Source organism: Bacillota bacterium (genome assembly GCA_012518215.1).
Taxonomy (GTDB): Bacteria; Bacillota; Dethiobacteria; order DTU022; family PWGO01; genus JAAYSV01.
In genome coordinates, this window is the sequence record JAAYSV010000043.1 from 1 (window position 1) to 57,671 (window position 57,671).

Here is a 57,671-nt window from a genome sequence, read left to right on the forward strand (position 1 = left end):
CACCGAGTGTCAGCATGGATAAACCAAGCCCCGTGTACGGAGAGAGGTAAATAGCACTCAATTTCAAGAGAATCATCAGGATATTGGTATAGATTAGCCCCACGGCGGCAGTTTTCACACGTTCGTTTCTGGGTGTACCACTTCTGAAGTAATAACCCCATCCGGCAACAAAGGCGCTGCTTGAAAAAGCGCTTAGAGCCAGAGCAATGGCCCACAGTGGAGAAGGTGGATAAAAGAAAACGGCGGAACCAATGATGCAAACAGCCATCGAAATCAGCATCAAACGCTTCGCTATTTTCTTGCTCTTGATCAGAAAACCCCAGAAAAGCAAGCCTGCCACCGTGGCAGCCACTGCAGCGAGAGTCATTTGTTGGGGGTTGATACCGAACATTTCAGCAATTTCGAGAAATATCTGCCCTTGAAAGGGCAATGACAACATCCACGAAGAAAAAAGAACCAGAACAATGATGGAAAGACTACGTTCACCTGTAATGGGGTAATTTCCATGGACTTTTTTTTCTGTCATTCCCACAGCCCCCCTCTTCAGATCCAGGGAATATCCCCCGATAAATAACGTAACTTCGGTTTGATTATAATGCATTATCTTACCATATTGTCATAAAAATTTTTTATTTTCCCCCGAAGCTGCCGGATAAAACAACTGACAATTGCGACCGGTAACAGTCGGTACAAACCCCCGTTGCGGATTATGAACCGCTCAGCAGTATCGCTTCTACAAACGCGGCTACAATCAATAGCAAGATACTGGTCACGGCAACAATCGTTTCAGGCGTGTCAAATTTGATTTCTTTCAATTTTCTGGTCTCCGCCCACCGCCTGGCCGGGAAGGTGCTGGCAATATATAGTGATTTCGTGAGTGTTACGGCGCATGCCAGTGCATAGGCCGTCGTCTCCCACAGGCCTACTTTCAAATATTGAATATTTGCCTCGTGGACATCCACAAAGGGAAATTCAAAAGAATTGGATCCTGCTACAATTCCTGTAACGATACCTTGAACAAGCAGAATCAATAACCCGGGCGTGAATACACCGAACCTGACAAAAATATTGCCCCCTGCGATGAGCAACAGAAGGATCAGGTTATTGCCTGAAATGGCCAAAAAAGTTTTGAAACACCCCCCCGATCCCCTGTCCATATACCCTGTTTCAGGAGCACCCATCCAGGCATCGGGGTTGTAAAAATAGTTGATAGCAAACACTATCCACATTACCGCCTGGAATGCAACCCAGATAATTATGACTCTTCTGTACACGTTAGCCCGGTACAAACCCAGTATCCTGTCCTTGATTGTTTTCAAGTTTCATCCGCTCCTTTTGAAATCATCCCCGATCCACCATCAGGAACCTGGCAAATCAAAACCATCCGTGCAGGGCAGACCCCATGATTATACATATCAAGAAAGAAAACAATCAACAAGATAAAAATGGGTGTATTCTGCCAATGGGGATGTAGGCAGCCCGGCTAGCAGGAGCAAGGTATAATTCATTCCATACCCCGGTACCTGTCAGGTCCCGAATATGACGGATTGGCACGGCCAGATTATTGACACTCCGCACAAATATTTGTTATTCTTGATCTGGTCAGAAAATATACTATCGGGAGGTTCACAATGTCAACAAAAATAAATCAAATATTGGCCAAACTTACCCTGGAAGAGAAAGCCGCTCTGTGCTCGGGAATAAATAACTGGGAGACTACCCCGATAAAAAGGCTGGAAATACCCGCCGTGATGGTGGCTGATGGCCCCCACGGCCTTCGCAAAGAGGTCGAATCGGCAGCCGTCACCAATGTATTCAAAGACACCGTTCCGGCAACCTGTTTCCCTCCCGCGGTTACCCTGGCCAGCACCTGGGATACCGATCTGGCCCGGGAGGTTGGCAATGCCATTGCTTCTGAAAGCCTTGATCAGGGGGTATCAACAGTACTTGGACCGGGGATAAACATCAAAAGAAGCCCCCTGTGCGGACGCAACTTCGAATATTTCAGCGAGGATCCCTACCTCACCGGTGAACTGGCTGCCGCCTACATCCAGGGGGTGCAGGAAAACGGTATCGGCACGTCGTTGAAACATTATGCCGTCAACTCGCAGGAATACCGCAGATTGACCATCAGCGCCGAAGTTGACGAACGGGCCCTGAGGGAAATCTATCTCAAAGCCTTCGAGATAGCCGTCAAGAAGTCACAGCCCTACACCATCATGTGCAGTTACAACCTCATCAACGGGGTACATGCCAGTGACAACCGGAAATTGCTGGGGGATATATTGAGGAAGGAATGGGGATTTGAAGGCATGGTCGTCTCCGACTGGGGTGCGGTCAATGACCGGGTCAAAGGCATCGTGGCCGGACTGGACCTGGAGATGCCTTCATCCAATGGTATCCTGGACCGGGAAATCATCGAAGCAGTCAGATCGGGGCGCCTGGATGTCAAGGACCTCGATATTGTCGTTGGAAGAATTCTGCAATTTGTATTCAGATGTGCCTCCACCAGGGAAAAAACGGCCACATTCAAAGCGGATTACGATAAAAACCATCTTCTGGCCCGGAAAGCCGCTGCAAGCGGTGCTGTCCTGCTCAAAAATGAAGACGGCATCTTGCCTTTTCCGGATGGTGCAGACCTGGCCGTGATCGGTCAGTTGGCCCGAAATCCCCGCTACCAGGGCAGCGGAAGCAGCAGGATAAACCCCAGAAAACTGGTCAGTTTCTGCGACCATATGGACGCGCTCAATGCTCGTTTTTCCTACGCCCCGGGATATACCCTGCAGGGAGATGGATATGACAAAAAATACATCGACGATGCCGTTGCACTGGCCAGGAACAAAGAATACGTTCTCGTCTTCATTGGTTTGACCGATGAATATGAATCCGAAAGTTTTGACCGTACCCATCTGGAGATGCCCCGGGGCCATAATGAACTTGTCCGCAAACTATGTGAAGTGTCGGACCGCGTGGTCGTTGCTCTGAATTGCGGTTCACCGGTGAATATGCCCTGGCTGGACAGGGTGGCTGCCGTTCTCAATCTCTATCTGGGTGGGGAAGCAGGAGGGGAAGCAGCCCATGATCTGCTCTTCGGGATGGTCAACCCTTCCGGGAAACTGGCTGAAACATTTCCTCTGCGCCTGGAAGATGGGCTTTCTTCCGGATATTTTGGCATGGGGCCCAGGAGAATTGAATACAGAGAGAGTATTTTTGTAGGGTACAGGGATTACGATACCGGAAAAAAAGAAGTCCTCTTCCCCTTCGGTTACGGTCTTTCCTACACGAATTTTTCCTATGCGAATCTTGAACTCGGCGCCGATAAAATCAACGAAAACGATACCTTGACCGTCAGTTTTGAACTGAAAAACACGGGCAAACATGATGGCGCGGAGGTAGCCCAGATCTACATCCGCGATACTGATTCCACCGTTTTCAAAGCCGATAAAGAACTCAAAGGTTTCAAGAAGGTATTTTTGAAAAAGGGTGAAACCCGAACGGCCACCATTGATCTGGACAGGGATGCTTTCGCTTTTTACAATACAAAGATCGGCGATTGGTGTGTGGAAAGTGGCGACTACGAGATCCTGGTCGGTTCATCTTCCAGGGATATACGGCTGCAAGCAACCGTCAAGATAGATGCCGTCAAAAAGGAAATGCCCGACCTGAGACACATCACCCCTTTCTATTACGATTTTCATGGTGCAGTGGAGGTCCCGTTGAAACAATTTGAAGCCCTGATCGGCAGGGAAATGCCACCCGATACCCCCGTGAAAAGAGGGGAGGTCGACTTCAACAGCACCATTGGCGATATCGGTATCACCATCTTTGGAAAGATCTTCAAATGGGCCATCCACAGATTCTCCACCATAGTGTTGCCCAAAGATGCCGAGGAATTTGAAAAGATCATGGTCAGAAAGGGTGCCATGTCCCTTCCCTTGCGCAGTATCTTCGCCATGACAGACGGAGCCGTAACCTACGATGCCACCCGGGGGCTTCTTGTGGCCTTCAACGGACAAACATGCAAAGGTTTGTTCCATTTTGCCAGGGCCATGCTCGCCAAAAAACCGCCCCGGAAAACCGAAATATACGTTAAATGACACAACCCCGGGGAATGCTGCAGTCAACTTTTTCTTCCGTGTCACATTTCCCCCCTGACCCAATATGCCACTACCGCCCGATCACCTGCATGCCTATCCGACCTGACAGCCAGATACCCCTGTTACCCATGAAAAAATTTGTCAACATTGTCTGAACACGCATTCATTCAAAGAAATATGCCGGGGGCATCGCGGCCTTCAATTGCCGAAGACAGGATTGGCGGTAAAACAACGGGAACAGGAGAAAAATGCGCTGCAAGAACAGGTGTCAAAGCTAGCACTTTTTTGAAATAGCCGATGACACCATGCCATTCCGGAATTACCCCGGCTGGCAGGAAATCAAACCGTACTGATGGTATTATATATACAAGTCAATGATCGCTGTGTACTTTTGAAAGGGAGCCCTGAAGAGCAAAACCATGATAAACTACCAGATCGCCGGTATGGAACCCCGGGACAGATCAGCAATCAGGAAGATATGTTGTGATACAGGGTACGTCGGTCAGGACATCAGGCCGTACATCGATGATGAGGAATTATTTGCTGATTTCTGGACTCTCTACTATACCGATTTCGAACCACAATCCACCTTTGTAGCCAGGGTTGGCGACCTGACCATAGGATACCTCAACGGATGCCTGAATACCCAGCGCTACAATCGCACACTGGCAGTGAGGATAATTCCCCGCCTTCTTTTCGGGGCAGCCCGGAAACAATATCACATCGGTAAAAAAACAAAAAAATATATACGGGACATGTTTTCGGGAATTTCTGCGGGAAACCCATACCCCCCGCTCGGGCTTTACCCCGCCCACCTGCATATAAATATCGACAGGGACTACAGGCGAAAAGGGATCGGGGAAGCATTGATGAACCGTTTTTTTACACACCTTCAGGCGCATGGTATAAAAGGAGTGCACCTGGGTACAACTTCATTGAACAGAAGCGCCGTGCCATTTTACGAAAAAATGGGATTCAAACTTTATTCCAGGGTGAAAAATGATTCCTTTGAAGGCCAGAAAGCTTTCTCCCTGACCTACGTCAAATCTTTTCATTGAATTTGAATCCGCCAAAAGCCATCGAGCTGCCCGGCGTCATTTGTTGTCGGTTACAACAGGTGCATCAGAAGGGTCAAAGATGAGCCGACAAAGGCAAATAAATTCACAATGCGTTCCCACAGGCCCACCTGCCTTCTCTCGGGTGCAGCCCCACCCTCTTTTTTATCGCTCTTTTCTTCTTCCTTTTCCACTTTCTTCGTCTGCAACAGAAATTGCACATTGCTGTTTATATTTCTTTCATCCATGAATGACCTGTAACCGTTGGCCAATTCCTCCATCCTGTCCACCTTGGCCTGGCCAAATCTCATCTCATCTATCCCCTCGATCAATCCTTTCTCGATCTCCACGATCCCACGATCATGAATTTCCTTGATGCCATCGGCTAGCAGACGCGGGGCATTTACCAGCTGATCCAGAGCTTCCGGAAGGTCGGCCAAATGATCATCCATCTCATTTTCAAGTCGGTTCAGATTGTGCCTGACCTGATCAAAATCAACCCGGTTCAGTTGATCCCGGACAGATTCCAAAGCATCCCCAAACTGTTCTTCCCTATCCGTTCTCCCATCATCGGTAGCCGGTGGAAGATCTTCATCCAATTTTTCTTCATCGCCATTGCCTGGTGGAAGATCCCCTTCTTCCGGCCCGGCATTTGCGGGATCGTCAACCGCATCCCCGGCTCCTCCATCCTCTACAAATATCTCTTCCGGCAAGCCGTCTGAATTCTGTTCATCATCACTATTTGCAGCAGCGTCCATGCCGGTTTTGTTATCTGCCGCTTCTGCAGCCCCCGATCCTTCCGGACCTGCAACAGCCATACCCGAAACAGAAGGCCCGGTCCCGGCTGTTTCAGCGGGCAATCCCTCGATCCCATCAAGCAAATCAGACCACCTGTCGGAAAAATCGGGATTTTCATCGGTAAGGTCTGGCCACTCATCAGGCCATTCATCGGGCAAGTCAGGCCATTCATCGGGCAAGTCAGGCCATTCATCGGGTAGATTGTCAATGACATCTTCCAATTCATCAGTTATATCCGGCAAATCCTGGATCCTGTCCAGCAACTCTTCAAGATCATCCCTGCTGGTATTGTCCAGCAGATCTTCAATGGCTTTTACCAGTTCTTCGTTATCTTCAAAGAATGTTTTCAACCCTTCCGTTATCTCCAGGGCCATGACCCGAAAACTCTCGAATTCCTCGATCATCACGTTCAGAGCATCATAAAGTTGCATCAATCCCGACCCGATCTGGGTCACGCCATCGAGCATCTGTACAAAATCATCTTCGAGGTCGATGTCCGGAATGGGCGGCATCTGGGGCATTATGGTCAAGGTGATGGGGTTAAGCTCGATATCTACAGCCTGCATATCAATTTCTATCTCTGCATCCGGCAAGGGAAAAGTCATGAATCCCAGATTTATCGTTTCACCTACCACCACCTGGGAACCGTTGGTTGCACGTATATCCGAAAACTTCTTGCTGTCAACGGTGCAGGTACCCTGAACGACCATGGGAACGCAATTCTCGTCTTCCCTGGCCACACGCCCACCCTCATAACTATCATAGTAGATCAATCCGTTTTCTTTCAGTTTGTTTTCAAGATTGATGATTATTTTCAGATGGCCGCTGCGGCCTGCCACCTCGGCGGCACTCAGCTCCTTTCCGTCGAGCCGGTAGGTGATTCCAATGTCCACGGGCAGTTCCTGCAAGGTGGTTCCCTCGTAGAATATATCACCTTCATCGAGGCTTTCCTGATCCCACACCACATGGTCATCATTCAGCATCGGAATTTTCTCCGATTTCATGTTATTGACGGAAGTGTAACGTCCGTAATCAACGATGTTATCCAGGGATCTGTTGTCCATATCGTAAATCCAATTTACCACCTTCAGATCGGCTACCGTCCCATCGGCATTCAACACCACATAAACGGTTTCATTTTTGCAGGCAGATGCCCCCGGCCCATCCCCAACGGCGATCTTCTGATCCACCTCTTCCGGTCTGGTGTCTGCCGCTATATCCCCGTTGATCTTGATCAGATCATGCCCCGGCATGAAAATCAGGGCCGACACCACCAGTGCCACCGAAACTGCAAGATAAGCAATCTTGGTCAAATGTTTTCTCATTTCGAAACTCCCTCCCAAGGGTTCTATTATTGGAATTTATCAATCCAAAGGCAAAACGGTCTCCTTTGCTTTGGTAATCATCGTGGGCCAGCCCTTTGTAGTCAACTGGAGCGGTTTTTCCATGATCAACATCATCGCGGGCAACCCAATAAATATGACGATCATGCTGATAATCGCACCTCTACCTATCATTTTGGTCATCTCTCCCGTCGTTTTGATACTGGCAATCAGGGAGATACCAAACGTGGCTCCAAACATGGTCAGAGCACTGGTCAAAATTGAACGCCCCGTATCCTCGATTGTCTGCCTCATCGCGTCTATCCTGCGGGAAAAATTGAAGATATTTTCCTGGTATCTCGAGGCAAACAGAATGGCATAATCTACAGTAGCACCCAGCTGGATCGCCCCTATGATCATCGGTGTCAGCGAGCTGACCTGCTGACCCTGCAAATAGGGAAAACTGACATTGATCCAGATGGCAATCTGAATCGCCAGAATGAGGATAAAGGGTATGGCGATAGATCTGAAGCTTATGGCAATGATCAGGAATATAAGAACCACCGAGATATAAAGTACATTGCGGGCATCGGTATCAACCAGTGAGGCCATGTCACGGGTCAATGCCGAATTCCCTGTAACATAATATTCATCATGCAATGTGGAAGCGTGACTCCGGATATCATCGATAGTGATGAACACATCAGTTTCATGATCGAATTTTTCCAAAAATATGAGAAAATAGCGATAATCTTCAGCCACAAAATTTTCGATCACATCCTCGGGGATGAACACCTCCGGTATAGCCATGTCCACCTGTTCTGAAATCCCCAGCACCGAATCAACGCCTTTGACCGTTTTGATCCTGTCCACCAGTTCTTTCTCCTTGACCCGCCCTTCGTTGCGGGTAATCAGATAGGCCATGTCCATGGCCCCGAAGCTGTCCATGATATCGTTTGTTGCCTGCACCGAGCGGGCATGAGCAGGCAGATAATTTTCATTGGAATAATAGTAATCAGCCTTGCTCTGGGCCAGATAGGCGGGGACCGCCAGGGCAAGCAGGATGATCACAAAAACCCAGCGCCCCTTGATGATCCATCGGGCAATCGACTTGAAGGAGGGCAGCAATATCCTGTGCCTGAATCTGCTGGTGAAGTTGTAAGCAACCAGGATCAAACTGGGTAAAAAGGTCAGGTTGACGATCAGGCTGATGATGATCCCTTTCCCCAGCACCAGACCCATATCCCTTCCTATGCCATTTTGCATCACTGTCAGGGCAAAAAACCCGCCAATGGTGGTCAAGGCACTCGAGGCTATTGTCATCGCCGTCTTGGATACCGCCGTTTCCATGGCCTTCAAAACGGAAGGATATTTTTCTTTTTCTTCTTCAAAGCGGTGCAGCAAAAATATGGAGAAATCCATCGATATACCCAGTTGCATCACGGCAGCGATGGAAGCAGTCATGAATGATATCTCGCCCATGAAGATGTTTGTGCCCATGTTGATGATGACCGCCACTCCCACCGAGATCAGGAAAAGGAGGGGCTCTATATATGAAGAAACGGAGAGGGCCAGGATCAGATAGATCGTTGCCACGGCAATGATCATGTAGATTACCATATCCTTCTCGGTAATCACCTGCAATTCATTGATGATCGCCGGTTCTCCGCCAAAAACGGTATCATCATCAATCAGATCCTCTATTTCACGGGACGCCAGATTGGTCTGCAACGAACGGGCATTTTCCTCGAACAACACTTGAAGCAAAACCGAATCTCCGGAAATAAACTGTGTTCTTATATCTTCTTCTATAAACTCTATGGGAACGAATATATCGGTGTAATCATCAACCCACATGACAGAATCTACGCCTTCAACTTCCTCGATCCTTTTCTTCAGATTCTGCACTTCCCACAATTCTTTGCCCCGGACCATGATAATACCCACACCGGAAAGGCCAAATTCCTCTTCCAGCAACTGTTCCCCCTGTTTGGAATTCATATCATCGGGCATGTAGGACAGAATGTCGTAGTTGTTGGGAGTTAAAAAATATCCAATAGCCGCAGGAATCAGAAGAATGACGTAGACTACAATAATGGGGATTCTATATTTTACCGCAAAAACACCCAGTTTTTTCACCGATGGCGACGCTCCATTTAAACATATGTTTTAATCGTTTGTTTAATACTACTATGCAACAACAATTTTGTCAACACCAGACAAATAAATAATGCGATTTCAATTTTTGTGCGGAATTCATGAACCTAGCACACAAGATAGCAATTGATCAATAAGTTTTTTTCGTACCTTTGCATCACTGATGTCGGCCTTGGGCATTTTCCCCGAACCATGATACAACAATACGGGATTGATAATCCCCGACATCAGCAGCATCACACCAATGGCTATTTTCTGTCCATCGGTCTCTCCGGTGGCCTCCCTGATGACCAGTTCCAGGTTTGCTTCCGAATAATCGATAAGTTCGATGATGCCGGAACTTTCCTGGCCACTGCTTACGATCCTGTCGGCCAGCATGAACAGGACCCCCGGGTAATCGATCAGATGTTTCATCATCCTGTCAGCCCATTCATGAAGTCTTTCCTCCAGCGTCTTTCCCGCATCGTACAATATCCTGTAGATAGCCTCGGTCTCCCGGGAAAAGTGCGCCTCCAGTTCTGATTGCAAATTGTCTTTGCTGCGAAAATAATAATTTATGGAAGCAAGGTTCACATCCGCCCTTCCGGCTATATCCCGAACGGTGGCATTGATATTGCCCTCCCGACCCATCATCTCAATAGCCGCCGCAATTATTCTGGACTTGGTGTTCTGTTTGCTCATGAACTTCATCACCCGCCTTTCCTCTATCATGGATGGCATCTCCCCGGGAGAACCAACCCGTCATGATTTCATACTGGTGTTTAAAACAATTATATAAATCTTTGGCGGCCTTGGCAACCCATGATGCAATGTTTCTCCATCTTTGCAAGAAAGTTTCTTCTGGACACTGCCTGTCTGCAATGAATTGACATCGGGCAAGATCTCTCACCTGTACAAAAGAAGGATTACAGTGTCCAATCGTAGTAATATTTTATAAGGAGCATGAGGAACATTTTTCGGAGGTATTTGAAGAATGCAGTACAGAATACTTGGCAAAACCGGCCTGAAAGTATCGGAAATAGGGTTCGGGGGGATCCCCATCCAGCGGGCCACCATGTCCGAAGCGAAAAAAGTGATCCTGAAGTCACTTGATCGGGGGATAAATTTCCTGGACACAGCCAGGGCTTATACAGACAGTGAAGAAAAAATAGGGGCTGCCCTGGCCGGATCTGGCATCCCCAGAGACAATGTGATCATCGCTTCAAAATCAATGAATCGTGATAAAAAAGGGTTCAAGGAAGATGTGGATTTGAGCCTCCGGCTTTTAAGAACAGATTATCTAGATCTTTATCAGATCCACAACGTCAGCAATGAAAAACAGTTGAATGCGGTATTGCAACCCGGTGGAGCACTTGATGGAATCAAGGAAGCCCAACGTGAAGGCAAAGTTCGTTTCATCGGCCTGACATCGCATCTTCCCACGCTGGCAGTCAAAGCCCTGAAAACGGAAAATTTCGATACAATTCAGTTCCCCTTCAATATCGTTGAACAGGAAGCAAATGATCTCCTTCTTCCCCTGTCCCGCAAAAAAGAAATCGGAACCATCATCATGAAGCCCCTCTGTGGCGGCGCATTGACCTTGAAAAAAACTGCACTTCAGTATCTACTCGGTTTTCCCGTATCGGTGGTAATCCCGGGAATGCAATCGATCGATGAAGTCATCGAGAATACTTCCATATCGGGCTTGCCCCCCGACAAAGAGGCACTGGACAGATTGCGGGAAGAAGCAAATAAGCTTGGCAGCCGCTTCTGCCGCCGCTGCGAATACTGCCTGCCCTGTCCGCAGGGTGTCAATATTTCTTTCATCTTCCTCATGTTCGGCTACTGGAAAAGATATGGCCTCAAGGAATGGGCCCGGAACCGTTATGACAGCCTCTCTGTAAAAGCATCGGACTGCATCGAATGTGGAGAATGCGAAGAAAAATGCCCCTACAACCTACCCATCCGTGAGATGCTCAAGGAGTGCCGGGAGGCCCTGGAAAATAAATGACCAATTTCGCTACCATGTAGTTTCCATACCTGCAACCGGGCCAACTCAACCGCGCCTCCGCCTGCCCCTGAATCGATCTTTCCTCCATTTACCGCTGAGTACCTCTCCGTCCGGTAGTGTCATCGTACCTTCTCCATGAAACAGCCCATCCTTGAATCCCCCGATGTACCTGTAACCTTCCGGCAGAAAGAAAATCCCTTCTCCATGAAATCTGTCTTTCCTCCACTGCCCGATATACGATTGACCGGTAGAAGTTCCAAGCGTTCCATACCCATTTGCCTCGTTTCCTTTCCATTCCCCTGCCAGGTACGATCCATGCCCCCAATAAAATACACCCTGCCCATGCATCTGCCCATCCTCCCAGTCCCCCGAATAAACGCTTCCATTTTCAAAAGTGATGGTCCCTTTACCATGGGGCACCCCATTCCGCAATTCACCCCTGTATTCTGCTTTGCCCACCAATATATCAATCATTTTTGCACCACCCCTGCATATTTACCTGTTGCCACTGCGCCCTTATTCATTGATACGAAAATATCATTATCATTATGCCATGATTCGTTGACTGTCCATGTATAATACAAAGTTCTGATGAATCACCATTCAATCAAGAACAAGTAGTGTTCCGTTGACCCTCTTTCCTTTCCACGGCGGTGATCTTTTATAAAAAAAGCCCCTCCCGGAGAAAAAAAAGGGAGGGGATTAGAGGGTTTGCAAGGTAGGAAATTGTAAAAAAGGGGGAAAATCCTACCTTGAATTCATTATAGTGACAATCTTCCATCATTCACAACCCCTTAAAAGAAGCTTCGTGACAGCATGTTGTCAGTATGTTATGCTGAAAATTTTATAATATCCTGGAATCTGTAAAACCTGCAAGATGCCATTCAAGGGAAAAGGAAATTGTTTGCCGGGGTATTTCACTGTGACACCATAATTGCCATATGTCACATTCGCTTGTACCATGGCTTGCACGTGAAATATACGAGCTGAAAGCAAGAATATCGTGTTAGAAGGTCAAAGAAGTTGCTGTCATATTCCTGTGAATATAGTTGAAGGTTATCAGAGCAAGGACAACAACCCCCATAGCCCCCAGGGTCAGCCAGGCAGGTTGAAACAGAGCCCCGTCATTGAACCCGGGGATACAAAAAAAATGATTGCCCAGAACAGCCGTGGCATTGTTGACTGCGTGAGCAAAGATGACCGCCATCAGGGATCCTGTCCTGTAAAATATATATCCCAGAAGAAGCCCGGCAAAGAAAGCAGGAATCATCTGCCAGACATTGATGTGCATGGCCGCAAAGAGAAGTGATGATAGGATGATGGAGGCCCATGGAGTATAGCGCTTCAGGAATCCCCGCAGGATGATACCCCGAAAAACTATCTCTTCCAGAATCGGAGGGATAACCGCGACCCCCGGCAAGATAATCCAGATATCGGCCAGGTATATGCTGGAGAACACCTCTTCCCACATATCTGTTACCGGATAAACAAACCTGACACAGTTGTCGATCTCCGAAAGTACAAAAGACAATCCCACGAACATGGGGATAAACAGCGGATACAAAAACCATGCGGTTCTCCCCGGGCCCCGAAGACCCTTGCAACTGTAACCGGAACGCCAGCAGTAAAAGGAGATGATTATCAGCCCCACGCCGGAGGGCAGGAGAAATAAATTTAAAAACAACATGGAAGATGAACTTTGGTTCACACCCATGTATGCTCCCCAGAAACCAACAAGCAATCCCCCTAGCGATTGGAGAATGACCAGAAAGATACTGATACCAACACCCTGAAGAAAAGACGGGTAAGCAGTCTGCTTTACCATCGGAAGATCTGTCCCCCTCACTGTTGTTACCCTGGAACGCATTTCATGACAAAGGTGGAAAAGGCGACCCTGAAGTGAATTGAAGGCGGTCAATCTTTGGATCGGAATTTCTGGGAAATCACCCGTTCTTCGGCCAGATCGCCGATGATGGGCAGTTTAAATGCTTCCCCCTGGCCAGCCTTGAAAACAAAGATAACCAGGACCAACAATGCCAGATAGAAAAGGATAATAAGCAGCCAATCAAGAAATTTCAAGAGGATCAGGAACCCCGCGTAATTCCACAATTCCAGAGCCACTGTCAAATGGTCTATACCGGCCAGGATCAAAAATAGGACAGTGAAGGTTCCAAATGTCATTACCGACTGCATGGCATGGAATCGAATAAATTTGTTTTTCTTCTCCACAAGAAGAATTATGGCCCCGGAGATCCAGCCAAGCAAATAACTGACTACCCCCCAGAAGCGCTCCCTGGAACCGATTTTTTCCGCCTGATCATTGCCTTGCATCAATAAAATGTTCACCCGCCCTTTCGTTGAGCATCATCATCATTATAATTAAATAAGTTATGCAAAACAAGGAGTATCGGCAAATAAAAAGCTCCCGGGGCCCACATTTCATGCCATTGTTCACATCAGTTTCCATATCATCCATGCAAACGCAGCCAGCAAACAGAGTGCCACCGCCAAAAATGTGAAAGTTCCCGGGTTACCCTTCTGCTTCGGCCCACACCATGGGAACCCATAAAAATCTTTCTGCCTCAATATCGCAGGTCAGGGATCCTTTCCAACAGTTCTTCAATCCTTGCTCTGCTTTCTTCCTGGCCCATATCAAGTTCGTTTCCACTTAAATCAACATATTCCAGCAGGGGGAATATGTTTGTTGCAAGAACAGAAATGTCTGCAATTTCATTGCTCGACAGATCCACCCATCGCAGCGATTTGTTGTTGCTCAAAAGCGAAATGTCAACGATGTTGTTACCATCAAGTTTCAGATCTTCAAGATATGGCAAACTGCTCAGCGGAGTAATATCGATGATGTTGTTGTTTGAAAGGTGCAATCTGTACACGGCCGTCAGATTGCCAAGGGGTACAAGGTCAGTGATCCGGTTACTGCAAAGACGCAGATCAACCAGATTCACGGCATACTCCAACCCCCTGAGATCTTCAATTCCCTTGTTCTCCGCAATCAGGTCAACCAGCTGTTCCATGTCGGCGACGGTAAGTAGTTCACCATGGCTCTTCCCGAGTTCTTCCCGGATAGCGGCCTCCAGATTGATGTCGGGAATATAGAAATCGGCGGCCGGGAGCCGCCTGTCATGCACCTCTGTATGCTCGGGGCTGCACCCGTACAGGCAGTAGCCAGCCATCAGCAATGAAAACAGACAGATACAGGCAGTCGCTTTTTTCATGGTCCATCGCCCCCCTTCCCAGGTTTACAGATATATATTCCCCAACCTTGTTGTTCTATGTCTACAAGCAGAGAATGCCCCTGGAAAAGGCCCCGCCACTTTTCAATGCAACATGAAAAGTGGCGGGGCTTGAAACATGAAACCGGAAATATCTATTTCTTTATCATTTCATCAAGACTTACCCCACATTTGACCGTAAAACCATAACGGTAAGTCAAACCCCTCTTGAGTTTGTATTCGTCATGAAGCATGAGCAACCCGGGCTTGTCACCGCCTACACCTTTCTGCTTGTAGTCAATATTGAGGGTTATATTTTCCCGGGATGGCAATTCGTGGATATGGCTGGCACGGAAAAGGTCATTCATGGTATAAGGCCAGGCACTGACATTCAAAAGTGTGCCCGCAGCATCTTTGAAGAGCAGGCCATCCGTACCTTTCCTGTCGGACATGATCATCCACCGCACCTCGGAACGATTTCCGTTTTCCTGTGGAACCAGATAATCATGAGCCACTTCCTCCACGGGCAGAGAATGAATGGCAATAATTCCGCTTTGGTTACGGTCAAGCATCGTTTCGTGGGGGCCCTTGCCAAACCAGGTCATCTGCCGGAACTGGCCCGGTATTTCCAGCTGCATCCCCAGTTTGTTCATATTGATAAGGGGAACAAATTCGGTAAAAACATCTATCTCCCCGTTACCGTGTATGGAGTAAACATTCAGCAGTGGCCGTCGGCCAAACAATACCCTGGAGGCCACCGTTATTTCTACGACAGAGGGATCAACCTTGCCGGACCAACACTTGATATTGATCACCCTACGGGTTTCCCCGGCCCTTTTCCACAGGCTGGGCCGATTCAACAAGGGGACATGATTGCCAACACCAGCGTCGTTGCTGGTGGTAACACGCCAGAAATTGGGCCGTAGCGGCGAGGCGAGATATTCACGCCCCCCGGCCATCAGGGAGAAGATACATCCGCTTTCTTTCTCCAGGCCCACGCTGAAATCATCACCATGGACAACGATTGAACGATCTGTTTCCTCCATATGAAGTGGCTGCATGCCCGCCCTGTGAAGCGGGCCGGGCAATTGCTTCTCGAAAGGCAGTTTGAACTGCTCCCAGGCCACGATATGCCCCGCCGGCGCCCAATGTTCATTGCCTTTCAAAGCAAATTCAACGAGCAGATGGTACTCCATACCCGGGCGCGATTCCGGCCTGGAAAAAGGAATCGTCACCTCCGCAGTTTCCCGCGGGGAAATCGGGGGCAACTCGATTTTCCCCTGTTCAATCACAGCCCCGCCTTCGGTTATTTTCCAATCGGCCGTAACAAAATCCAGGGTCCGAAAACTGAACTTGTTCTCGATCCGCACCAATCCCTTGCGAAGATCTACCTCACTTACCCCGATTTCCTGGTATACCTTTTTGACCTCATGCAGTGCAGGGTGCGGTGAACGATCTGCAGCAACTATACCATTGCCGCAGAAAGCCCCATTGTTGGGCTTATCGCCAAAATCACCGCCATAGGTCCAGAAATCTTCTCCATCTTCTGTTTTGATCAGTATGCTCTGATCAGAAAAATCCCATATCAGGCCCCCCATACAGCGCGGATATTTCTCGAACAGATCCATGTATTCCTGGAAGTTGCCCAGGCTGTTTCCCATGCAATGAGCATATTCGCACAGCAAAAATGGTTTGTCACGATATTGCCATTCCCTGACCACCCGCCCCAGGGGATTGTTTCCCTCCGGAAGCCCCGCAATTACAGTTTTTCCACGGCCAACCCGGTCAACCAGCCGGGGCGGGGCATACATCATGCTGAAAATATCGGAAATATCAAGAACATGGTCTCCCTCATAGTGTACAGGCCTGGTCAGGTCTACCCGTAGCGCTGCCTCCTTCATCTTCCGGAAGTTGTCCCCGTAGCCAGCCTCGTTGCCCAAGGACCAGATAATGACGGAAGGATGATTTTTATCCCTCTCCACCATCCGCACCATGCGGTCCACACAAGCTTCTGTCCAGCGGGGATTGCTGCCGGGAATCCTGAAACGAAGCCCGTGGGTTTCAAGGTCGGCCTCATCGATGACGTAGATACCATAACGATCACAGAGATCATAGAAACCCGGGCTGTTGGGGTAGTGGCAGGTACGTATAGCGTTGATATTGTTGGCTTTGATCAATCTTATATCCTGTTCAGTGATCTCCAGGGGAACCGCATGGCCGTGAAGGGGATGAAATTCATGACGGTTGACACCCCTGATCTTGATGGGCTTGCCGTTGATCAGAAAACAACCCGCGTCAATCTCTATCTTGCGGAAACCAAAATAGCAGCGGCGGATATCGACGATCTCGCCGGAAGACCCTTTCAGACCGAGGATAACCTGATAGAGGTTGGGTATCTCCGCCGACCATTTTCGGGGGTTCTTTACCGGGCTTTCCAGAACAAAAGATGATTCGCTACCCGCTTTCACATCTATTTCTGTTTCGGCCAGCACTTCCCTTTCCACGAAATAGCCTTCCTCATCAAGAAGGATAACTTCCAGACGGTAGTCGGTTGCATCCTTCCCGTCATAATTGATTATCCGTGTGGTAACATTGATCACAGCATCTTCATAATGTTCATCAAGGTCGCTGCGGATGTAAAAATCACGTATGGCAAGGCGGGGAACGGCCATCAGGAAAACATCCCTGAAGATACCGGACAGCCGCCACATGTCCTGATCTTCGAGGTAACTACCGTCAGACCATTTGTAAACCTCGACCGCTACCACGTTGATACCCTCCTCGAGAAATGGGCCAATCTTGAATTCTGCCGGAGTCATGGAACCCTGGCTGTAACCCGCATATTTACCGTTGACCCACAGGTAAAACGCCGATTTTACTCCGGCAAAATGAATAAATATCTCCCGATCCTTCCACTCATCAGGAACAACGAATTCGCGCCGATACGACCCTACGGGGTTGTCCGAATGACTTATCCTGGGTATACACAATTTGCTCAAACTGTATGTATGGCCAAAGTTACGATAGTAAGGAATACCATAACCCTTGATCTCCATGTTGGACGGCACTTCAATTTCATCCCAGCCGGCAACATCATGATCCGGTCTGAAAAAATGCCGGGGCCGCTCGCCCGGGTTTGGCGACCAGCGGAATTTCCAGGGACCGTTCAAATCTTGAACAAAAGGGGACCCTTCATTTTTCAACGCTGTTTTTCGATCGGGAAAAGGTATCGACGTGCATCTGGCCGCTTCTTTTCTGTAGCCAATTATCTCCGGATCTTCCCACTCATACTTGTCGAAAATTTTTCTGTTCATTTTTACCTCCGTTGCAGCCAGTTTTGTCTGATCGGGAAACCACCTTTCCCTGTAGCATAAATTCGTGAACGGCCCATCAGTTACCTGCTATGTTTTTACAACGTTGCCGGTGGAAATGATAGAGAAGTACCGGGCGGAACGAATGCCAAACATCGGCCCTGACTCATAGAAGTGAAGCAGCTTCACGGTCCAGAACAAGAACACATCTTCTGTGAAGCTGCAACAGTGAAGCAGGAACTGCAGTGGTGATTGGCCCGTTAACGGTCCGTTCTATCGCCCTGGCCTTGTTTTCGCCGCTGGCCAGAAGCATGATTGTCCGGGCGTGCATGATCGAACCCACCCCCATGGTGATTGCCCGGCGGGGCACTTCATCCATGGAATCAAAAAAACGGCTGTTGGCCTTGATCGTTTCCGCGGAAAGATCCACCAGATGCGTTTCAGCCTTCAGTTCTCCGGCCGGTTCATTGAACCCGATATGGCCGTTAACACCGATCCCCAGGATTTGCAGATCGATTCCTCCGGCCGCTTTGATTTCAAGTTCGTAATTCCGGCAAGTCCTTTCGTGATCTTCTTCGAGGCCCGCGGGAATATTTATCTGCTCGGGCGTGATGTTGACATGTCCGAACAGATGGCGATGCATGTAATAATGGTAACTCTGTGGATGGCCAGGCCCAAGGCCGATGTATTCATCCAGGTTGAAAGTAGTAACATTCTCGAAACCAATCATGCCCCCGTCATTTGCCTTCACCAGCTCGCGGTACAACCCTTCGACCGTGGAACCGGTCGCCAGCCCCAGTACAGTATCCTTTTTGCGACTGAGCTGGTCAGCCACGATACGAGCGGCTTCCACACTCATCCCCTGGTAATCATCTACAATATTAATCTTCATCAAGATCCTCCCCCGGACAATGTCATGTTATTTCAACTGTTCAGTTCTTTGACAAGGATAGATACCAGTTCGGTAGCCAGGTTATGCAAAATGGATTCATCCTTTTCGCCTTCGACCATGATACGCATCATCGGTTCCGTCCCCGAAGGACGGACGAGGATCCTCCCGTAAGGGCCAACCCTGTCATGGGCATCTTTCAGCGCCTGTTTGAAAACAGGACTGTCTTCCCATCCATCCTTGCGGCTTACCCTGCAATTCACCAGCACCTGCGGCAAACGGGAAAGCATCGTCCGGTAGGAAGACAGTTCACGGCCTTCCTCCTTGATGATCCGGGCCAGTTGCAACCCCGTCAGAATGCCGTCACCGGTGGTAACGTAATCGGAAAATATGATATGCCCGGATTGTTCCCCTCCCAGGTTGAAACCGCCCTCGACCATCTTTTCCAGAACATAGCGGTCACCCACAGCCGTTCTCACTACCTTGAAACCGTTTTGTTCCGCCGCGATATCCAGTCCGCCATTGCTCATCACGGTAGCCACCAGCGTATTTTTCTTCAAACGGTGTTTTTTTCGCAGATATGACGAAAAAATGAGCATCAGCAGATCTCCATCCACGACCTCACCATTTTCATCAACAGCGATCAGCCTGTCGGCATCCCCGTCAAAAGCAAGCCCCATCATGGCCCCGGTTTCCCTGACCGTTTCCTGCAGAAGACGGGGATTGGTTGAACCGCAACCGACATTTATATTCGTACCATCGGGAGCATCGTTCAAAGTCGTTATCCTGGCACCCAGGGCAGAAAACAGTTCCGGGGCCAATTTGTAGGCTGCCCCATGGGCACAATCGATAACCACGTGCATCCCGCTCAGGTCCGAGCAGATTTCTTTCAAAAAACGACCATAAATATTGATGGCATCGTGGTCTGTCTCCACCTTGCCTACGTCTTTTCCCCGAGGGCGGGGCAGGTGGTCTTCACTGAAATAGAGTCTTTCCAGTTCCATTTCCATGTCATCGGACAGCTTGAAACCCGATGCGTCAAATATTTTCAAACCATTATCTTCGATAGGGTTATGCGAGGCAGAGATCATTATCCCGGCCACCGCTCCCCGTTCCCGGGTCAGATATGCCAATGCCGGTGTGGGAAGTATCCCCACATCGAGCACATCCATACCCGAAGAACAGATGCCGGCGTTAATAGCCGATTCCAGCATATCACCGGATTTGCGCGTGTCCTTGCCCACCACAATAAAGGATGATGCACGGTCCTCCTTCAGAAGGAAAGCACAGATGCGTCCGATACGATAGGCCATTTCCGGGGTCAGTTCCCGGTTGGCTACCCCCCTTATTCCATCGGTACCAAACAATTTTTTCAAACAAAAAACCTCCATATCCATATTCAATATATATTATGGAACAATAATGCGATCGCTACCGGGGGCACCCGTTTTACTTTTGTTGCCGGATCTTCACCTCTGCACTGACCGGCAAGAAAGAAACGATGGAAAGCCCCTCGGGCGGATTTATTTTTATGTCAACTTTATGATCGCCGTTTCCGATATCCTTCAGATCAACAAATGCCACCATGCTTTCCGGGCCTTTGTCCTGGAGATTTTCCGGCAACCCTTCCAGAACAACACTCACACTTTCAGGCATTTCCGATACTTCCAGGCTTTCCTCAAGATTGACGTAGACAAGCGGGACATCCTCCAGGATCTTTCTTTTGGGAAGAACCTGGAACAATGTATCACCGACCACGAATAGCCAGAGAATCACGGCCAGAAATACCGATAATAAAATGATGGTGAGGTGTTTCTTGTTAAAATATTTTGCCAGTAGCATCAGGAAAACCTCCATGGCCAGATGTTATTGTTGCCATTTATGCTGCGCGGTGCGCAGAGTTCTTCCAGCAGGTTGCGCAGTGATTTCTCGTCGAGATAGCGGGTCAGCCTCCCCGCATAGGCCAGAGAAACGACCCCCGTTTCTTCCGAAACGATGATCACCACGGCATCCGTTTCCTCGGTAACGCCGATCGCTGCCCGATGCCTGGTTCCCAGTTCCTTGCTCAGGTTCGGCCTCTCGGTAAGGGGAAGATAGCATCCGGCGGCGACAACCTGATTCCCCCTGATGATTACCGCGCCATCGTGCAGCGGGCTCCGGGGGAAAAATATGTTGATCAGCAATTCTGCCGAAATGGTTCCTTCAACGCTTATGCCCGTCTCGATGTATTCCTTGAGCCCGGTTTCCATCTCCACCACTATCAACGCCCCGAAACGTTTTTTTACCAACACCGGAATGGCCTTTACAATCTCATTCAAGAAATGATCGAATTCCTTGGGCCCCCACGGAGAACGTTGAAAAATCTTGCCACGTCCCAGTTGCTCCAGAGCCCTTCTCAACTCCGGTTGAAAGACAATGGGAATAGCGATCAGGCCAACGGTCATGGCCTGACGGAGAATCCAGTTCAAAGTGTTCAATCCAAGTTTATCACTGAATACAGTGGCCAGGAGGAGCAACACCAATCCCTTTACAAGCTGTTCTGCCCTGGTACCTTTGATCAGAAGGATGAGGCGGTAAAAAATGACAGTAATGATGAGTATATCAATGATATCCCGCCAGCCAAGATTAATTTGTTGCAATCCAGCAATGATTCGTTCCAGTATCCACAAAAGAATGACCCCTCATCTATTTATCCCTCAATATTAGAATATAAAATGAAATATGCAATTTTGCAAACCCTATTTTTATCCCCGGGACAACAATATATTCGATATGTAAAATAAGTGTCTACAGTATGGATAGTTCTATTTTTTTCAATGAATACCTGCCCATCATTGCAAAGTCAACACAGGTATCATTTATTGTTTTTCCAGAAGTCACGGGTCAACTTCATTATCAAGCCACCGAGAGAAATTACCCCGATCAGGTTGGGGATCGCCATGAACAGATTGAGGGTGTCGGCAGCAGCCCAGACGGATCGAAGCCCCCCCACGGAACCAATTACGATAAAAATTATCCATAGAAGCCGATAATAGAACTGGCCCCCCTTGAACAGGTACTGGAAGCACTTTTCCCCGTAATAGGACCAGGAGACAAGGGTGGAAAAAGCAAAGAAAATCAATCCTATCGTTACAAGGGCACCTCCCCCGGGGATACCGCGGTTGAAGGCTTCCACAGTCATCGAAGCCCCTTCATGCGACGTGGTCCAGGCCCCGGTGACCAACAGGGCCAGCGCGGTGAAGGTGCAGACAATGTGCGTATCGATGATCACTTCGATGATGCCCCACAACCCCTGCCTGGCCGGGTGGTCGGTAACCGCGGCCGCGTGAGCAATGGAAGCGCTCCCCAGTCCGGCCTCGTTGGTGAACACCCCCCTGGAGACACCGTAGCGCAGGGCATGCATTACTCCGGCGCCGGCAAATCCCCCCAGAGCGGCAGTACCAGTGAATGCACCGCGAAAGATCAGGGAAAAAGCAGCGGGAATCTGGCGATAAAATACAGCCATGATTGCCAGGATGCTGCCAACATATAAAACCGACATGATGGGAACCAACCCGGCTGTGAAGGATCCGATTCTTCTGATGCCGCCGATGATTACCAGGGCAGTGATGACGGCCAGGACAACCCCGGAAACAATGGGCGGAACACCCGCTGTCGTCTCCAGAGCATCGGCCATCGAATTGACCTGGACCATGTTGCCGATGCCAAAGGCAGCGAGGGAACCGGCCAATGCAAACAAATAGGCCAGAAAACGATTGTTGAGCCCGTGATCGAGCACATACATGGGGCCCCCGGAAATAGACCCCTGGCCGTCTCTATCCTCTTGCCGGTAATGTACAGCCAGGACAATCTCGGCATATTTGGTTATCGCACCCAGAAAACCGGAAAGCCACAACCAGAAGATGGCTCCCGGGCCGCCCATCGCGATTGCCGTGGCCACGCCGGCAATGTTTCCCGTGCCCACCGTGGCCGCAAGAGCCGTGGTCAGCGCCTGATAGGGGGGGATGTCCCCTTTCCCGTCGTATACCTTGCGCTCTCGCCTGGAGAAAACTCTGTAAATGATGGCCGGCAGATAAATGATCTGAAAGAATCTGCTTCTGATGGTCAGATACAGGCCCGTGGCCAGAATGACCACGGCCAGGGGTATACCGCCGATCCATTTCAAGAAAATGCCTATATATTCAATCACCAGAAAAAACATATTATCACCCAGAACGATCATCGCTCCTTGATCCAGTACTATTAGTATTGATAACAGGCGATTAATAATTCCCTCCGGGGGAAATGTCAGGCGGAGTTTTTCCCGTAAAGAGGTAGATGCAGTCCGCAGTTATTGCATCTTTCTTCATCCATGCCCACCAGCAAGGTACGATAGCCTCTTCGTCTGATAAGAAGGTTTTGACAGCGCGGACAGATAGTGTCGGAATACCCATCGCTTTCCGGGACATTGCCGACGTAAACATAGTTCAATTTCTCCCGTGCCAGATTTCTGGCCTGCTCCAGGGTTTCCAGCGGCGTCGGTGGAAGCGGCAATTGATAATGCGGAAAATATCTGGAAAGATGAAGGGGGATGTCGGGATCGAGCCCGGCCAACCAGGAAGCCAATGATACCATCTCGTCCGCTGTATCATTGAGAGTGGGGATAATCAGGGTCGTAACCTCCAGATGAAAGCGGGAAACAGAGTATTCGATGGTCTTCTTCACCGCCTCCAGTGAGCCATCACAGTAACGTCGATAAAAATCATCGTTGAAGCTCTTCAAATCGATATTCAAGGCGTCGATAAAAGGAGATAATTCCTTCAAAGCTTCGTGGGAGATAAAACCGTTTGTAACCAGCACGTTTCTGAAACCATGATCTTTGATTATTTTGGCAGTATCATGAACATACTCGTACCAGATCGTGGGTTCGTTGTAGGTATAGGCCACCCCTATGGAATCCTTGAAGTCTTTGTTGAGGTGATCGAGGATATCCGCAGGTTTCAAAATATCGGCGCCACCCCCGGAAACATCCCCATGCGCCAGAGTCCAGTTCTGACAGAAACGACAGCGGAAATTGCATCCCCATGTACCTATGGAAAGAATTTTCCGCCCGGGATAGAAATGATAGAGCGGTTTCTTTTCAATGGGATCATCAGCAATGGAAGCACAGAGCCCGTAGTTGAGAGTGTAAAGTTCCCCTTCCATTACCTGCCGCACGCCGCAGATCCCCTTTTTACCCTCCTTGATCAGACAACCATGGGGGCAGAGGCGGCAACGGACATGATCCCCCTGACGTGTATAAAATCGCGCTCTTTCAAGTTTCAGTGTTGTTATGCCCCTTTCCCTTTTTTTACATCAAAACTGACGGTTCACGGCCCAAATAGCCCTGCATGGGCAAACCTGTGGACTCCCGAACGGAACATTGACGGAAAGCCCAAACCTTTACTCCGGATAGCGGGTAACCGTGAAGCGAAAGATTTCATAAGGTTGTTTTGGCGATATCCTTGCTTTCTGCAAAGCGATGTTGAGCTGGTCCTGAACGGTATTTACCCCTTCAAGGTCCGGCAGGAGCAATCCGCTCCGGGGGCCATGACGCACCACAACCCCGTATTTTCGGGGATCAAGTTCCGACGGATCGCTCACCGGTTCCAGCATGGAAAGCACATCAACCGAAATATCGATTTCCTTCAGTTCACGGGGATGAAGCTGCGGGAAACGCGGATCCTTGAAACCGGCGCTGATGGCATTGTTGATCGTCTCCCCGGCAATGTTTTCATGTGTCGGTTCGATGGTCCCTATACATCCACGCAACTGCCCCCTCCTTTTCAAAGTAACAAAAACACCACCGGCAAATTCCACCAACTCAGGAGGGAGGTCCTCATCGGGAACGATCACTTCTCCCCGCTCCAGGAAACCCTCGATGCTCCGGCGGGCCAGGGAAGTGATTGCTTTGCGGACACCATCCGGGTCCCTTTCCGGGTTGAGCGAAGCCACCATGTATCCCACTCCGAATGGGCCTTCATATGATAATATTTCCGGAGCAATATCCAGGCCGTAAAGAAACCCAAGGGACATGACTATGGAACGCAAAGCACACTCGCCTGCATCCTCCACCAGTGTCTGGTCCATATTCAATATCTCATCGATCCGGTTATCAGAAAGAAGCTTGATCAGAAGATCGTCGTATTCCTGTCCTCGCGGGCTGTACCCGGCCGGTGCACCCCGGAGCAGGCGGTGAGAAAGGTCGCCACTGGCAACAATCGCCGTCTTCAAACCCCGGCGGGCGGCCGCCCTGCGTATGACCTTTCCAAAAGCATACGTTTTTTCATAGGGAAGCAATCCGTAAGTGATGATCAAACCGGGTAGATCCACCCCCTGCTTTTCAAAATAGTGCAGGGGAACGGCAGCCCCGTGATCCAGTTCGGAAACAACAACTTCCAACGGAATATTGGCCTTCTGCGCCCCTTCTTCCAGATAGCTGCGCAATTCAACATCATTGCGAAAGGTCAGCTTGACATCCCCGGCACCGAATTTCCCAAAATCACCCGTTACAACATCCCCGCCGCTCACGGATATCGCATCCCTGAAAAGTGGCCCATGCGGGGTAATAATGATCAGCAGTTCGGCGCCCGAGTTGGCCAGGCGATAACCAAGCTCCCTCATGGCCCCTGACGTCTTCACCACCTTGACCAGTTCACCTTTCCCCACTTCCGGAACAAGAAGCGGAGGATGTGGCACGATACCTCCAAATACTACCCCATGGGATCCCTCCTCGTTTTCTCGCGTTGACATCATTGCATCTTGCAACCAGTTGCGCTTTCTCGAAACACCCCGTGTACTCCATCAAAACAGAAAACGCAGCCTGGCAACATGAAAAGCCATTCTATATTCTTCCATGTTGCTTTTATTCTATCATCTGCGGCTTTTTTTTCAACCATTGCCCCGGGGAGGATGGCAAAACCTATCAACTCCTTGCTTTTATTCATGATGGGGCCGGATACGGGTGGTATCCGTTTTTTCCCGGATGCTTCTGCTGTATCCTGACAAAACACTCTTTCAATGATGGAAAACGAGGCATATCCTGGGCTTTCGTTGGGGAAATGAAGTGGAAAAATAAACTGCAGGGGCATTTCAGGTTCATCGCTGTCATTTTCAGAACCACATCGCTCCGGGGGTTCCGGCCCTTGCCCGGGAGGCCAAAGTGAGGGCATTGGCACCGGGGTCACTTCTCCTTGAAGTAACGAAATACCCCTTTGGAGATGGCCAGAGCCACTTTTTTCTGATACTCCGGATCCAGAAGAAGTTTGATTTCTTCCGGGTTGGAAATGAAACCCACCTCGATGATAACTGCAGGAACGGGGGAACGTTCCAGGATAAAATATGCCCCCTCATGCGCCTCACGGTCGGTATTCTGCAACCCGGCAACCAGTTCTTCCTGTATCACCTCTGCCAGGCGTTTACTTTCTTCATCATTCTTGTAAAAAGTCTGACTTCCCGACCACACCGGTGACTCCATCCAGTTTGCGTGGATACTGATCAAGATATCGGCATCCGATCTGGCAATGATTTTCAACCGATTGGACAATTCTCTTCTCTTTCTTGAATCGGCGGGAAGTTCAAGCAGATCCTCATCGTCTTCCCTGGTCATCACCACTTTGGCCCCTTTTTTACCCAGTATCAGCTCGATATGACGCGATATCTCCAGCACGATATCTTTTTCGTAGATGTCACCTCTTGTGGCTCCGGGATCGTACCCCCCATGTCCCGGGTCTATAACCACGCCGTACCCGAGCAGGGGAAAAGAAAAAACAGTCTCCCGTGATGTATACAGGTAAGTGGAATAGATGATGGCCCCGATAAGGATCAACGTCAGTACTGTTGACACTGTTATGATCCTGATGTCGCGCCGACAATAAAAAATATGCATATATCCTCGTTCTCCTTTACCATATTAAAAAAATATGGCAGTTGAACAGGGAATATGCCATCAGCAAAATTTTTAATGATGATCTTCACCATGGAATACGCTTTCTTGTTAGGCCACACGAATTCAGATACAATCATTATGGCAATCTTTTTGAAATCTGTGATCAGGGGTCCGAACATGGAAAACAATCATTCCCTTTCCGAAGAAGAACGGGTTACTTACTTGAAGATATTCATGGTGTTTTTGAAAATCGGGGCATTAACATTCGGCGGCGGATATGTAATGATACCTTTGATCCGGGAAGAGCTGGTCATCAGAAGGTCCTGGCTGAAGCCCCGGGAATTTTACGATATCATGGCCCTGATCCAGGGACTTCCCGGCCCACTGGCCTTGAATACGGCCATAACAGCCGGAAAGAAATTGGCCGGCAACAAAGGCAGCCTTCTGGCCTCGGCGGGAGTGATACTGCCCTCGTTTTTGCTTATCTTGCTCATCGCCGCTTATTTCATGCCCCTGATACAGAACACTCACCATGCAACGGCTGCTTTTTATGGAATCAGACCGGCGGTAACGGCCCTCATTGTCACGGCATGCATCAATATTGGCCGGGACATGCTCCGTGGCAAGGCAGCATTTGTCATTCTGGCAGCCCTTCTGGTCATGGGGTTGTGGCTACACCTGCACCCCCTTGCCCTCCTCCTGATCGGTGGCCTGAGTGGATGGCTCCACTATAAAAAGAAAGGAGAACCATCATAACATGCCCTGGGAAACAATCCCCCGGCTTCTCTGGTCCTTCATCAAAATCGGCCTCTTCAGTTTTGGAGGGGGCTATGCCATGCTGCCCCTCGTGGAAATGGAGGTGATTGAAAAAGGTTGGCTGTCGGCACAGGAATTCGTTGATATAATTGCCATTGCGGAGATGACCCCGGGCACCATAGCCATAAACACGGCCACCTTTACCGGCTATCGTATAGCCGGTTTACCCGGCGCTATCACGGCCACCATCGGGGTGATCCTCCCCTCGTTGATAATCGGTTTTATCTTTGCAGACCTGCTTTTGAAGTTCAGGGACAATCCCACAAGTGTTTCCATATTCAAAGGATTGAGGCCGGCATTCATCGCCCTCATCATCATGGCATCATTGTTCATTGCCAGAAACTCCCTGGTGGATATGACCACTGTTATGATTTTTGCTGTTCTGCTCGGGGTGGGCCTTCTGCGCAGAACGAATCCTTTTTACATCATCATTATCGGGGCAATCCTGGGGTTGATCCTGTACCCATCGTAGTATTGATTCGTACCGCTACCCGGGGCATATATATTATCTTGCAGTTCCGATTATTCTTTCAATGCACTCAATATCGAGCGCAGCCTTTCGCGATAACCCGCATTTTCAATGATTGTTCCTGTAACCACTATATCCGCTCCTGCCTGTCGCATTCTCCGTGCATCAATGGCCGTACGTACCCCCCCGCCAACAATGAGGGGAACCCTTATTTCTCTCTTGACTGCCCTGATCATATTGGCGGGAATCGGTTGTGAAGCCCCGTTACCGGCCTCCAGGAAAACATATCTCATCCCCATGTACTCGGCGGTGAGGGCGTAATCGATTGCTCTCCAGCGGTTGTCACGCGGGACCAGTTCCGCCTCTCCGATCTCTCCGGTTTTCATACCTGGTTCGATAACAATGTAACCTACAGGTATTACCTCCATATCCATCTTCTTCAGCAAAAAAGAAGCTTTGGTGTGGGCACCGGTGATAAAATATGGATTGCGGGAATTTATCATGCTAAGAAAAAGGATAGCATCAAAGCCAAAACCCAACGCTTCCGATCCGGAAGGAAAATAGACAACCGGTATCTTCACTTTTTGCTTTATGGCCGCGGTGGTTTCCACCAGGCTTCGTTGGGTTACCCCCTTGCTACCTGCCACGAAGATCAGATCGCTGCCTACCTCCTGAGCAGTATAAGCCAGCCGGGCAGCCACTTCCGAAACCTGCCGCAGGGGATCGATCAAGGTAATATGCACGGTCCCCTTATCCAGTTTCTTGCTTACATAATCGTCAATAGTCATGTGAATATCCCACTTTTAAATTGATAGTTCAAAAAATGGCGGTTGCTAATTTTTATTATAGTCAAGAAACATGCGTTTGACAACTGCTAACATTTCCCTTATTTAAATATTTCAAAACAATTCAAAGCTCCCACAAGAGTCAATCAAGTGTGACAAGCCCATGGGTACCTGCAAAATAACATTATGCCGGGGGATGTTTTAATAGAACGTTGGACAAATACCCAATTTGCATTATTTTTCGCGGACATTCCCCAGTTTCTCCTTCAGTACATTCAGATGTTCCGGTTTTTTCAATGGGAAATGCAAGGAACGGGTCTCTCCGGGACGTGCAAAAAGAAAAATTACCTCCTTGATCTCCCGGGCAGTTGCTTTTTCCAGAGCATGGGCATAGAACAGCCCCTGCAAGCGGTATCTTTGAAAACGCTCTTCCAATCCCTTTCCGGAAACATTGTCAGTTTTGTAATCAACGATGACCAGCCCCCCGGGTTCTTCAAAGACCAGGTCTATAAAGCCTTCATGAATTTTCTCGTTGAAACCAAGGGCAAACGGAACTTCCCGGTAAACAGCCGCACTGCGATTTGCCCTTTCTATCACCGGACTCTTGCAGGTCTTTCTGACCATGGCCAGAAGCATCTCCTGCTCCTGTTGGTTCAATCCCCAGAATCCTGACGCCTCCTGTGTATGGTGAAACAGATCTTCTTCCGTAGCGTTGTGCAAGTCGATTCTTTCCATCACCATGTGAAAGGCAGAACCATAACTGACACCTCCGGAATCCATACCACCCGCCCTGCTGTATTCCATCTCACCCTGGTTTTCCAGATCACCCATCAGTGCACTTGCACTGACGACCTTCGGCTCCTGCACCCCCCGGGAAATTATGCCTCGCAGGTTGCTTTCCCATTCGACACGAAGATCCGGCAGGGATAATTCCTTATCCTCCCCTGTTTTTGCACGATCCCGGTTCACATCCGTCAGCGGAGCAGTTTTCCGTGCGAAAAATTCCTCATCAGGCTCAACAATTCGACACATTTCCCGGGAAATGGCGCCTTTCTCCCTGATCGTGTTGATATATCCAAGATAGCCGGAACTTTTTTCACATTTTTCCGTCAGCGGGAGAACGAGGTAATCGCGCGCCCTGGTAGCCGCTACATAGAAGAGCCTCCTTTGCTCGGCTTCCAGACGATTTGTTTCCTCTTCCTTGAGTTCATCAAAACCATAGGAGGAGAAACCCGAAGGACCCCCCTTTATCTCGAATCGGCTTTCGAGCCGGTCGGCCACAAATTTTACTTTTCCCGACTGGGAAACGCCAAAAAGGTTGACCAGGACAACCATGTTGAATTCCAGGCCCTTGGAACGGTGGATGGTGATCAGTTGAAGTGCACGCGTGTCTTTCTCGGTGAGGATGGATTCCGTTTCTTCCTTTCCGGAATCGATCTTCTGTTTCAGCCAGGAGTTAAACCGACGCAATGTAAACACATCGCTATCTTCCAATGAACGTGATATTTCCAGAACCTTCGCCAGATTGGAGAAAGCCTGCTCCCCGTGATACTGCAAGGATAACCGGCTGCAAGCACCGGTCAGATACAATACTTTTTGCAGATAGGCGGACAGGCCCCCTTCCAGTTTCTGCCGATGAAGATCGTGCATGACGGTGAAAGCTTCCTTGATCCCCTTGAATCGTGAAGGGACCGATTCACTGGCAAGGTAATTCAGGCGGCCGCCGTTTTTGATATACAGTAACAATTCCTCATCGGAGATGCCAAAAAAATATTTCAGTGCAGCTACCAATGCCACGCCGTGGAAAGGGTTATCCAGAGAAACAAGCAAATTGATAAAACTTATGACCTCATAACGCTGGTAGAACAACTTCCCCCCTTCCAGATGGTAAGGGATCGATTCCTTCTTCAATGCCTGCAGGTAGATATCCAACCCGGTCGTGGCAGGAAAAAGAATCCCGATATCTTCCCACGAAAGCGGCCTGTCATTCTCCTTCCCCCCGACAGGCATCCTGTTTTCGACAGCTCCCTTGATGAAAGATGCCACGAGGGCGGCCTCCGCCTTGCGTTTCTCTTCGGAGCTGAATTCCCCCACTTCCTCGGGCAACTCAAGCACGATGACTCCCCTGTCAACCCCGGGCAGCCGATCGCGGTAAGAATGCAAATCTTCATAATGAGGCTGATAGTGTTTCCCCGGAACAGGGATGATCAACTCCGAAAAAGAACGGTTAACCCAGTCTATGATAGAAGGCACCGTCCGGAAGTTCTGAACTATTTTGATTACTTCCCCCTGATCCAGGACCAGCCTTTTGGCTTCCTCGTAAATTTCAATATCGGCCCTCCGGAAACGGTAGATGGCCTGTTTGGGGTCGCCAACGATGAATAGCTTGCCGGGAATCATCTTCACCTCGTTCCAGTTGACGGCCAGAGGTTCTTCTTCCGCCAGAAAGAAAATGATTTCCGCCTGCAGAGGATCGGTGTCCTGGAATTCATCGATCAGAAGATGGGAATAACGTTTCTGGAAGTAACGCCGGATCTCGACATTATCCTTGACCAGATCACGTGCTTTGATCAGCAGGTCGTTGAAATCCAGCACGCCTGCCTCCTTCTTTTTTTCCTCCACATATCTTAGATAACCTTTCAGCCAATCGATGATCTCATCGATGATGGATGAAGTTATGACGCTTCTGATTCTTCTTTGAGCGCCCTGTATGTTCACGGAGATCTTTTTCTGAGCGGTGCAATTATCCGGGGGAGACCAGTTTTTCTTGTTGCCCTTTTTCCCAACCGCCGGCATCTGGAACAGAATCGACTTCAAAAGGTCATCATTCTTCAACATGCGGCTGGAATTCAACCAATCCGCCAGTGCCATATACTGTTGATACCCCGCATCATCCCTGTCGACACAACTTTCCGCCAGGTCTGCAACAAGCTGAAACTCATTCTCCAACGAGGCCATGAAACTCTCCCCCGTCAGCGGGGGAGAAACCCTGCTGCTACCTTCCTGTACCATATCCCGATGATTGTAAAGCAACAGTGACAGTTCCCGCAGATGACTTTCGCTGAACTTGAAGTCAAGGGCACGCTCCAGAGCGGCGCGGTTGGCATCCAATTCTTTCAGGAACCAGTCATCCCATGCCCCGCTGCAAAGTGAATCTGTTTCTTCCGCATCAAGAACCCGGAAAAGAGGATCGATTCCCGCCTCGACGGGCCGCTCACGGAGCAGGGATGTGGCAAAAGAATGGATCGTCTTGATAGGGGCATACTCGATCTCCCCGAGCGCTCTGATGATCCTGTCCCGCTGTCGATCGGGCAAATCTGTCATCAGTTCACGCTCAAACCCTTCACGCAACCTCTCTTTGATTTCTGCAGCTGCCTTCTCTGTGAAGGTTACCGCCACGATACGATCAAGATGGGCCCCCTCGACCGTAACAAGATTTATCAGGCGCCTGATAAGCAAACTGGTCTTTCCCGTGCCCGCCCCGGCCTCGACCCAGAATGTAGTGGAAAAATCACGGGAAATTTTCTCGCGATCATCCCTGTCAACTGGCACCCGTTCTTTCCTGCCCATCTACCTCTTTGCTCCTTTCAGCCCCATCATAAAACAAACTCAACGATATCCCTGAAACTTTTTATCCGGGGGTCTTCTTCTTTTCGTTGATAAACTTGTTTGATATCACGGCCGCAGATATCGTGATAATCACAAAAAGAACATGAGATTGCCGAGGATGGATAGGGAAAAAACATGCCTCCCGAAATACCATCCATAACCACGGTTAACACCTGTTCAAACAACGGCATTTTTTTTACCATCGTTGTACCGGGGAAATCCACTTTTTTGAAAGCGGCATCCCGCGATACATAGTAAAATGAAGCTGTTATATTGTCGTAGCTGTCCATACGGCATATTTCCCTGGCCGCCAATATATAAACTGCCAGCTGCAACATGAGGCCCTCCTGCATCTTTTTTCTGGTATATGACAGCGGTCTCCCCGTCTTGTAATCGATGATATTTATTTTTTCTTCCGATCTGTCCAGGCGGTCGATCCTGCCTCTGAAGCGGACAGCCCGGCCATCTTCCGGCTTGACAGCAACATCAAAGGGTATCTCGAAATCGGAGGGAACCCCGGGATGGCCAAGCCTTGCTTCATGCCGCAGCAGCTCCAGCATATCATCCCTGATATTCTTCCGGTCAGTTTTCCAGAGAAGCTGATGCCCCGTCTCCCCCCTTCTCTCCGCCTGGCTGAAACAATCCTCCAGCACCTCCTCCATTATTGACGAGGCTTCTGCCAAGCTCTTCCCGTCAAGAGGCAGGATTCGCTCCCTGTTCGCCCGCTGATAGAACCTCTCCAGTATTTCATGGACCAGGGAACCCTTCGCCAGGGGTTCGATACGCATCGGACCTTCCGCCTCCCCCGGAAGCCCCAGGCCGATCAGATTCTTGAGGAAGAAACAGTAGGGACATCTCAGATAGTCGGCCATGAAGCTAACCGACAGGTGCCTTTTGTATGGATCGTAGTTTTCAATGACATACTCTATCCCTTCTTCCCCCATCATCCCTTCGTACGCGGTGAAGGTAGGCTTCTGGCGTTGCTTATGCGCCCGCCGAGCATCCGCAAACCAGGGATAATTTGCGGCAAAATATTCATCCAACTTGCCCCCCGGCACCCCCGACCGGATCAGACTGCGTTCGAACTCCTCGGGAAAGATGGTTTCCCGGGGACGGAGAATATGATTGGAAGCGATATGCCTGTAGCCGGGGAAAGAGGGGATGTTCTCGGCCGTGCAAAAACTGCCCATGACCGCCTCTACCGCTCTCAAAAGATACCGGGACGGCATCTGCTCATCCCCGCTTATGCTGTTGAAGCGTGGAAAGGACAGGATCAGCCGCTCCCCGGCGCTGCTGATTGCACCCGCGAAGGAGAGGGCTTCATATGCCGATGCTTCCCTTCGTAGAGCAAGCCTGCTGCCCAGCTGTTTTCTTTCTTCATCGGGAATGAGGGGATCCTGGCGCACCGCCCCCGGAAACATTCCACTCCTCATTCCCGGTATAAATACAATCTTGAATCTGAGGCTCTGTGCCCTGTCAAGAGAGCATACCGTTACCCCCTGCTGGAAACTTCCGTGGGGAATATACGTTTCCTTCAATATGTCCAGAACGATCTCCCTCACATCCCGGAAGCTTACCTCTCCTTCCTCGATCATATCGAGCCCCTTCAGAAGCAGAATCACCTTGAGGATCTCGTTGTACCCCCTCCCCTCAAGAAAAAAATCCTGTATGAACTTTTCCAGCGCGCCGACGATATCCGTCCATCTACCACTATCGGGAATCCCCGCCAGTGCAGTCTGAATATGTTTGACAAACAGGCGGAACAATTTCAGTTGTGACAGCTGCTCCCCCTTTTCTTCCCGATCATTCTCTTCTGTTTCCATATCGCTCTTCATCTTTTCGTACAGCCGGCCCAACCCCTGTTCCCAATTATCGATTCCTTCGGTTATACCGGCCATCACCGAAAAGTGGTCCCAGAGCGGTACGGAGGGTGCCGTTGCGGTCCCCAGAACACGGGCATAGTCGAAGGGAGCAATGTCCAGCAACTCCATCACCTCTTTGCGCTCCCACATCCCCCCGCATAGCTGCAAGGACATTATCAGGGCCATGCCTGCACGGGTGGCGTGCAGCCTGCGTCCCATGGGCATATAATACGGCAATCCCAGGCCCTCGAAAATCCCCGCCAGCAGAGGATAATATTGGGCGTCTCTAACCAGCACAGCCATATCATTGAAAGAATACCCCTCCGCGACAAAGCCCATGATCCGGCGGCAGATCTCCTCCGCTTCCTTTACTTCCCCGGGCGCCGACCAGACTTGAAAGGAGTGATCATCACCCTTGGGTTCATAGCCACTACCGGGCGTTATCGCGGAAAACAGGCGATCCTGCAACCTTGAAATCCCATCGCCAACAACCGGGGCTGTGCCATCTTCTTTCTTCTCCACTTCAAAACCTTTCATCTCAAACCATGACAGGAACTCGTGTCCATGGGTATGACTGCTCACAGAACGGGGCAGGAAAAAAGTCATATCGGTGATGGAAGCCAGCTCGGCAAGCCATTCTTTCTGCCTGCTGTTAAAGCGATACAAACCGTAGACCATTATTCCAGGCAGCGACCGGCCCGCCAACTCGAGACGGGGCAGATCCTTGATGGACAGAGGCGAGGCGGAAAACCGATCAAGGATATGATTGTAATCCCGGTACAGCTGTTGCAAGATGCGATTCTTCGGCGTATCGGCTTCTATAGCATCGATCCCTGCTTCTTGCAACTCCTGAAATGTCCTTCGCAGAGCTTTGGAAAAACCGGCAAACTCCTGCACCGGTTCGAAATACGAGCCCGGAGGTATCCCCCGGGCCAGAATACGGCAGATCCTCTCCTCCCCATGATAGGGGAGCGCTCTTTTTCTATCCTGCCCGTAACGCTCAGCCAGTTCCCTGGTCAGATCGGCCAGCGTGCAGAAATGCACATTGGCATGATCCAGGCCCTTCAATACCAGCATGCGGCGAAGGTAAACCCCTGCCAGGTTGGAGTTCACCACGACCTTGATCGGCATCATGGGATCCCTGCTTTTCAGAGATGAAATTTCCTCGAAAAGTTTTGCCTCCAGTTGTTCCAGACTTCCCAGGCAGACCCTGTTTCCGTTACTTGAATGGTCCATGGCCAATTGCGGATCCGGGCACCGGCCCGAAACCAACCTCACCTTCCGTACCTTCATATTTTTGCTTTATTATCCTAGATTATTTGTTCGCTCCGGGGGACCTTATTTCCTTGAAAAAGTGGAAAATAAATAAAGCACCCGCGAAATAAAGGAGTGCTTTTCTTTTTCTGATGGTGAATGATATAGATATTACTTTATCTTTTTGAGAACCGGGGTACGTGCTATAATATGATTAAAATTATTAAATAATTGAGGGAAAGGGGAGGGTAAAAGGCAGCATCCCCAACTTGCAATATTTAGACCACCAAACTCTCGGAAACATTCCTAATTAAATTGTGAAAAGTAATGGTATATAACAACTATATGAAATGAGGGAGAAAATGAATAATATTTTTTCATTTTCAACTATTGAATTATCAAACGTTTTTGTTAATAGAGGATTTTTTGGGCGATTAAGCCAATTAACGCTCCAGCATATAAATGCATCTTGTTTTTGCGCAGTGTAAAGCAATTGGCAAAGGCGAGAGAAAATTATAGAGGGACCTTCCTCTGTCTTTGGCATTTTGAATAGGAGGAATCAACTAATGAAAGATATTATGGAAGCTCTTATGAAAAAGGAGGAACTAATACCTGACGAGCACGATGGGAGTTATGAATTGGTCAGGGAAACAGTAAAAGCATTGTCAACTGTAACTGTTGATAATTTAAAAGTCGAAGATTTGAATTTACTATATTTTTCCACAGTAGGAACTTTCCGCAGGTCTTATAAGCATAAGAAGTTATGTATAAATAACAGCAGTTTAAGTACCTTTGAAAAAGAAAGACTTCATGGGATACTAAAAAGAATTAGGGAAAAAGCAAATAATGGTGACTATAGTAGTCACGGCAAATCAGATCACATGGGCATGTTCGGCACAGGTATAGGCAAATTACGAGTAAGCGAAGAAAATAGCAAAAAGTTTATCAAACTATGTATTGATATTTTGGCTATGGATGATGAAGATAGTATAATAAACACTGCTGAACCTCTTCTGAAAAGTTATATGAAGGGATTGGGCGTTGCATCCATAAGCCAGATATTACATTGCTTGAAACCGTATGTATTCCCTATTCTAAATAATGGAACAGGTTGGGGCATAGAAGCATATAAAAACTTAGGTATCAAATTGATTAAACCCAAGGAAACGATTCATTACATAGAGAATACCAAGAGAATAAAAAAGTTTAGAGATGAAAACTTTAAATTTAAAAACTATAGAATATTTGATATGTTTTTTGATAATTATTCCCCCCCTCCCCCCCCTCTACCAGTTAAGGGAAAAGACCCTTACACAAAGGAGATGTTTCTGGAAGAAGCTTTTATTGATAAGAGAAAATGTGAAGAGATTCGATACAGCCTAGATGCAAAGAAAAATATAATCTTGCAAGGACCACCTGGAACAGGAAAAACATTTGTTGCAAAAAGAATAGCCTATTTATCTATGGGATGTAAAGATAACGATAAAATTGAAATGGTACAATTCCATCAAAGTTATTCTTATGAAGATTTTGTGCAAGGGGTCAGACTTGCAGAAAATGGATCATTTGAGCTTAAGAATGGTATTTTTTATAATTTTTGCAAAAAAGCAAAAGAAGATCATAAATCAAATTATTTCTTTATAATTGATGAAATCAATAGGGGAAATTTGAGTAAGATTTTTGGGCGAATTGTTGATGCTACTCGAATCAGACAAAAGAGGTGAAGAATACGGGATGCCATTGATTTATTCAAGGGAAGAAAGATTTTATATTCCTGAAAATGTTTTTTTAATAGGGACAATGAATACTGCTGACAGATCTTTGGCGATGGTAGATTACGCTCTCAGAAGAAGATTTAGATTTATCTATATGGAACCCGCATTTAACTCGGAAAAATTTAAAAAACACTTGAACAACAATAACATTGAAGAAGGGATTATTGATAAAATTGTTACGGGATTCAATAGGCTTAACACCAAGATAAAAGATGACTCAAAAGATTTGGGGAAAGGTTATGAGATTGGACATAGTTATTTTTGCACCGAACGTTTACCTGATGAAAGCTCCGAAGATTGGTATAAACGGATCATATACCTAGAGATAAAACCTTTGCTTCACGAGTATTGGTTTGATGATGAAGAAACTGCAGAAAATGAAACAGAAAATCTATTATGAGAAGTGATGGTATGGTAAATTTTATACCAATACAAAATATTTACTATATGCTGTGCTATGCTTGGAATGTATTGAAATATCAAGACATTGTTGAAGTTGATTCTTTGTATAGCAATAAAATAATGGATTTATTTGCTTTGATCCTAGAAAATGGTGTTAGTTACCTGATAAGAAGAGGGCTTTACAGGCAATATATAACTTTTGAGGAAGAAGAAAATATTATAAGAGGCAAGATTAATATCAATAAGTCCTTTAAAAGAAATTTATGGATAAAGAGAAAAATGTTTTGCGAATATGATGAACTAAACCACAATATCCTTCATAATAGAATTATAAAAACAACAATAAATTATTTATTATTATATGAAGATTTAGATACAGGTTTAAAAAATGATTTAAAAAAAGTTCATAAATACTTTGAAGCCATAGACACGATAAAACTCAATAAAAGAATATTTAGAGAAGTACAAATCCATAGGAATAATCGTTACTATTCTTTTATATTGGATATTTGTGAGCTTATATTCAATAACTTATTGGTTGATGAAAAATCTGGTACTGTAAAATTTAAAGATTTTATTCGTGATGAAAGACAAATGAGATATTTGTTTGAAAACTTCGTTCGGAATTTTTATAAAAAAGAATTGGCGAATGTAAGGATTTACAGGGAAAATATAAAGTGGGATGTAAAAGATGGTGCAGGGATGGAATATTTGCCTATAATGCAGACGGACATTTCTTTAGAAATCAAAGATAAAAAACTTATAATTGATACAAAATATAAAATATCTGCATTTTCCTATAATTATAATGCAAAAAAGCTTCATTCAGAAAACTTATATCAACTTTTTTCTTATATAAAAAATATTCAAGGAAAAGGTGGCATAGACGAAAAGTGTATTGGTATTTTGCTTTATCCTAGGACAGGCGAAGATTTAGACTTAGAATACTTGATTCAAGGACAAATTATTAGAATCAAAACTATTAATCTAGGCCTTGAATGGAGACAAATTCATAAAAGACTAACAGAGATTGCTATGGAATAACATAGAATTGGTTCTTAAAAATGATTTATTTACAAAAAGTTTTCTATTAAACTGGGCCTTCACCAGCTAGAATAATGCCATGTCTAGCACACCTCGAAAAAAAGCAGTGTCCGGTATACCGGTGTAATACTGATGATAATATCCAATAATATTACTTTTCAAAAATTCATTAGTTTTAATCGTAAATCTCATGTTATTCATGGTACTCCTTTCAAATTTCTCTTGCCTCTTGCGCTCCCCTTCTTGTTTCCCTTTAGTGCTGCTATTTGCTCTTGTCGATTCCCTTCTTTCTGCTCCTTCTTAATACATTGATAAGACCTCCTTAATTTATATTATATATTCCAAATTACATCGATTGACTATTCTGCCTCCGGGGTAAAAAATCAAAATCAACTTAATATTTTTCTCTATAGTGCCTTCCCCATATTTTGCCAATCCTTTACAAAACAAAAAAGCACCAGACTGAATCCGGTGCTTTGATTGTAAACTTGTATATGTTTTGCTTTATCTCTTCGAGAACTGTGGCGCGCGGCGGGCACCTTTGAGGCCGTATTTCTTGCGTTCTTTCATCCGCGGATCACGGGTAAGAAAGCCGCCTTTCTTCAACACATGCCGTAATTCGGGATTGCTCTGCAGCAAAGCTCGGGCTATCCCGTGGCGGACGGCTCCGGCCTGCCCTGTCAATCCCCCGCCTTCCACCTTGGCAATAACATTGTATTTGCCTTCAACACCGGTGGAAACCAGAGGATGGCGAACCATCAACCTGAGCGCTTCCATTTCAAAATATTCGTCCATGGGCCTTTTGTTGATGATTATCTCACCGTTACCCGGCAGAAGCCGAACGCGGGCTATGGCAACTTTTCTCCGCCCTGTTCCCTGGTATTGAACCTGAGCCAATCTCTACCCCTCCTTTTCCTCTCCCGCCCCGTTCCAGATCTGCGGGTTCTGGGCCTCGTGCGGATGTTCATTGCCCCTGTATACTTTCATCTTCTTGAGCATGGCTCTTCCAAGACGATTGTGGGGCAACATGCCCTTGACCGCCAGATAGATGACCCGTTCGGGTTTTCGTTTCATCAAATCTGCAAAACTGGTTGTTTTCAGTCCCCCTGTATATCCGGAATGTCGGTAATATACTTTCTGAACGGCCTTTTTGCCGGACAGGGCGACTTTATCGGCGTTGATGACGATGATATAATCTCCGGTATCCACGTGTGGAGTATAGATGGCTTTATGTTTTCCTCTGAGAATATGCGCTATCTGGGATGCCACCCTGCCCAGAGGTTTTCCGGCCACATCGATGATGTACCATTTCTGATCAACTTCACCCGGTTTTGCCATGTAAGTCTTGGCATTCATTTTTATCCTCCTGTACTATCATCTACCCCGTTGAAAACGGTAACTGTATTGCAAGCGGCGTACACTCACGAGGTAGATTGTATTATACCATCCTGCGCCTGTCAAGGGAGGCTATGCTATTTTTTGTTCCCGTAGTTTACTTTTTCCAGGCAGACTCCTCTGGCCGGAAGTGCCGGTCCGAGGCGCGAGTGCAGGGAGGGATTTTCAAGTGCCTCACCGAGCACAGCAGCGCCCAGATCACCCTTTCCCATCTCCACAAGGGCGCCGGCCAGAAAGCGCACCATCTTGTAAAGGAAACCATCGCCTTCCAGAAGAATGCGGATGATCTGCCGCTCCCTGTCTTCTCTTGTCCGGGCATGGTAAATGATGCGCCGCGTGTCCTTGACCTTGCCGCCCGCAGCCTGAAATAGTCTGAAATCATGCCGCCCTTCTATGATGCGGCAACCTTCTTCCATGCGTTGCAAATCCAGTTTTGCCGGGCAATGCCATGCATATCTTCGCTCCATCACTTGGATAAATTCAGCAGTATCGATGGTGTAGCTGTATACCTTGCTTACCGCATCGTGACCGGCATGAAAACCCTCCCCGACCACTTCCGCTTTCCAGACGACGATCTCCCGGGGCAGTTTTGTATTCAATGCCCAGGGTATGCGATCCACCGGAACAAGCGGTTCCGCCTCGTAGTTGACTGCCTGCCCACGCGCATGAACCCCGGCATCGGTGCGTCCCGCACATTTTATCCTGATCGGCACACCATATATCTGCAAGAGTGCTTCTTCCAGTTTTTCCTGAATGGTAACAGCATTTCTTTGCAGTTGAAATCCCCCGTATTCTGTCCCATCGTAGGATACCCGCAACAGTATGTTTTCCATGCAATCTCCCCGTGATAAATTTTATGACCAGAACGCAGGCATACGGCTTGAAACGGTGACCGCCACTACCAGTGCCGACATGACGATAACGACATAGTCGTTCCGCCCGAAGTTCTGTTCATGAAGGCTGCTTCTTGTTCCACCGACTCTGTAACAGCGTGCTTCCATCGCTACGGCCAGTTCGTCGGCACGCCGGAAGGCGCTGACAAAAAGAGGTATCATCACCGGAACAAGGAACCGTATCCTTTTTAAAATATGACCCTCCTTGAAATTTGCTCCCCTGGCTGTCTGGGCCCGTATTATACGTTCACTTTCTTCCATCAAAACAGGAATGAAGCGCAGGGCAATGGTCAGGATCATGGCTATTTCAGCCACGGGGATTTTAAGGTATTTCAAGGGGCGGAGAAAATATTCCATTCCCCCGGTAAGGGCCAGAGGCGTTGTCGTGAGGGTTACCAGCATGGTGAACAAAATAAGCAGGATGAGGCGAAAAACCGTAAACAGCCCCATTTCCACCCCCACGGATTCGATGGTGACCGGGCCGTAGCGAAACAGCACCCGCCCCCCGCGTGTAAAGAAAACGTGGAGAAAAAGCGTCAACGCGATGATATAGATGATCGGCTTCAGGCCACGCACCATGAATCTGAAGGGGATACGCGATCCGGCATGGAGCAGCACCGCCAGCAGAAAAAAAGGAATCAACAACAACAGTTTGTTGACCATGAAGATAGCTACAATGAACATCAGCAACGCCAGAAGTTTGCATCTGGGGTCCAGGCGGTGCATGAAGGTATCACCGGGGATATATTGTCCGATGGTGATGCTATTGCTGATAGTCAATCCCCGCCGCCTCCCTTCAATTTGGCCTCGATCTCCCTGCAGGCATCCTCAAGGGAGAAGATATCCGTTCTGACATCCCGCCCCCCGTCCCGGAGCTGATGCATCAACAGGGTCACCGGGGGCAGATCCAATCCGTAGTTTTTCAGGCACGAGCGGTCGGCAAAGACCTTCTCCCGCTCCCCATGCAAAACCAGTTTCCCCTCATGCAAAACAAAGATCTTCCGTGCATGATCGACGATATCTTCGAGACGATGTGAAACCATTATCACGGTCATTCCCTGCCGATGAAGGTTTTCGATGTAGCCCAGCAATTCTTTCCGCCCACGGGGATCAAGGCCGGCGGTCGGTTCATCCAGTATCAAGGCTTCCGGCCCCATGGCCATGATTCCGGCCAGGGCAACCCGGCGCATCTCCCCCCCGCTCAACCTGAAAGGCGACTGGTCCCCGATCCGGTTATAATCCAGCCCGACCTGCTCCAGCGCTTTTCTTACCCGGGTGCCAACTTCTTCCCGGGGCAGTCCCATATTCATTGGGCCGAAAGATACATCCTGAAAAACTGTTTCGGCAAAAAGTTGCTGTTCGGGATGTTGAAACATTATCCCCAGGCGCTTGCGCAATGCATTCATTGATGAAGCATCATCATCCGTGGGCAATCCATCGATGATCACCTGCCCCGCGGAAGGAAACAGCAATCCGGATAGAAGCTGCAGCAGCGTTGTCTTGCCGGCTCCCGAAGAACCGATTATTCCGGCAAACTCGCCGCGCGCCACGGAGAGAGTGATTCCTTTCAAGGCATGAACCTCTAACGGTGTGCCTGGCATGTATTTGAAGTGCAGATCGGTTGCTTTCAAGAACATAAGAATTCCACCAGCTGGTCGTTGCGTATTACCCCGGAAGGCACTTCAAATCCTGCAGATCGGAGCCGTTGCGCCATGGTGGCCGCGACCGGGGCTTCAAGCCCCCACCCTTTCAAACGATCAGACATTCCCAGGACCTCCCCCGGAGGACCTTCCTGCACGATCAGGCCATCAAACATCACCATGACACGGGCGGCTTCGGCCGCCTCCTCCATCGAATGGGTGACATGGATGATGGTCATATTTTTTTCTTCGTTCAACCTGGCCAGAAGGCCCATGATTTCCCGTTGCCCCCGGGGGTCCAGGAGCGATGTCGGTTCATCAAGAAGAAGACATGAAGGGCGCATGGCCAGGGCTCCTGCAATGGCAACGCGCTGTTTCTCTCCCCCCGAAAGAAGATGCGGCGCCAGTTTCGCAAGGTGGGCAATGCCCGCCGCAGACATGGCTTCCTTTACTCTTTCCCGGATTTCCGATGAGGGAATGCCCAGGTTTTCGGGGCCGAAAGCAACGTCTTCTTCCACGGTTGTGGCGACAATCTGGTTATCAGGATTTTGAAATACCATTCCGCAATTCTTCCTGATGAGCTGTACATCATTGCCGTTTTCCACAGAAAAATCCCCTACACGGACTTTCCCGCCGGTAGGGGTCAGCAAAGCATTGAAATGTTTGATAAGCGTTGACTTGCCGGAACCGTTGGGCCCGATAATGGCCACATATTCGCCCCTGTGGATCTCAACATCTATCCCTTTCAAAGCATTTACGATTCCGGACGAGGTCTCGTAATCGAATACGAGCCCTTCAGCAGCAATTATTGAAACCAAGAGATAAACTCCTTACTGTTGATACTGCCAAAAATCATTAACTGGTCAGCTCCAACAAAACCATTGAAGCCCCGTCGCCGCGACGATAATATAATTTGGTCATCCTGGTATAGCCGCCGTTTCTCTCCTCCATGCGAGGGCCGATTTTTTCAAAAAGTTTGGTCACTACATCCTCATCCATAAGAAAAGCAAGCGCCTGTCTGCGGGCATGAAGATCCCCGCGTTTGGCCAGGGTAATCATCCTGTCGGTCAACCGTTTTACTTCCCGGGCCTTGGCTTCTGTTGTTTCCATTCTTTCGATTTTCAACAAAGAAGTAACCTGATTCCTCAACAGGGCTCGGCGCGGGCCGATCTTTCTCCCCATTTTTCGCTTCCGTGGCATGACTAAGCCCCCTCCTCCCCATTTGCTCTAACTCTCGTCTTCTTCCTTCTCCCGCAGGGCAAGATCATACTCGGCCAATTTGTTGGTGATCTCTTCCAGAGATTTCTTGCCCAGGTTGCGGACTTTCATCAAATCATCCTCGGTTTTTTCTATAAGCTCCCCGACTACATTGATACCCGCCCTCTTGAGGCAGTTAAATGAGCGAACCGAAAGATCAAGTTCCTCGATTGTCAGCCCCAGATCCTTATCTTTCCCTTCTTCTTCCTCATCGGCAATGATTTCCACTTCATCGGTTTTTTCGGTCAGATTGATAAAGATGTTCAGGTGCGTATTAAGTATTTTTGCCGCCAGGCTGATCGATTCTTCCGCGCTGACGCTTCCATCCGTCCATACTTCCAGGGTCAGCCGATCGTAATCCGTCTTCTGCCCGACCCGCGTATCCTCGACAGCGTAATTTACTTTACGGATGGGCGAAAAGAAAGAATCCAACGGTATAACACCTATGGGTTGCTGCGGGTGCTTGTTCTGATCCGCGGGTACATAACCGCGGCCATTGGCCACATTTATTTCCATGTTGAGTTCAGCCCCCTTGGAAAGAGTGGCAATCAACATCTCCGGATTCAATATCTCCACGTCGGACGGAACGGTTATGTCACCGGCCCTGATCTCCTTGGGACCAGTCTCCTCGATCATCAGCACCTGCGGTTCGTCTGAAGAGACTTTCATACACAGATCCTTCAAGCGAAGGACAATCTCCACCGTATCTTCCACAACACCCTCTATCGTTGAAAATTCGTGGAGGACATTGTCTATCTTGATACTGGTGACGGCGGCCCCTTTCAGGGATGAAAGCAGTATCCTCCTCAAAGCAACCCCCAAGGTGGTCCCATAACCTCTTTCCAGCGGTTCAATGATAAACTTGCCATAGTTACCATTGTCTTCATCCTTGACTTCAACCAGGTCAATCTTTGCTTTCTGCTCGATCTCAATCATGTTTTACTGAAAACCCCCTTCTGTTCAGGGTAACATTCATTTGATGGGGCTTCGATCACCCATTCAATGATATCTTACTTTACAACCTGGAATACATCTCCACTATCAAGTGTTCGGAAATAGGAATATCTATCTCGTCACGGGCAGGAACCCGCAGTACTTTCCCCCGCAAATTTTCAATATCAGCTTCAAGCCATTCGACTATCCCTACCTGCTCGCCGACTTCCTTGATATACTGAAAAATTTTCTTGCCCTTGCTTTTTTCCCGGACGGCAATCTCATCCCCGGCCTTGGTCTGATAGGACGGTATATCAACTTTGCGGCCATTCACCTCAAAGTGGCCATGCCTGACCAGCTGCCTTGCTTCGGAACGCGATCTGGCCAGCCCCATGCGAAAGACGGTATTATCAAGGCGGCTCTCCAAAATTTGCAATAATATCTCGCCGGTAACCCCTCTTCTCCGGTCTGCCTCGGCAAAGTACCTTCTGAATTGACCCTCAAGAACACCATAGATACGCCGGGCTTTCTGCTTCTCCCTCAACTGCAATCCGTATTCGGATACCTTTCCCCTCCCCTGCCCGTGCTGTCCGGGCGGGTAAGCATGCCTGGTAAAGGCACATTTGTCCGTGTAACAACGCTCTCCCTTTAAAAATAATTTTACGCCTTCCCTGCGGCATAGCCGGCAAACAGACTGAGTGTATCGTGCCATGATTTGTAATTATTCACCTCCGATATAAGAATTGGATTTAAACCCTTCGTCTTTTGGGCGGGCGGCATCCGTTATGGGGTATAGGTGTACAATCTTTGATTACATTTACCTCCAACCCCGCTGCCTGGAGAGAACGGATCGCTGCTTCCCTGCCGGAACCAGGGCCCTTGACATATACCTCGATATGTTTCATACCATGTTCCATGGCTTCCCTGGCCGCTGCATCCGCGGCAACCTGTGCCGCAAAAGGCGTCGATTTGCGAGATCCCTTGAATCCCGAATTGCCGGCACTGGACCAGCAGATACAATTGCCCTGCATATCGCTTATGGATATGATTGTATTGTTGAACGTTGATTTTATGTGAGCAATACCGCGTTCTACATTTTTTCTCTCTTTCCGTCTAACGCGGGCTCCCCTTGTTCGCTTCAAGTCTGTCCTCCTCCCTTCCGATCAAAATTTACCTGCGGTGAACACCTACCGTTCTCCGCGGGCCTTTACGTGTACGCGCATTGTTTTTTGTTGTCTGCCCCCTGACCGGCAACCCCCGGCGATGACGGATTCCCCGGTAACAATTGATCTCTACAAGTCTTTTGATGTTCATGGAGACTACACGACGCAGATCACCCTCAACCTGGTAATTCTTGCCGATATAATCCCGCAGGCGGTTTGCCTCCTCCTCCGTCAGATCCCTGACCCGTTTCTGTAGATCGATATTTGATTCCTGAACCGCTTCAAGAGCTCTGTTTCTACCTATACCGTATATATGAGTCAAGGCGATACAAACTCTCTTGTCTCGCGGCAAATCTACCCCTGCTATCCTGGCCAATACAACACCTCCTCCCCAAAATTCTTGGCAATCAGATCCTGATAATAACAAACAACATCTAGGGTATTATTTCCAATTCTGGCATCATGTATCCGGACCCGGCCGATATTCGGAACAATATTGTTTCTGCCGGTAGATCACCACCGGCATGGCTCATCCCTGGCGCTGCTTGTGTTTGGGATTTTCACAGATGACCATTACTTTCCCCTTGCGACGGATTATTTTACATTTCTCACAAATCCGCTTGACCGAAGGCCTGACTTTCATTGTTTCTGCCCCCCCTGCTACTTGTAACGATATGTGATGCGTCCCCGCGTAAGGTCATAAGGAGATAACTCGAGCAGTACCCTGTCACCGGAGAGAATACGGATGAAATTCATACGTATTTTTCCGGAAACATGAGCCAGGACCATGTGCCCGTTGGCAAGCTCTACCTTGAACATGGCATTGGGCAAAGGCTCAACTACCGTGCCTTCGAGTTCTATGACCCCCTTCTTTTTGGTCATAAAATCACTCGACCTCCTTTTTACTCTTCCTTTCCTGCGATTGCTTCTTTGAGATAACGGCTGATCAGACTGTCGGTTATTTTCCCCGAGTTGATTCCCTCTACAAAAGCTGACGAAACAAAATTATGCTTCTGCAAATGAATCAGGTTCTTTTTCTTGGCCGAACTCAGGGTCTTGCCCCGGCCGTCAACAACCAGCACATATCTGCTATCAACCCTTCTCCACACAAAATAATATTTGCCCCGATCCCTCCCGGCCAATGAACATACCAGTTGCCCCGGCCTTATCTCCCCCACTATTAGCCCCTCTCCTCACTAAAGCAAAGTTAAAATTTCCGGGCCGGCGGAGGTGATAGCAACCGAATGCTCGAAATGAGCACACAGGCTACGGTCCGCTGTTACTACCGTCCATTGGTCGGCAAGTACCTCCACCTCCCAGGAACCGATGTTGACCATCGGTTCAATGGCCAGAACCATCCCTTCCCTCAGCCGGGGGCCCCTGCCCGGAAGTCCGAAATTGGGCACCTCCGGTGGCTCATGCATCCGGGTACCGATTCCATGACCGACATAATTCCTCACCACCGAGAATCCGAAACTTTCCACATAGGATTGGATGGCATGAGAAACATCCGATAGATGGTTTCCAATGCGCATCTGCTCGATAGCTTTTTCAAGTGCCCCCTCGGTTACCCTGACCAGGCGGCGGGCAGCCTTGTTTATTTTTCCCACGGGAAGGGTAACCGCCGCATCACCATGGTAACCCCGAAATCTTGCCCCGGCATCGACACTTAAAATATCGCCTTCTTTCAATTTCCTGGTTCCGGGAATCCCATGTACCAACTCCTCGTTGATGCTGGTACAGATACTGGCCGGAAACCCCCTGTAACCCAGAAATGCCGGTTCTGCTCCCGCTTCCTTGATGATTTCCCGGGCCCGCTGATCCAATTCAGCCGTCTCCACACCGGGAACTGCCATTGCTTTCATGGCTTGCAGAACCCGGGCCACGATCCTCCCGGCTTCACGCATTATGTCCAGTTCTTCCCTGGTTTTACTGATAATCATTTGACACCCACTATTTCATGAATCCCTTGTAACTGCGCATCAACAGATGCCCTTCAACCTGTTTCATCGTCTCCAGGGTAACCCCGACGACGATGATCAGTCCGGTTCCCGTAAAGACAACGCGCAACTGGGTAATCCCTTCAAGCAAGATGGGAAATATTGATATAAAAGCAAGAGAAATAGCACCCACGGTTGTCAAACGGGTAATTATCCGGGAAAGGTATTCCGCAGTCGGCCTTCCCGGTCGCAACCCCGGAACAAAACCCCCATATTTTCTTATGTTTCCGGCGATCTGGTTGGGATCAAACTGTATGGCCGTGTAAAAATATGAAAAAGCGATGATCAGAAAAACATACAGAACAAGATTTACCGGTTTGCCCCAGCTCAAAGCCGTCGTTATTTTTTTGGCAAATGGATGGTCGATAAACTGTACTATCGTTGCAGGAAACATCAGCAACACCGATGCAAATATCACCGGTATAACCCCGGAAGGGTTTACCTTCATGGGGATGTGCGTCGATTGTCCCCCGTACATCTTGCGCCCCTTGATCCGCTTGCTGTAATTGACCGGAATACGGCGCTGTCCCTGATCAAGGGCAATGATACCCAACATGAGCAGAAGCATCAATACCAACACGATGATAACGGCCAGTACCTTTATCTCACCCAACCTGAACAGTTCTATATTCATGCTGACCCCTTGCGGGAACCCGGCAATGATGCCGGCAAAAATGATCAGAGAGATACCGTTGCCGATCCCTTTTTCGGTGATCAATTCCCCCATCCACATCAGAAATGCAGTACCCGCCGTCAATGAAATGATGATGACCAGGTAAGCGGTAAATGTTTCTTCAACTACGGCCTGGCGCGCTATGGTAAAAGACATCCCCACAGCCTGGATCAGGGCAATCACCACCGTACCGTAACGGGAAAGCTGGGCCAGTTTCTTTCTTCCCTCCGGCCCTTCCTCGCCCCACTCCTTGAACTTGGGAATGACCACCGTAAGGAGATTCATGATGATCGAAGCAGTGATATAGGGCATTATGCCCATGGCGAAAATCGAGAATTTGCTAAGAGCACCACCGCTCATCACGTTCAGGAAACCAAAAATATCATCGCCGAGGAAAAAATCGGCCAATTTTGAAGGATCAATCCCGGGAACAGGCACATGAGAACCTATTCTGAAAACCACAAACATGGCCAGGGTAAAGAACAATCTTTCCCGCAATTCCTTGATTCTCCAGATGTTTCTTATCGTCTCCAGCATCAGAGCACCTCCACCTTACCACCGGAAGAAACGATCTTTTCTTCCGCCGCCTTGCTGAACCTGTGGGCTTGAACCGTCAATTTTTTTTCCAGAATACCGTTGCCGAGAATCTTTATTTTGGCTTCCAGGTTTTTGACCAATCCTTTTTCTTTCAAAGATTCAGGGTTAACGATGCTGCCTTCTTCGAAATTGTTCAGATCATTTACATTTACCAATGACCATTCTTTTTTAAAAATATTGGTAAAGCCTCTTTTGGGCAATCGCTGGGTAAGGGGTGTCTGACCTCCCTCGAACCCCCGCCTGACCTTTCCTCCTGAACGGGCTTTCTGCCCCTTGTGACCCCGTCCGGCTGTCTTCCCCTGCCCGGCAGAGATCCCCCGCCCTTTTCTCTTCGCTTTGAACCTGGAATTGGGCGGAGGAAATATATCATGTGCTCGCATACTTGTTCACCCCCGATAACTTCGTTACTGAATAAAAGTGATGATTTCGTCACAATTATTTGATCGGCACGCCCCTCAGTGCACTCACTTCTTCTTCCCTCCGCAATGAACTCAAGCCTTGTATGGTGGCCCTGACCATGTTGAGGGCATTGGATGAACCCAATGATTTGGTTAATATATCGCGGATACCGGAAAGTTCAAGCACGGCACGAACAGGGCCGCCGGCAATGATTCCCGTTCCTTCGGATGCCGGCTTCAACAGAACTCTACCTGCCCCGAAACGCCCGATAATGGGATGCGTGATCGTGGTCCCAACCATCGGTACCTCGATGAGTTCTTTTTGAGCATTGTCCACCGCTTTGCGGATAGCCTCCGGAACTCCTCCTGCCTTTCCCAGGCCCATCCCAACCCTGCCTTTGCGATCACCCACCACGACCAATGCACTGAAACTGAAGCGGCGGCCGCCTTTTACCACCTTTGCAACACGGTTCACTCTGACGACTTTTTCTTCAAATTCGGGAACAATTTCTGGATTCTTCATCATTTCCTCCCTTCCTTAAAATTCTATATCCTGAGCGCGGATCGCATCCGCCAGTTCCTTTACCCGTCCGTGGTATTTGTATCCCCCACGATCGAAAACTGCCCTGTCTATCTTCAATGCTTTGGCTTTTTTACCGGCAAGTTCCCCGACCAATCTGGCCGTTTCCCTGTTATTCCTTCCGACTACCTTGTCCTTCAATTCCTGATCAAGAGATGAGACACTGAGCAGAGTGTGATTATTCTCATCATCGATAAAATTTACATACATATGTTGCAAACTGCGAAACACATTCAAACGTGGACGTTCCGCCGTTCCGAAAACTTTGTTCCGTACCCGGCGATGACGCCGTTTCCGAACAGTGTTTTTTGATTCTTTTTTAATCATACAATGTGCCCCCTTGAACTGCCTCTAAGTACCGGCTTTTCCTACTTTTTTGCGGACATATTCGTTTTCGTACTTGATCCCCTTCCCCTTGTAGGGCTCGGGTGGCGCTACACTTCTTATTCTGGCAGCAAAATTGCCAACCTGCTGTTTGTCGATACCCGAAATGATGATTTTTGCCGGTGTCGGCACCTCGACATCGAGGTTATCCTCAATTTCAAAAACAGCAGGGTGTGACAGCCCCACAGCCAGGGAAACCTTGTTTCCCTGCAAAGTTGCCCGGTATCCCACCCCTACGAGTTCCAACGTTTTTGAAAATTTTTCTGTGACCCCGCAGATCATATTATAAACCAACGTCCTCGTCAAACCTTGCAATGATTTGTGCTTGATATTGTCCAAACTCTTTTTTACAATAATTGTCCGTTCATCCTGTTCCACACTGATACCGGATGGGATGTCATGGCCCAGTTCGCCATGAGGGCCTTTGACCTTGATATGGTTATCTTTTATCTGAACTTCCACGCCATCGGGTATCTGGATCGGCTTCTTCCCTGTTCTCGACATCGAAGTACCTCCTTTTTGAGCCCTACCACACGTAGCAAAGAACCTCGCCGCCGATACCTTCACGGCGAGCATCCTTGTCCGTCAACAAACCTCTCGAGGTAGAAATGATAGCAATTCCCAATCCCCCCAGCACCTTGGGCAGATTATCTTTCCGCGCATATACTCTCAGGCCGGGCTTGCTGATCCTCTTGAGCCCGGTTATAACCCGTCTCGAATCCTGGCCATATTTCAAAGTAATCTTTAAAATTCCCTGTTTATGGTCATTGATATATTGATAATCCCTGATAAAACCCTCTTCTTTCAGAATCTCGGCGATGGCTTTTTTTACATTTGAAGCCGCGATCTCCACCGTGTCGTGTTGTGCCATATTGGCATTACGGATACGGGTAAGCAGATCGGCAATAGGGTCAGTCATCATCGCGTAACCCCTCCTTTACTCAAACTTTTACCAGCTGGCTTTTCTTACACCAGGAATCTTGCCCTCATTTGCCAGTTTGCGAAAACACAACCGGCACATGCCAAATTTGCGCAAGTAAGCTCGTGGCCTGCCACATATCTGACATCTGTTGTAAGCTCTTACAGCATATTTCGGCTTCCGCTTGGCACTGGCTATCAACGATTTCTTGGCCATATCTATCCTCCCCTGTATCAAGCAGCCCGGAAGGGCATCCCCATGAGACGAAGTAGCTCCCGGGCCTCCTCGTCAGTTCTAGCCGTGGTTACAATTGTTATATCCATTCCCCTGATCTTCTCAACCTGGCTGTAATCTATTTCCGGAAACACCAGCTGCTCCTTGATCCCCAGTGAAAAATTGCCGCGTCCGTCAAGAGAACGGGGCGAAATACCCCTGAAATCCCTGACCCGGGGTAGAGCTACGTTGAACAGTTTGTCTACAAAATGATACATCCTGTCCCCACGAAGGGTTACCATGCAACCGATGGCCATCCCCTCACGGACTTTGAAACTGGCGACAGATTTCTTTGCTCTGGTAATGATCGGTTTCTGGCCGGTAATCAGGGACAGGTCATGGGCAGCCGCATCCAACAGCCTGGCATTTTCCTTGGCCTCGCCAACCCCCATGTTTACAACCACCTTTTCCAGTCTGGGAACCTCCATGATGTTCCGGTATTGAAAAATCTTCATCATCTCGTTTCGGACATCGCCGAGGTATTTTTCTTTTAAACGATTCAAGGCTCACATTCCCCCTTCATTTATCCAAAGATTCCCCACACTTTTTACACACTCTGATCAGCCGTTCACCGATATCTTTTCGGCCTACCCGCGTTGTTTTGCCACAGGCCGGGCATAGAATCATTACCTTGGATATGTGCATGGGAGCTTCCATCTCCCTGATGCCCCCCTGCGGGACTTTCTGGGTTGGTTTGGCATGTTTTTTGATGATATTGATCCCTTCCACCTTGACCAACCTCTCCCGGGGATAGGCAGCGATAACCTTACCCTTCTTTCCCTTATCTTTACCGGAGAGCACTTGAACATTGTCTCCCGTTTTGATTTTCAGTTTTACAGAAGCCATTCAACATCCCTCCTCATCCACATATCTAGATCGCTTCCGGAGCCAGTGATACTATTTTCATGAAATCTTTTTCTCGCAATTCCCTTGCCACCGGCCCAAAAATGCGCGTGCCACGGGGATTGTTCTGCTCATTGATGATCACAGCTGCATTGTCGTCGAAGGAGATGTGAGATCCATCCCTGCGATGCATCCCGCTCTTCGTTCTGACGATAACGGCCCGGACCACCTCGCCTTTTTTGACAACACCGCCCGGTGCAGCCTCTTTGACAGTGGCTACTATGATATCGCCGATATTCCCCGACTTGCGCCCCGATCCCCCAAGAACCTTGATACAAAGAAGTTTTCTGGCCCCGGTATTATCGGCAACACTCAACCTCGTTTCGCTCTGAATCACCTTCCATGCACCCCCTAGTACAGACCAGCCTCGAAACCCTAAAGTTTTGATTTTTCAACAATCTCTATCAGCCGCCACCTTTTGTCCTTGCTCAAGGGCCTGGTTTCCATTATCCTTACCAGATCCCCATGATGAGATTGATTGTCTTCATCATGAAACTTGTATTTTTTGGTGCGCCGAATAATCTTCCCGTAAAGCGGATGTCTGGCGGTTCTATCCACCGCAACGACCCGTGTTTTTTCCATCTTGTCGCTCACCACCCGGCCGGTAAGTGTTTTTCGCCTTCCACGTTCCAACAGATTGTCCCCTCCTTTTAGCGCATACGGCTGCTATTTGCTTTTCTAAAGAGCTCTTTCCGTCATCACCGTTTTGACCCTGGCGATACCCCGGCGTACATCCTTGATACGCATGTGGTTTTCAAGTTGCCCGGTAGCCAGCTGAAAACGCAGGTTGAAAAGCTCCTCCTTGAATTCAATCAATTTCTCATTCAATTCCTGATCGGAAAGTTCCCTGATATCCTTGATCTTCATCAACCTTCACCACCCACCTTGTCAATCTTGACAAATTTGGTTTTGATAGGCAGTTTGCTTGCCGCAAGACGCAAGGCTGCACGAGCCACGTCTTCCCTTACTCCGGCCAGTTCAAACATTATTCTCCCGGGCTTTACCACTGCCACCCAGTATTCCGGAGTACCTTTGCCTTTACCCATACGTGTTTCAGCAGGTTTTTCCGTAACCGGTTTGTCCGGAAAAATACGAATCCAAACCTTTCCGCCCCTCTTGATATGGCGGGTCATCGCAATACGGGCAGCCTCTATCTGCTGGCTGGTGATCCACGAAGGCTCCAGCGCCTGTAGACCGTACTCGCCAAACTCTATGGACGTGCCCCCCTTGGACATACCCTTCATGCGTCCGCGGTGATGGCGCCTGAATTTAACCCGTTTGGGCATCAACATTCCGATCGCCTCCTTCCGGGATTGTTTTCTCCTTCTGGGGAAGAATTTCTCCCTTGAAAATCCATACCTTCACGCCTATGCGCCCGTAAGTCGTATGCGCTTCTGCAAAGCCGTAGTCGATATCAGCACGCAAGGTCTGCAGGGGAACTGTTCCTTCCATATAGCTTTCAGTGCGGGCCATATCGTTTCCGCCCAGGCGCCCGGAACAAAGAACTTTGATCCCCCTGGCACCTTCCTTGATGGTACGGAATATGGCCTGTTTCATGGCCCTTCTGAAAGCTATGCGGCGGACAAGCTGCGAAGCGATACTCTCCGCCACAAGGTAAGCATCCAGTTCCGGCGTTTTGATCTGGAATATATTGATCTGCAAATTTCTCCCCGTCATTTTTTCCAGATCTTTTTTCAATCGATCCACTTCTGTTCCGCCCCTGCCGATAACCATTCCGGGCTTGGCTGTATGGATGTTAAGTTTCAGATTATTGCTGACCCGTTCGATCTCGATCCTGGATATTCCGGCATTGGCAAGCTTCTGTTGGATATAATCACGCACCCGGATATCTTCATGAAGTAGCCGGGCATAATCTTTCTCCGCATACCACGTTGCATCCCAATTACGGATTATTCCGATACGAAATCCCACGGGACTGACTTTTTGCCCCATCTTCTATACCTCCTTTCCTTCTTTTAATACCAACGTTATATGGCTCGATCTTTTTCGAATAAGATAACGCCGCCCTCTTGCTCTTGGCCGGACTCGTTTCATGATCGGCCCTTCATTCACATAGGCCTCGGCCACGTAAAGATCATGCTGGTTCATTTCAAAATTGTTTTCTGCATTGGCTATGGCGGAGTTGAGAATTTTATTGATTATCCTGGCCGCACGACGCTGATTGTAGCTGAGAATTGCCCTGGCCTCGTTCACCGGTTTATTCCGGATCAGATCTATAACTTCCCGCACTTTCCGGGGGGCGATTCTAACATAATTTGCCTTGGCTTTCGCTTCCATTTTCTTGACCTCCATAGAAACCTTACTTTAATGACGTAGAGCGTTCGGTGTGGGAACCATGACCCCGGAATGTTCTGGTCGAAGCAAATTCACCCAACTTGTGCCCGACCATGTCCTCGGTAATGTACACGGGGACATGTTTGCGGCCATCATGCACAGCAATGGTGTGCCCGACCATGTCGGGAAAAATTGTTGACCGGCGGGACCAGGTTTTGATGACTTTCTTGCCGCCCTTCTCATTCATCTGTCTAATCCTGCTTATCAGTTTTTCTTCAACATACGGACCTTTTTTTATTGAACGGGACATCTTTTTTAACTATCCTCCTCGCCATGATCAATTACGCCTGGATTTGATAATATACCGATCCGATTCCTTGTTTTTCTTACGAGTTTTGTATCCCAGCGATGGCATGCCCCAGGGAGTCATTGGACTTTCCCTGCCGATGGGTGCCTTCCCCTCTCCTCCTCCATGCGGGTGGTCCACAGGGTTCATTGCTGACCCCCTGACTGCCGGCCTTCTCCCCAGCCAGCGCGACCGCCCGGCTTTGCCGATAGTTATATTTTCGTGTTCAATATTGCCCAACTGGCCCACAGTTGCTCTGCAATCCCGGGGCAGGAGACGGACCTCCCCCGAGGGTAAGCGGATATGAACCATCTTCCCTTCCTTGGCAATCAACTGTGCGGCGCCTCCTGCAGTGCGTACCAGTTGCCCCCCCCGACCCGGCTTCATCTCGATGTTATGCACGAAGGTCCCTGCCGGTATCGCATGTAACGGCAATGCATTGCCGGGGCGTATCTCCACTTTTTCACCCGACATTATCGTCTGCCCTTCCTGTAGCCCCAGTGGAGCAAGGATATAGCGTTTTTCTCCATCTGCATAGTTCAGCAATGCTATCCTGGAGGTACGGTTGGGATCATACTCGATTCCGGCAACCCTGGCCGGGATGTTATCCTTGTTCCGCTTGAAATCAATCAGCCGGTAGCGGCGTTTGTTACCGCCGCCCCGATGACGGACCGTTATCGTTCCCCTGAAATTCCTACCCGACCTCTTCTTGAGTGAAACAAGCAAAGATTTTTCCGGTTTATCCTTTGAAAGTTCCGCGAAATCGGAAACGTTCATGAACCGCCTTCCTGGAGAAGTGGGGCTGAATTTTTTCATAGCCATTTTTTTTCCCCCCTTACCTGCCTGTTTGTTAAATAATGTGCTATCAAATAATGTCTATCTGCTTGCTTCCTTCAGCAAGCTTCACAATCGCTTTTTTGTAACCGGGCCGCAAGCCTTCAGGGTACCTGCCCAGGCGGCGTTTTTTACCTTTAAAATTCATGGTATAGACCGAAGCAACCTGGACCCCGAATATTTCCTCGATAGCCCTTTTGATGTCAATTTTGTTGGATTTCCTGTCAACGATAAAAGTATATTTGTTTTCCTCCATCAAGTCCGTGGTTTTTTCGGTTACCAGGGGCCTGATGATGATATCACGGGCATTTTTCAACTGCAAAACACCTCCTCGGTCCGCTGCAATGCCTTCCTGGTCATGATCAGATAATCATGATTCAAAAGATCGAGCACATTGAGCTGTTCGGCAGTGATCACTTTTACCCCCTGGAGATTCCGCGCCGATTTGATAATGTTCAAATCCGGCCGATCCGTAACCAGAAGAACACGGGGTTGTGCTTTCAATTTTTCCAGAATCCCTTTCATCCTTCTGGTCCTGGGTTCGTCCATGCTCAGTTCCTCGATCACCAGAAACTTGTTATCATGGACCTTGGTGCTCAACGCCGACTGCAATGCAATCCGTTTGACCTTCCTGGGAACTTTGCGTGTATACTTCCGTTCGGGCGAGGGGCCGAAGGTCACCCCGCCACCGACCCAGACGGGTGAACGGGAAGAACCATGACGGGCTCTCCCGGTTCCTTTCTGCGACCAGGGTTTCCGCCCACCACCCCTGACTTCGCCTCTTTTCCTGGTCGAAGCGGCCCCCAGACGGCTGTTGGACATCTGTGCCACCGCCGTGTAGTAGAGAGCTCCCTTGCTTATCGGAGCGGCGAAAAGTTCCTCCTTCAAATCCACATGGCCAACTTCTTCTCCCTGAATATTCAATACTGCCAATTTGGTCACTTCAAGCTACCTCCTTCCCGGCCTCAACTGGTTTTCTTTACAGCCTCTCTTACCTCAAGCAAAACCCCACGCGGACCGGGCACGGATCCCTTTACCAGTAATATATTTTTTGCCGGATCAACGCTGACAACCTTCAAGTTGAGAATGGTGGATCGCCTTCCGCCCATGCGCCCCGGAAGTTTTTTCCCTTTGAAAATACGGGATAGATCCACCGAACCAAGAGACCCCGGGCCACGGTGATGATGTGATCCATGGGTACGGGGCCCCATCTTGAACCCATGCCGCTTTACACTTCCGGCAAACCCCTTCCCTTTCGATATGCCACTGATATCGACAAGATCACCCGGTGAAAATATGTCGGACTTTATTTCCGCACCCACTTCGAACTCATCGGCATTGTCCATTCTAAATTCTTTCAACACCCGGCACGGGGGCACTTTGGCTTTCTTGTAGTGGCCCTCTTCCGGCTGATTTA

At 48.7% G+C, this 57,671-nt stretch carries 62 protein-coding genes and 1 pseudogene (1 of these 63 running past the window's edge); 7 read left to right on the plus strand and 56 right to left on the minus strand.

All coding sequences use genetic code 11. From position 1 onward, the window contains the following. On the minus strand, positions 1-526 hold a 526-nt coding region (locus GX364_06645; GenBank protein ID NLI70522.1), incomplete at its 3' end, for a LuxR family transcriptional regulator. 181 nt (positions 527-707) lie between these two features. Next, entirely contained in the window at positions 708-1,319 is a 612-nt protein-coding gene (locus tag GX364_06650; protein ID NLI70523.1) for a hypothetical protein, read from the minus strand. Positions 1,320-1,631: 312 nt separating this feature from the next. On the opposite strand from GX364_06650, the gene GX364_06655 reads away from it, so the two are divergent. Then, positions 1,632-4,097 (plus strand): glycosyl hydrolase, encoded by a 2,466-nt coding sequence (locus tag GX364_06655; GenBank protein NLI70524.1) that lies wholly within the window; start codon positions 1,632-1,634, stop codon positions 4,095-4,097. Positions 4,098-4,516: 419 nt separating this feature from the next. Then, positions 4,517-5,155, plus strand: a complete 639-nt coding sequence (locus GX364_06660) for a GNAT family N-acetyltransferase (protein ID NLI70525.1) — start codon at positions 4,517-4,519, stop codon at positions 5,153-5,155. A gap of 50 nt (positions 5,156-5,205) precedes the next feature. Here the strand turns inward: GX364_06660 and GX364_06665 are convergent, their stop codons facing one another. From GX364_06665 to GX364_06675, 3 genes are all read right to left on the minus strand, one after another. After that, a complete protein-coding gene (locus GX364_06665) occupies positions 5,206-7,275 on the minus strand; it encodes a hypothetical protein (GenBank protein NLI70526.1) in 2,070 nt (689 codons plus the stop codon). Positions 7,276-7,314: 39 nt separating this feature from the next. Next, positions 7,315-9,411, minus strand: coding sequence for an MMPL family transporter (locus tag GX364_06670; protein NLI70527.1), 2,097 nt, complete (start codon positions 9,409-9,411; stop codon positions 7,315-7,317). 117 nt (positions 9,412-9,528) lie between these two features. Next, positions 9,529-10,140 (minus strand): TetR family transcriptional regulator, encoded by a 612-nt coding sequence (locus tag GX364_06675; protein NLI70528.1) that lies wholly within the window; start codon positions 10,138-10,140, stop codon positions 9,529-9,531. Positions 10,141-10,402: 262 nt separating this feature from the next. Here GX364_06675 and GX364_06680 point away from each other — a divergent pair, with 262 nt between their 5' ends. Then, positions 10,403-11,419 carry a 4Fe-4S binding protein gene (locus GX364_06680; GenBank protein ID NLI70529.1) on the plus strand — a complete coding sequence of 339 codons (1,017 nt, stop codon included), beginning with the start codon at positions 10,403-10,405 and terminating at the stop codon, positions 11,417-11,419. Positions 11,420-11,464: 45 nt separating this feature from the next. On the opposite strand, the gene GX364_06685 is transcribed toward GX364_06680, so the two are convergent. The 13 genes from GX364_06685 to GX364_06745 form a co-directional block, all read right to left on the minus strand. Beyond that, positions 11,465-11,893 carry a phosphatidylinositol kinase gene (locus tag GX364_06685; protein ID NLI70530.1) on the minus strand — a complete coding sequence of 143 codons (429 nt, stop codon included), beginning with the start codon at positions 11,891-11,893 and terminating at the stop codon, positions 11,465-11,467. 532 nt (positions 11,894-12,425) lie between these two features. After that, positions 12,426-13,244 carry a CPBP family intramembrane metalloprotease gene (locus tag GX364_06690; GenBank protein ID NLI70531.1) on the minus strand — a complete coding sequence of 273 codons (819 nt, stop codon included), beginning with the start codon at positions 13,242-13,244 and terminating at the stop codon, positions 12,426-12,428. Between the two features lie 89 nt (positions 13,245-13,333). Next, positions 13,334-13,750, minus strand: coding sequence for a DUF4870 domain-containing protein (locus GX364_06695; GenBank protein ID NLI70532.1), 417 nt, complete (start codon positions 13,748-13,750; stop codon positions 13,334-13,336). A gap of 251 nt (positions 13,751-14,001) precedes the next feature. Beyond that, positions 14,002-14,652, minus strand: coding sequence for a leucine-rich repeat domain-containing protein (locus GX364_06700; protein ID NLI70533.1), 651 nt, complete (start codon positions 14,650-14,652; stop codon positions 14,002-14,004). Positions 14,653-14,804: 152 nt separating this feature from the next. Further along, a complete protein-coding gene (locus GX364_06705; GenBank protein ID NLI70534.1) occupies positions 14,805-17,963 on the minus strand; it encodes a DUF4981 domain-containing protein in 3,159 nt (1,052 codons plus the stop codon). A gap of 163 nt (positions 17,964-18,126) precedes the next feature. Continuing rightward, the gene (gene nagB / locus GX364_06710) at positions 18,127-18,852 is read right to left on the minus strand and encodes a glucosamine-6-phosphate deaminase (GenBank protein ID NLI70535.1); all 726 of its coding nucleotides are present in this window, start codon (positions 18,850-18,852) and stop codon (positions 18,127-18,129) included. A gap of 32 nt (positions 18,853-18,884) precedes the next feature. Then, on the minus strand, positions 18,885-20,225 hold the full coding sequence (locus GX364_06715; GenBank protein NLI70536.1) for a phosphoglucosamine mutase: 1,341 nt from the start codon (positions 20,223-20,225) through the stop codon (positions 18,885-18,887). Between the two features lie 73 nt (positions 20,226-20,298). Beyond that, on the minus strand, positions 20,299-20,691 hold the full coding sequence (locus tag GX364_06720; GenBank protein NLI70537.1) for a hypothetical protein: 393 nt from the start codon (positions 20,689-20,691) through the stop codon (positions 20,299-20,301). Then, entirely contained in the window at positions 20,691-21,512 is an 822-nt protein-coding gene (locus GX364_06725) for a TIGR00159 family protein (GenBank protein NLI70538.1), read from the minus strand. The genes GX364_06720 and GX364_06725 overlap by 1 nt, the downstream gene beginning before the upstream one ends. A 191-nt stretch (positions 21,513-21,703) precedes the next feature. Further along, complete coding sequence (locus GX364_06730; protein NLI70539.1) at positions 21,704-23,050, minus strand: sodium:alanine symporter family protein; 1,347 nt, start codon at positions 23,048-23,050, stop codon at positions 21,704-21,706. 86 nt (positions 23,051-23,136) lie between these two features. Further along, entirely contained in the window at positions 23,137-24,153 is a 1,017-nt protein-coding gene (amrS, locus tag GX364_06735; GenBank protein ID NLI70540.1) for an AmmeMemoRadiSam system radical SAM enzyme, read from the minus strand. 117 nt (positions 24,154-24,270) lie between these two features. Continuing rightward, positions 24,271-25,620 (minus strand): AmmeMemoRadiSam system protein A, encoded by a 1,350-nt coding sequence (gene amrA, locus GX364_06740; GenBank protein NLI70541.1) that lies wholly within the window; start codon positions 25,618-25,620, stop codon positions 24,271-24,273. A 430-nt stretch (positions 25,621-26,050) separates the two neighbouring features. Beyond that, positions 26,051-26,713, minus strand: a complete 663-nt coding sequence (locus tag GX364_06745; protein NLI70542.1) for a hypothetical protein — start codon at positions 26,711-26,713, stop codon at positions 26,051-26,053. A 219-nt stretch (positions 26,714-26,932) separates the two neighbouring features. Here GX364_06745 and GX364_06750 point away from each other — a divergent pair, with 219 nt between their 5' ends. Both GX364_06750 and GX364_06755 read left to right on the plus strand, forming a co-directional pair. Further along, positions 26,933-27,511, plus strand: coding sequence for a chromate transporter (locus GX364_06750; GenBank protein NLI70543.1), 579 nt, complete (start codon positions 26,933-26,935; stop codon positions 27,509-27,511). Position 27,512: 1 nt separating this feature from the next. Next, positions 27,513-28,043, plus strand: a complete 531-nt coding sequence (locus tag GX364_06755) for a chromate transporter (protein NLI70544.1) — start codon at positions 27,513-27,515, stop codon at positions 28,041-28,043. A gap of 50 nt (positions 28,044-28,093) precedes the next feature. Here the strand turns inward: GX364_06755 and GX364_06760 are convergent, their stop codons facing one another. From GX364_06760 to GX364_06770, 3 genes are all read right to left on the minus strand, one after another. Then, positions 28,094-28,828, minus strand: a complete 735-nt coding sequence (locus tag GX364_06760; protein ID NLI70545.1) for a geranylgeranylglyceryl/heptaprenylglyceryl phosphate synthase — start codon at positions 28,826-28,828, stop codon at positions 28,094-28,096. A gap of 231 nt (positions 28,829-29,059) precedes the next feature. Then, entirely contained in the window at positions 29,060-32,395 is a 3,336-nt protein-coding gene (locus GX364_06765; protein NLI70546.1) for a UvrD-helicase domain-containing protein, read from the minus strand. A 26-nt stretch (positions 32,396-32,421) separates the two neighbouring features. Next, on the minus strand, positions 32,422-35,589 hold the full coding sequence (locus GX364_06770; GenBank protein NLI70547.1) for a hypothetical protein: 3,168 nt from the start codon (positions 35,587-35,589) through the stop codon (positions 32,422-32,424). A gap of 842 nt (positions 35,590-36,431) precedes the next feature. Here GX364_06770 and GX364_06775 point away from each other — a divergent pair. Together GX364_06775 and mcrC are read left to right on the plus strand one after the other, a co-directional pair. After that, positions 36,432-37,725: pseudogene (locus GX364_06775) on the plus strand (AAA domain-containing protein). Next, positions 37,722-38,771: a 5-methylcytosine-specific restriction endonuclease system specificity protein McrC gene (mcrC, locus tag GX364_06780; protein ID NLI70548.1), complete on the plus strand. Its 1,050-nt coding sequence runs from the start codon at positions 37,722-37,724 to the stop codon at positions 38,769-38,771. Before GX364_06775 ends, mcrC begins: the two are co-directional and overlap by 4 nt. A gap of 504 nt (positions 38,772-39,275) precedes the next feature. Here the strand turns inward: mcrC and rpsI are convergent. From rpsI to rplC, 35 genes are all read right to left on the minus strand, one after another. Next, positions 39,276-39,668, minus strand: a complete 393-nt coding sequence (rpsI, locus tag GX364_06785; protein NLI70549.1) for a 30S ribosomal protein S9 — start codon at positions 39,666-39,668, stop codon at positions 39,276-39,278. 3 nt (positions 39,669-39,671) lie between these two features. Next, positions 39,672-40,127: a 50S ribosomal protein L13 gene (gene rplM, locus GX364_06790; protein NLI70550.1), complete on the minus strand. Its 456-nt coding sequence runs from the start codon at positions 40,125-40,127 to the stop codon at positions 39,672-39,674. Positions 40,128-40,243: 116 nt separating this feature from the next. Further along, a complete protein-coding gene (truA, locus tag GX364_06795) occupies positions 40,244-40,999 on the minus strand; it encodes a tRNA pseudouridine(38-40) synthase TruA (protein NLI70551.1) in 756 nt (251 codons plus the stop codon). Between the two features lie 21 nt (positions 41,000-41,020). Further along, entirely contained in the window at positions 41,021-41,785 is a 765-nt protein-coding gene (locus tag GX364_06800) for an energy-coupling factor transporter transmembrane protein EcfT (GenBank protein NLI70552.1), read from the minus strand. 50 nt (positions 41,786-41,835) lie between these two features. Beyond that, positions 41,836-42,696, minus strand: a complete 861-nt coding sequence (locus tag GX364_06805) for an energy-coupling factor transporter ATPase (protein NLI70553.1) — start codon at positions 42,694-42,696, stop codon at positions 41,836-41,838. Further along, positions 42,687-43,517 carry an energy-coupling factor transporter ATPase gene (locus tag GX364_06810; GenBank protein NLI70554.1) on the minus strand — a complete coding sequence of 277 codons (831 nt, stop codon included), beginning with the start codon at positions 43,515-43,517 and terminating at the stop codon, positions 42,687-42,689. The genes GX364_06805 and GX364_06810 overlap by 10 nt, the downstream gene beginning before the upstream one ends. A 37-nt stretch (positions 43,518-43,554) precedes the next feature. Then, positions 43,555-43,899 carry a 50S ribosomal protein L17 gene (gene rplQ, locus GX364_06815; protein NLI70555.1) on the minus strand — a complete coding sequence of 115 codons (345 nt, stop codon included), beginning with the start codon at positions 43,897-43,899 and terminating at the stop codon, positions 43,555-43,557. Between the two features lie 27 nt (positions 43,900-43,926). Next, a complete protein-coding gene (locus GX364_06820; protein NLI70556.1) occupies positions 43,927-44,892 on the minus strand; it encodes a DNA-directed RNA polymerase subunit alpha in 966 nt (321 codons plus the stop codon). 79 nt (positions 44,893-44,971) lie between these two features. Then, positions 44,972-45,601: a 30S ribosomal protein S4 gene (gene rpsD / locus GX364_06825; GenBank protein NLI70557.1), complete on the minus strand. Its 630-nt coding sequence runs from the start codon at positions 45,599-45,601 to the stop codon at positions 44,972-44,974. 37 nt (positions 45,602-45,638) lie between these two features. Then, positions 45,639-46,031, minus strand: coding sequence for a 30S ribosomal protein S11 (rpsK, locus tag GX364_06830; GenBank protein ID NLI70558.1), 393 nt, complete (start codon positions 46,029-46,031; stop codon positions 45,639-45,641). Positions 46,032-46,059: 28 nt separating this feature from the next. Beyond that, on the minus strand, positions 46,060-46,428 hold the full coding sequence (gene rpsM / locus GX364_06835; GenBank protein NLI70559.1) for a 30S ribosomal protein S13: 369 nt from the start codon (positions 46,426-46,428) through the stop codon (positions 46,060-46,062). Between the two features lie 153 nt (positions 46,429-46,581). After that, positions 46,582-46,695 (minus strand): 50S ribosomal protein L36, encoded by a 114-nt coding sequence (gene rpmJ, locus GX364_06840; GenBank protein NLI70560.1) that lies wholly within the window; start codon positions 46,693-46,695, stop codon positions 46,582-46,584. A 17-nt stretch (positions 46,696-46,712) separates the two neighbouring features. Continuing rightward, positions 46,713-46,934: a translation initiation factor IF-1 gene (gene infA / locus GX364_06845; GenBank protein ID NLI70561.1), complete on the minus strand. Its 222-nt coding sequence runs from the start codon at positions 46,932-46,934 to the stop codon at positions 46,713-46,715. Between the two features lie 20 nt (positions 46,935-46,954). After that, positions 46,955-47,230, minus strand: a complete 276-nt coding sequence (locus tag GX364_06850) for an RNA-binding protein (GenBank protein ID NLI70562.1) — start codon at positions 47,228-47,230, stop codon at positions 46,955-46,957. A gap of 18 nt (positions 47,231-47,248) precedes the next feature. Then, positions 47,249-47,995 (minus strand): type I methionyl aminopeptidase, encoded by a 747-nt coding sequence (gene map, locus GX364_06855; GenBank protein ID NLI70563.1) that lies wholly within the window; start codon positions 47,993-47,995, stop codon positions 47,249-47,251. A 10-nt stretch (positions 47,996-48,005) separates the two neighbouring features. Beyond that, a complete protein-coding gene (gene secY, locus GX364_06860; GenBank protein NLI70564.1) occupies positions 48,006-49,262 on the minus strand; it encodes a preprotein translocase subunit SecY in 1,257 nt (418 codons plus the stop codon). Then, positions 49,262-49,702 (minus strand): 50S ribosomal protein L15, encoded by a 441-nt coding sequence (rplO, locus tag GX364_06865; GenBank protein ID NLI70565.1) that lies wholly within the window; start codon positions 49,700-49,702, stop codon positions 49,262-49,264. Before rplO ends, secY begins: the two co-directional genes overlap by 1 nt. Positions 49,703-49,757: 55 nt before the next feature. Then, complete coding sequence (gene rpsE / locus GX364_06870) at positions 49,758-50,246, minus strand: 30S ribosomal protein S5 (protein ID NLI70566.1); 489 nt, start codon at positions 50,244-50,246, stop codon at positions 49,758-49,760. Between the two features lie 12 nt (positions 50,247-50,258). Beyond that, positions 50,259-50,627, minus strand: a complete 369-nt coding sequence (locus GX364_06875; GenBank protein ID NLI70567.1) for a 50S ribosomal protein L18 — start codon at positions 50,625-50,627, stop codon at positions 50,259-50,261. A gap of 24 nt (positions 50,628-50,651) precedes the next feature. Next, on the minus strand, positions 50,652-51,188 hold the full coding sequence (gene rplF, locus GX364_06880) for a 50S ribosomal protein L6 (protein ID NLI70568.1): 537 nt from the start codon (positions 51,186-51,188) through the stop codon (positions 50,652-50,654). Between the two features lie 22 nt (positions 51,189-51,210). Then, positions 51,211-51,603 (minus strand): 30S ribosomal protein S8, encoded by a 393-nt coding sequence (gene rpsH, locus GX364_06885; protein ID NLI70569.1) that lies wholly within the window; start codon positions 51,601-51,603, stop codon positions 51,211-51,213. Positions 51,604-51,633: 30 nt separating this feature from the next. Then, positions 51,634-51,819, minus strand: coding sequence for a type Z 30S ribosomal protein S14 (locus GX364_06890; protein NLI70570.1), 186 nt, complete (start codon positions 51,817-51,819; stop codon positions 51,634-51,636). A 17-nt stretch (positions 51,820-51,836) separates the two neighbouring features. Then, positions 51,837-52,379 carry a 50S ribosomal protein L5 gene (gene rplE, locus GX364_06895; protein ID NLI70571.1) on the minus strand — a complete coding sequence of 181 codons (543 nt, stop codon included), beginning with the start codon at positions 52,377-52,379 and terminating at the stop codon, positions 51,837-51,839. A gap of 16 nt (positions 52,380-52,395) precedes the next feature. Next, on the minus strand, positions 52,396-52,722 hold the full coding sequence (locus tag GX364_06900) for a 50S ribosomal protein L24 (protein NLI70572.1): 327 nt from the start codon (positions 52,720-52,722) through the stop codon (positions 52,396-52,398). A 25-nt stretch (positions 52,723-52,747) separates the two neighbouring features. Continuing rightward, entirely contained in the window at positions 52,748-53,116 is a 369-nt protein-coding gene (rplN, locus tag GX364_06905) for a 50S ribosomal protein L14 (protein ID NLI70573.1), read from the minus strand. A gap of 38 nt (positions 53,117-53,154) precedes the next feature. Beyond that, positions 53,155-53,412: a 30S ribosomal protein S17 gene (rpsQ, locus tag GX364_06910; GenBank protein ID NLI70574.1), complete on the minus strand. Its 258-nt coding sequence runs from the start codon at positions 53,410-53,412 to the stop codon at positions 53,155-53,157. Positions 53,413-53,457: 45 nt separating this feature from the next. Then, on the minus strand, positions 53,458-53,646 hold the full coding sequence (gene rpmC / locus GX364_06915; GenBank protein NLI70575.1) for a 50S ribosomal protein L29: 189 nt from the start codon (positions 53,644-53,646) through the stop codon (positions 53,458-53,460). After that, complete coding sequence (gene rplP / locus GX364_06920; GenBank protein ID NLI70576.1) at positions 53,646-54,071, minus strand: 50S ribosomal protein L16; 426 nt, start codon at positions 54,069-54,071, stop codon at positions 53,646-53,648. The genes rpmC and rplP overlap by 1 nt, the downstream gene beginning before the upstream one ends. After that, a complete protein-coding gene (gene rpsC, locus GX364_06925) occupies positions 54,049-54,732 on the minus strand; it encodes a 30S ribosomal protein S3 (GenBank protein ID NLI70577.1) in 684 nt (227 codons plus the stop codon). Before rpsC ends, rplP begins: the two co-directional genes overlap by 23 nt. A gap of 3 nt (positions 54,733-54,735) precedes the next feature. Then, complete coding sequence (gene rplV, locus GX364_06930; GenBank protein ID NLI70578.1) at positions 54,736-55,077, minus strand: 50S ribosomal protein L22; 342 nt, start codon at positions 55,075-55,077, stop codon at positions 54,736-54,738. 22 nt (positions 55,078-55,099) lie between these two features. Continuing rightward, complete coding sequence (gene rpsS / locus GX364_06935; GenBank protein NLI70579.1) at positions 55,100-55,384, minus strand: 30S ribosomal protein S19; 285 nt, start codon at positions 55,382-55,384, stop codon at positions 55,100-55,102. A gap of 27 nt (positions 55,385-55,411) precedes the next feature. After that, positions 55,412-56,242: a 50S ribosomal protein L2 gene (gene rplB / locus GX364_06940; GenBank protein NLI70580.1), complete on the minus strand. Its 831-nt coding sequence runs from the start codon at positions 56,240-56,242 to the stop codon at positions 55,412-55,414. 43 nt (positions 56,243-56,285) lie between these two features. Continuing rightward, positions 56,286-56,570 (minus strand): 50S ribosomal protein L23, encoded by a 285-nt coding sequence (gene rplW, locus GX364_06945; GenBank protein ID NLI70581.1) that lies wholly within the window; start codon positions 56,568-56,570, stop codon positions 56,286-56,288. Beyond that, positions 56,567-57,196, minus strand: a complete 630-nt coding sequence (rplD, locus tag GX364_06950; protein ID NLI70582.1) for a 50S ribosomal protein L4 — start codon at positions 57,194-57,196, stop codon at positions 56,567-56,569. The genes rplW and rplD overlap by 4 nt, the downstream gene beginning before the upstream one ends. A gap of 23 nt (positions 57,197-57,219) precedes the next feature. Then, a protein-coding gene (gene rplC / locus GX364_06955; GenBank protein ID NLI70583.1) for a 50S ribosomal protein L3 crosses the window boundary here: on the minus strand, positions 57,220-57,671 show its 3' portion. Its footprint extends 181 nt past the window's final position; 452 of the gene's 633 nt are visible here — the last part of the coding sequence; the start codon falls outside the window, past its right edge — the gene reads right to left on this strand; it ends in the stop codon at positions 57,220-57,222.

What these genes read in the sequence shown, in the direction of transcription:
- rpsD (NLI70557.1), bottom strand. Translation starts at nt 45,601, where the DNA reads ATGGCACGATACACTCAGTCTGTTTGCCGGCTATGCCGCAGGGAAGGC.
- rplB (NLI70580.1), bottom strand. Translation starts at nt 56,242, where the DNA reads ATGGCTATGAAAAAATTCAGCCCCACTTCTCCAGGAAGGCGGTTCATG.
- GX364_06820 (NLI70556.1), bottom strand. Translation starts at nt 44,892, where the DNA reads ATGATTGAGATCGAGCAGAAAGCAAAGATTGACCTGGTTGAAGTCAAG.
- mcrC (NLI70548.1), top strand. Translation starts at nt 37,722, where the DNA reads ATGAGAAGTGATGGTATGGTAAATTTTATACCAATACAAAATATTTAC.
- GX364_06900 (NLI70572.1), bottom strand. Translation starts at nt 52,722, where the DNA reads ATGGCTTCTGTAAAACTGAAAATCAAAACGGGAGACAATGTTCAAGTG.
- GX364_06760 (NLI70545.1), bottom strand. Translation starts at nt 28,828, where the DNA reads ATGACTATTGACGATTATGTAAGCAAGAAACTGGATAAGGGGACCGTG.
- GX364_06660 (NLI70525.1), top strand. Translation starts at nt 4,517, where the DNA reads ATGATAAACTACCAGATCGCCGGTATGGAACCCCGGGACAGATCAGCA.
- GX364_06705 (NLI70534.1), bottom strand. Translation starts at nt 17,963, where the DNA reads ATGAACAGAAAAATTTTCGACAAGTATGAGTGGGAAGATCCGGAGATA.
- GX364_06805 (NLI70553.1), bottom strand. Translation starts at nt 42,696, where the DNA reads ATGTTCTTGAAAGCAACCGATCTGCACTTCAAATACATGCCAGGCACA.
- GX364_06675 (NLI70528.1), bottom strand. Translation starts at nt 10,140, where the DNA reads ATGATAGAGGAAAGGCGGGTGATGAAGTTCATGAGCAAACAGAACACC.
- rpsH (NLI70569.1), bottom strand. Translation starts at nt 51,603, where the DNA reads ATGACTGACCCTATTGCCGATCTGCTTACCCGTATCCGTAATGCCAAT.
- GX364_06890 (NLI70570.1), bottom strand. Translation starts at nt 51,819, where the DNA reads ATGGCCAAGAAATCGTTGATAGCCAGTGCCAAGCGGAAGCCGAAATAT.
- rpsC (NLI70577.1), bottom strand. Translation starts at nt 54,732, where the DNA reads ATGGGGCAAAAAGTCAGTCCCGTGGGATTTCGTATCGGAATAATCCGT.
- rpmC (NLI70575.1), bottom strand. Translation starts at nt 53,646, where the DNA reads ATGAAGATCAAGGATATCAGGGAACTTTCCGATCAGGAATTGAATGAG.
- GX364_06685 (NLI70530.1), bottom strand. Translation starts at nt 11,893, where the DNA reads ATGATTGATATATTGGTGGGCAAAGCAGAATACAGGGGTGAATTGCGG.
- GX364_06720 (NLI70537.1), bottom strand. Translation starts at nt 20,691, where the DNA reads ATGCTACTGGCAAAATATTTTAACAAGAAACACCTCACCATCATTTTA.
- truA (NLI70551.1), bottom strand. Translation starts at nt 40,999, where the DNA reads ATGGAAAACATACTGTTGCGGGTATCCTACGATGGGACAGAATACGGG.
- nagB (NLI70535.1), bottom strand. Translation starts at nt 18,852, where the DNA reads ATGAAGATTAATATTGTAGATGATTACCAGGGGATGAGTGTGGAAGCC.
- rplO (NLI70565.1), bottom strand. Translation starts at nt 49,702, where the DNA reads ATGCGAGCACATGATATATTTCCTCCGCCCAATTCCAGGTTCAAAGCG.
- GX364_06800 (NLI70552.1), bottom strand. Translation starts at nt 41,785, where the DNA reads ATGCACCGCCTGGACCCCAGATGCAAACTTCTGGCGTTGCTGATGTTC.
- rpsE (NLI70566.1), bottom strand. Translation starts at nt 50,246, where the DNA reads ATGATGAAGAATCCAGAAATTGTTCCCGAATTTGAAGAAAAAGTCGTC.
- amrA (NLI70541.1), bottom strand. Translation starts at nt 25,620, where the DNA reads ATGTCAACGCGAGAAAACGAGGAGGGATCCCATGGGGTAGTATTTGGA.
- rplF (NLI70568.1), bottom strand. Translation starts at nt 51,188, where the DNA reads ATGTCGAGAACAGGGAAGAAGCCGATCCAGATACCCGATGGCGTGGAA.
- rplP (NLI70576.1), bottom strand. Translation starts at nt 54,071, where the DNA reads ATGTTGATGCCCAAACGGGTTAAATTCAGGCGCCATCACCGCGGACGC.
- GX364_06690 (NLI70531.1), bottom strand. Translation starts at nt 13,244, where the DNA reads ATGGTAAAGCAGACTGCTTACCCGTCTTTTCTTCAGGGTGTTGGTATC.
- GX364_06695 (NLI70532.1), bottom strand. Translation starts at nt 13,750, where the DNA reads ATGCAAGGCAATGATCAGGCGGAAAAAATCGGTTCCAGGGAGCGCTTC.
- rpmJ (NLI70560.1), bottom strand. Translation starts at nt 46,695, where the DNA reads ATGAAAGTCAGGCCTTCGGTCAAGCGGATTTGTGAGAAATGTAAAATA.
- GX364_06680 (NLI70529.1), top strand. Translation starts at nt 10,403, where the DNA reads ATGCAGTACAGAATACTTGGCAAAACCGGCCTGAAAGTATCGGAAATA.
- GX364_06770 (NLI70547.1), bottom strand. Translation starts at nt 35,589, where the DNA reads ATGAAGGTACGGAAGGTGAGGTTGGTTTCGGGCCGGTGCCCGGATCCG.
- rplQ (NLI70555.1), bottom strand. Translation starts at nt 43,899, where the DNA reads ATGCCACGGAAGCGAAAAATGGGGAGAAAGATCGGCCCGCGCCGAGCC.
- GX364_06730 (NLI70539.1), bottom strand. Translation starts at nt 23,050, where the DNA reads ATGTTTTTTCTGGTGATTGAATATATAGGCATTTTCTTGAAATGGATC.
- rplM (NLI70550.1), bottom strand. Translation starts at nt 40,127, where the DNA reads ATGAATGCCAAGACTTACATGGCAAAACCGGGTGAAGTTGATCAGAAA.
- infA (NLI70561.1), bottom strand. Translation starts at nt 46,934, where the DNA reads ATGACCAAAAAGAAGGGGGTCATAGAACTCGAAGGCACGGTAGTTGAG.
- GX364_06875 (NLI70567.1), bottom strand. Translation starts at nt 50,627, where the DNA reads ATGATTAAAAAAGAATCAAAAAACACTGTTCGGAAACGGCGTCATCGC.
- rpsS (NLI70579.1), bottom strand. Translation starts at nt 55,384, where the DNA reads ATGTCCCGTTCAATAAAAAAAGGTCCGTATGTTGAAGAAAAACTGATA.
- GX364_06755 (NLI70544.1), top strand. Translation starts at nt 27,513, where the DNA reads ATGCCCTGGGAAACAATCCCCCGGCTTCTCTGGTCCTTCATCAAAATC.
- map (NLI70563.1), bottom strand. Translation starts at nt 47,995, where the DNA reads ATGATTATCAGTAAAACCAGGGAAGAACTGGACATAATGCGTGAAGCC.
- GX364_06765 (NLI70546.1), bottom strand. Translation starts at nt 32,395, where the DNA reads ATGGGCAGGAAAGAACGGGTGCCAGTTGACAGGGATGATCGCGAGAAA.
- GX364_06700 (NLI70533.1), bottom strand. Translation starts at nt 14,652, where the DNA reads ATGAAAAAAGCGACTGCCTGTATCTGTCTGTTTTCATTGCTGATGGCT.
- secY (NLI70564.1), bottom strand. Translation starts at nt 49,262, where the DNA reads ATGCTGGAGACGATAAGAAACATCTGGAGAATCAAGGAATTGCGGGAA.
- GX364_06750 (NLI70543.1), top strand. Translation starts at nt 26,933, where the DNA reads ATGGAAAACAATCATTCCCTTTCCGAAGAAGAACGGGTTACTTACTTG.
- GX364_06655 (NLI70524.1), top strand. Translation starts at nt 1,632, where the DNA reads ATGTCAACAAAAATAAATCAAATATTGGCCAAACTTACCCTGGAAGAG.
- GX364_06665 (NLI70526.1), bottom strand. Translation starts at nt 7,275, where the DNA reads ATGAGAAAACATTTGACCAAGATTGCTTATCTTGCAGTTTCGGTGGCA.
- rplV (NLI70578.1), bottom strand. Translation starts at nt 55,077, where the DNA reads ATGGAAGCGAAAGCCAAGGCAAATTATGTTAGAATCGCCCCCCGGAAA.